Origin of the sequence: Kitasatospora sp. NPDC059812, from assembly GCF_042732075.1 — a bacterium.
In the GTDB taxonomy this organism is placed as follows: domain Bacteria; phylum Actinomycetota; class Actinomycetes; order Streptomycetales; family Streptomycetaceae; genus Kitasatospora.
Map to the genome: position 1 here is coordinate 1 of NZ_JBHWIO010000056.1, position 56040 is coordinate 56040.

Annotated in this window: 55 protein-coding genes and 1 pseudogene; 26 read left to right on the forward strand and 30 right to left on the reverse strand. The window is 70.8% G+C overall.

What is annotated here, in order from left to right; genetic code table 11:
* Window positions 1-566 precede the first annotated feature (566 nt).
* The 4 genes from ACFV6D_RS25145 to ACFV6D_RS25160 all read left to right on the forward strand — a co-directional run bounded on the left by ACFV6D_RS25145 (window position 567) and on the right by ACFV6D_RS25160 (window position 4349).
* Complete coding sequence (locus ACFV6D_RS25145) at window positions 567-1796, forward strand: alpha/beta hydrolase family protein (RefSeq protein ID WP_380561180.1); 1230 nt, start codon at window positions 567-569, stop codon at window positions 1794-1796.
* A gap of 346 nt (window positions 1797-2142) precedes the next feature.
* Entirely contained in the window at window positions 2143-2706 is a 564-nt protein-coding gene (locus tag ACFV6D_RS25150; protein ID WP_380561181.1) for a hypothetical protein, read from the forward strand.
* 436 nt (window positions 2707-3142) lie between these two features.
* Window positions 3143-3898, forward strand: a complete 756-nt coding sequence (locus tag ACFV6D_RS25155) for an alpha/beta fold hydrolase (RefSeq protein ID WP_380561182.1) — start codon at window positions 3143-3145, stop codon at window positions 3896-3898.
* Window positions 3891-4349 carry a MarR family winged helix-turn-helix transcriptional regulator gene (locus ACFV6D_RS25160; protein ID WP_380561183.1) on the forward strand — a complete coding sequence of 153 codons (459 nt, stop codon included), beginning with the start codon at window positions 3891-3893 and terminating at the stop codon, window positions 4347-4349. The genes ACFV6D_RS25155 and ACFV6D_RS25160 overlap by 8 nt, the downstream gene beginning before the upstream one ends.
* 460 nt (window positions 4350-4809) lie before the next feature.
* Here ACFV6D_RS25160 and ACFV6D_RS25165 read toward each other — a convergent pair whose 3' ends face one another.
* From ACFV6D_RS25165 to ACFV6D_RS25175, 3 genes and pseudogenes are all read right to left on the reverse strand, one after another.
* Window positions 4810-5103: a hypothetical protein gene (locus tag ACFV6D_RS25165; protein ID WP_380424154.1), complete on the reverse strand. Its 294-nt coding sequence runs from the start codon at window positions 5101-5103 to the stop codon at window positions 4810-4812.
* Window positions 5104-5906: 803 nt separating this feature from the next.
* Window positions 5907-6095, reverse strand: a pseudogene (locus ACFV6D_RS25170) (transposase); the annotation flags it as partial.
* 196 nt (window positions 6096-6291) lie between these two features.
* On the reverse strand, window positions 6292-6591 hold the full coding sequence (locus ACFV6D_RS25175; protein WP_380561184.1) for a hypothetical protein: 300 nt from the start codon (window positions 6589-6591) through the stop codon (window positions 6292-6294).
* A gap of 446 nt (window positions 6592-7037) precedes the next feature.
* On the opposite strand from ACFV6D_RS25175, the gene ACFV6D_RS25180 reads away from it, so the two are divergent.
* The 4 genes from ACFV6D_RS25180 (at window position 7038) to ACFV6D_RS25195 (ending at window position 8395) form a co-directional block, all read left to right on the forward strand.
* Window positions 7038-7478 (forward strand): hypothetical protein, encoded by a 441-nt coding sequence (locus tag ACFV6D_RS25180; RefSeq protein WP_380561185.1) that lies wholly within the window; start codon window positions 7038-7040, stop codon window positions 7476-7478.
* A 168-nt stretch (window positions 7479-7646) separates the two neighbouring features.
* A complete protein-coding gene (locus ACFV6D_RS25185; RefSeq protein WP_380561186.1) occupies window positions 7647-7820 on the forward strand; it encodes a hypothetical protein in 174 nt (57 codons plus the stop codon).
* Window positions 7821-7826: 6 nt separating this feature from the next.
* On the forward strand, window positions 7827-8072 hold the full coding sequence (locus ACFV6D_RS25190) for a hypothetical protein (RefSeq protein ID WP_380561187.1): 246 nt from the start codon (window positions 7827-7829) through the stop codon (window positions 8070-8072).
* Window positions 8069-8395 (forward strand): hypothetical protein, encoded by a 327-nt coding sequence (locus tag ACFV6D_RS25195; RefSeq protein ID WP_380561188.1) that lies wholly within the window; start codon window positions 8069-8071, stop codon window positions 8393-8395. Before ACFV6D_RS25190 ends, ACFV6D_RS25195 begins: the two co-directional genes overlap by 4 nt.
* A gap of 255 nt (window positions 8396-8650) precedes the next feature.
* Here ACFV6D_RS25195 and ACFV6D_RS25200 read toward each other — a convergent pair whose 3' ends face one another.
* Complete coding sequence (locus ACFV6D_RS25200) at window positions 8651-9049, reverse strand: hypothetical protein (RefSeq protein WP_380561222.1); 399 nt, start codon at window positions 9047-9049, stop codon at window positions 8651-8653.
* A gap of 97 nt (window positions 9050-9146) precedes the next feature.
* On the opposite strand from ACFV6D_RS25200, the gene ACFV6D_RS25205 reads away from it, so the two are divergent.
* From ACFV6D_RS25205 to ACFV6D_RS25235, 7 genes are all read left to right on the forward strand, one after another.
* Window positions 9147-9782 (forward strand): SMI1/KNR4 family protein, encoded by a 636-nt coding sequence (locus ACFV6D_RS25205; protein ID WP_380561189.1) that lies wholly within the window; start codon window positions 9147-9149, stop codon window positions 9780-9782.
* 43 nt (window positions 9783-9825) lie between these two features.
* On the forward strand, window positions 9826-10392 hold the full coding sequence (locus ACFV6D_RS25210) for an HD domain-containing protein (RefSeq protein WP_380561190.1): 567 nt from the start codon (window positions 9826-9828) through the stop codon (window positions 10390-10392).
* A 247-nt stretch (window positions 10393-10639) separates the two neighbouring features.
* Window positions 10640-11122 (forward strand): HIT family protein, encoded by a 483-nt coding sequence (locus ACFV6D_RS25215; protein WP_380486421.1) that lies wholly within the window; start codon window positions 10640-10642, stop codon window positions 11120-11122.
* A 536-nt stretch (window positions 11123-11658) separates the two neighbouring features.
* Window positions 11659-12306, forward strand: a complete 648-nt coding sequence (locus ACFV6D_RS25220; protein WP_063352637.1) for a hypothetical protein — start codon at window positions 11659-11661, stop codon at window positions 12304-12306.
* Window positions 12307-12735: 429 nt separating this feature from the next.
* Window positions 12736-13110 (forward strand): hypothetical protein, encoded by a 375-nt coding sequence (locus tag ACFV6D_RS25225; RefSeq protein WP_380561191.1) that lies wholly within the window; start codon window positions 12736-12738, stop codon window positions 13108-13110.
* Between the two features lie 38 nt (window positions 13111-13148).
* Complete coding sequence (locus ACFV6D_RS25230; RefSeq protein ID WP_380561192.1) at window positions 13149-15089, forward strand: tetratricopeptide repeat protein; 1941 nt, start codon at window positions 13149-13151, stop codon at window positions 15087-15089.
* The gene (locus ACFV6D_RS25235) at window positions 15082-16482 is read left to right on the forward strand and encodes a serine/threonine-protein kinase (RefSeq protein ID WP_380561193.1); all 1401 of its coding nucleotides are present in this window, start codon (window positions 15082-15084) and stop codon (window positions 16480-16482) included. Before ACFV6D_RS25230 ends, ACFV6D_RS25235 begins: the two co-directional genes overlap by 8 nt.
* A gap of 127 nt (window positions 16483-16609) precedes the next feature.
* On the opposite strand, the gene ACFV6D_RS25240 is transcribed toward ACFV6D_RS25235, so the two are convergent.
* From ACFV6D_RS25240 to ACFV6D_RS25275, 8 genes are all read right to left on the reverse strand, one after another.
* Window positions 16610-16813: a cold-shock protein gene (locus tag ACFV6D_RS25240; RefSeq protein ID WP_063352633.1), complete on the reverse strand. Its 204-nt coding sequence runs from the start codon at window positions 16811-16813 to the stop codon at window positions 16610-16612.
* 184 nt (window positions 16814-16997) lie between these two features.
* Window positions 16998-18704: an ABC transporter family substrate-binding protein gene (locus ACFV6D_RS25245; protein ID WP_380561194.1), complete on the reverse strand. Its 1707-nt coding sequence runs from the start codon at window positions 18702-18704 to the stop codon at window positions 16998-17000.
* Window positions 18705-18759: 55 nt separating this feature from the next.
* Window positions 18760-20901, reverse strand: a complete 2142-nt coding sequence (locus tag ACFV6D_RS25250; protein ID WP_380561195.1) for a dipeptide ABC transporter ATP-binding protein — start codon at window positions 20899-20901, stop codon at window positions 18760-18762.
* A complete protein-coding gene (locus ACFV6D_RS25255) occupies window positions 20898-21812 on the reverse strand; it encodes an ABC transporter permease (RefSeq protein WP_380561196.1) in 915 nt (304 codons plus the stop codon). The genes ACFV6D_RS25250 and ACFV6D_RS25255 overlap by 4 nt, the downstream gene beginning before the upstream one ends.
* Before the next feature lie 121 nt (window positions 21813-21933).
* Window positions 21934-22917, reverse strand: a complete 984-nt coding sequence (locus ACFV6D_RS25260; protein ID WP_380561197.1) for an ABC transporter permease — start codon at window positions 22915-22917, stop codon at window positions 21934-21936.
* Window positions 22918-23170: 253 nt separating this feature from the next.
* Complete coding sequence (locus tag ACFV6D_RS25265; RefSeq protein ID WP_380561223.1) at window positions 23171-24694, reverse strand: MFS transporter; 1524 nt, start codon at window positions 24692-24694, stop codon at window positions 23171-23173.
* Window positions 24695-24802: 108 nt separating this feature from the next.
* Window positions 24803-25735, reverse strand: coding sequence for a DUF6528 family protein (locus ACFV6D_RS25270; protein ID WP_380561198.1), 933 nt, complete (start codon window positions 25733-25735; stop codon window positions 24803-24805).
* Between the two features lie 535 nt (window positions 25736-26270).
* On the reverse strand, window positions 26271-27602 hold the full coding sequence (locus ACFV6D_RS25275) for a hypothetical protein (protein WP_380561199.1): 1332 nt from the start codon (window positions 27600-27602) through the stop codon (window positions 26271-26273).
* A gap of 426 nt (window positions 27603-28028) precedes the next feature.
* Here ACFV6D_RS25275 and ACFV6D_RS25280 point away from each other — a divergent pair, with 426 nt between their 5' ends.
* Window positions 28029-29705 carry a phospholipase gene (locus tag ACFV6D_RS25280; protein ID WP_380561200.1) on the forward strand — a complete coding sequence of 559 codons (1677 nt, stop codon included), beginning with the start codon at window positions 28029-28031 and terminating at the stop codon, window positions 29703-29705.
* A gap of 146 nt (window positions 29706-29851) precedes the next feature.
* Here ACFV6D_RS25280 and tgmC read toward each other — a convergent pair whose 3' ends face one another.
* Genes tgmC through tgmA form a run of 3 tightly spaced genes read right to left on the reverse strand, consistent with a single transcriptional unit; the run spans window position 29852 to window position 32246 of the window.
* Window positions 29852-30991, reverse strand: a complete 1140-nt coding sequence (tgmC, locus tag ACFV6D_RS25285; RefSeq protein WP_380561201.1) for an ATP-grasp peptide maturase system methyltransferase — start codon at window positions 30989-30991, stop codon at window positions 29852-29854.
* Window positions 30988-31959 carry an ATP-grasp ribosomal peptide maturase gene (gene tgmB / locus ACFV6D_RS25290; RefSeq protein ID WP_380561202.1) on the reverse strand — a complete coding sequence of 324 codons (972 nt, stop codon included), beginning with the start codon at window positions 31957-31959 and terminating at the stop codon, window positions 30988-30990. Before tgmB ends, tgmC begins: the two co-directional genes overlap by 4 nt.
* On the reverse strand, window positions 31959-32246 hold the full coding sequence (gene tgmA / locus ACFV6D_RS25295; RefSeq protein WP_363373772.1) for a putative ATP-grasp-modified RiPP: 288 nt from the start codon (window positions 32244-32246) through the stop codon (window positions 31959-31961). The genes tgmB and tgmA overlap by 1 nt, the downstream gene beginning before the upstream one ends.
* Before the next feature lie 189 nt (window positions 32247-32435).
* On the opposite strand from tgmA, the gene ACFV6D_RS25300 reads away from it, so the two are divergent.
* Window positions 32436-32588 carry a hypothetical protein gene (locus ACFV6D_RS25300; protein WP_380342565.1) on the forward strand — a complete coding sequence of 51 codons (153 nt, stop codon included), beginning with the start codon at window positions 32436-32438 and terminating at the stop codon, window positions 32586-32588.
* 184 nt (window positions 32589-32772) lie between these two features.
* On the forward strand, window positions 32773-34116 hold the full coding sequence (locus ACFV6D_RS25305; RefSeq protein WP_380561203.1) for an ALF repeat-containing protein: 1344 nt from the start codon (window positions 32773-32775) through the stop codon (window positions 34114-34116).
* Between the two features lie 379 nt (window positions 34117-34495).
* On the opposite strand, the gene ACFV6D_RS25310 is transcribed toward ACFV6D_RS25305, so the two are convergent.
* On the reverse strand, window positions 34496-35737 hold the full coding sequence (locus ACFV6D_RS25310) for a hypothetical protein (RefSeq protein WP_380561204.1): 1242 nt from the start codon (window positions 35735-35737) through the stop codon (window positions 34496-34498).
* Window positions 35738-36373: 636 nt separating this feature from the next.
* Between ACFV6D_RS25310 and ACFV6D_RS25315 the strand changes: the two genes are divergently transcribed.
* Window positions 36374-36715 (forward strand): hypothetical protein, encoded by a 342-nt coding sequence (locus ACFV6D_RS25315; protein WP_380377949.1) that lies wholly within the window; start codon window positions 36374-36376, stop codon window positions 36713-36715.
* 463 nt (window positions 36716-37178) lie between these two features.
* On the opposite strand, the gene ACFV6D_RS25320 is transcribed toward ACFV6D_RS25315, so the two are convergent.
* Entirely contained in the window at window positions 37179-38399 is a 1221-nt protein-coding gene (locus ACFV6D_RS25320; protein WP_380561205.1) for a hypothetical protein, read from the reverse strand.
* Window positions 38400-38711: 312 nt separating this feature from the next.
* Here ACFV6D_RS25320 and ACFV6D_RS25325 point away from each other — a divergent pair, with 312 nt between their 5' ends.
* Window positions 38712-39227, forward strand: coding sequence for an AAA family ATPase (locus ACFV6D_RS25325; protein ID WP_380377945.1), 516 nt, complete (start codon window positions 38712-38714; stop codon window positions 39225-39227).
* Between the two features lie 215 nt (window positions 39228-39442).
* Window positions 39443-40171, forward strand: a complete 729-nt coding sequence (locus ACFV6D_RS25330; protein ID WP_380486378.1) for a hypothetical protein — start codon at window positions 39443-39445, stop codon at window positions 40169-40171.
* A 26-nt stretch (window positions 40172-40197) separates the two neighbouring features.
* On the opposite strand, the gene ACFV6D_RS25335 is transcribed toward ACFV6D_RS25330, so the two are convergent.
* Complete coding sequence (locus tag ACFV6D_RS25335) at window positions 40198-40725, reverse strand: hypothetical protein (protein ID WP_380561206.1); 528 nt, start codon at window positions 40723-40725, stop codon at window positions 40198-40200.
* 338 nt (window positions 40726-41063) lie between these two features.
* Here ACFV6D_RS25335 and ACFV6D_RS25340 point away from each other — a divergent pair, with 338 nt between their 5' ends.
* Complete coding sequence (locus ACFV6D_RS25340; RefSeq protein WP_380561207.1) at window positions 41064-41321, forward strand: FAD-dependent monooxygenase; 258 nt, start codon at window positions 41064-41066, stop codon at window positions 41319-41321.
* 31 nt (window positions 41322-41352) lie between these two features.
* Here the strand turns inward: ACFV6D_RS25340 and ACFV6D_RS25345 are convergent, their stop codons facing one another.
* From ACFV6D_RS25345 to ACFV6D_RS25380, 8 genes are all read right to left on the reverse strand, one after another.
* Window positions 41353-41730 (reverse strand): hypothetical protein, encoded by a 378-nt coding sequence (locus ACFV6D_RS25345; RefSeq protein WP_380561208.1) that lies wholly within the window; start codon window positions 41728-41730, stop codon window positions 41353-41355.
* Between the two features lie 77 nt (window positions 41731-41807).
* Complete coding sequence (locus ACFV6D_RS25350) at window positions 41808-43406, reverse strand: ISL3 family transposase (protein ID WP_380561209.1); 1599 nt, start codon at window positions 43404-43406, stop codon at window positions 41808-41810.
* A 331-nt stretch (window positions 43407-43737) separates the two neighbouring features.
* Window positions 43738-44472, reverse strand: a complete 735-nt coding sequence (locus ACFV6D_RS25355; protein ID WP_380561210.1) for a dienelactone hydrolase family protein — start codon at window positions 44470-44472, stop codon at window positions 43738-43740.
* A gap of 185 nt (window positions 44473-44657) precedes the next feature.
* The gene (locus ACFV6D_RS25360; protein WP_380561211.1) at window positions 44658-46085 is read right to left on the reverse strand and encodes a M14 family zinc carboxypeptidase; all 1428 of its coding nucleotides are present in this window, start codon (window positions 46083-46085) and stop codon (window positions 44658-44660) included.
* Window positions 46086-46245: 160 nt separating this feature from the next.
* Window positions 46246-47295, reverse strand: a complete 1050-nt coding sequence (locus ACFV6D_RS25365) for a transglycosylase family protein (RefSeq protein WP_380561212.1) — start codon at window positions 47293-47295, stop codon at window positions 46246-46248.
* Window positions 47296-47332: 37 nt separating this feature from the next.
* On the reverse strand, window positions 47333-48592 hold the full coding sequence (locus tag ACFV6D_RS25370; protein ID WP_380561213.1) for a VCBS repeat-containing protein: 1260 nt from the start codon (window positions 48590-48592) through the stop codon (window positions 47333-47335).
* A 124-nt stretch (window positions 48593-48716) separates the two neighbouring features.
* Entirely contained in the window at window positions 48717-49058 is a 342-nt protein-coding gene (locus ACFV6D_RS25375; RefSeq protein ID WP_380561214.1) for a hypothetical protein, read from the reverse strand.
* A gap of 7 nt (window positions 49059-49065) precedes the next feature.
* Window positions 49066-49200 carry a hypothetical protein gene (locus ACFV6D_RS25380; protein ID WP_380379470.1) on the reverse strand — a complete coding sequence of 45 codons (135 nt, stop codon included), beginning with the start codon at window positions 49198-49200 and terminating at the stop codon, window positions 49066-49068.
* 338 nt (window positions 49201-49538) lie between these two features.
* Here ACFV6D_RS25380 and ACFV6D_RS25385 point away from each other — a divergent pair, with 338 nt between their 5' ends.
* Window positions 49539-50510 (forward strand): LuxR C-terminal-related transcriptional regulator, encoded by a 972-nt coding sequence (locus ACFV6D_RS25385; protein ID WP_380561215.1) that lies wholly within the window; start codon window positions 49539-49541, stop codon window positions 50508-50510.
* A gap of 182 nt (window positions 50511-50692) precedes the next feature.
* Window positions 50693-51457: a DUF4232 domain-containing protein gene (locus ACFV6D_RS25390; protein ID WP_380561216.1), complete on the forward strand. Its 765-nt coding sequence runs from the start codon at window positions 50693-50695 to the stop codon at window positions 51455-51457.
* Window positions 51458-51760: 303 nt separating this feature from the next.
* On the opposite strand, the gene ACFV6D_RS25395 is transcribed toward ACFV6D_RS25390, so the two are convergent.
* Window positions 51761-52735, reverse strand: coding sequence for a YafY family protein (locus ACFV6D_RS25395; protein WP_063352617.1), 975 nt, complete (start codon window positions 52733-52735; stop codon window positions 51761-51763).
* A 55-nt stretch (window positions 52736-52790) separates the two neighbouring features.
* On the opposite strand from ACFV6D_RS25395, the gene ACFV6D_RS25400 reads away from it, so the two are divergent.
* Together ACFV6D_RS25400 and ACFV6D_RS25405 are read left to right on the forward strand one after the other, a co-directional pair.
* The gene (locus tag ACFV6D_RS25400) at window positions 52791-52964 is read left to right on the forward strand and encodes a hypothetical protein (protein WP_380346286.1); all 174 of its coding nucleotides are present in this window, start codon (window positions 52791-52793) and stop codon (window positions 52962-52964) included.
* Window positions 52961-53566, forward strand: coding sequence for an NIPSNAP family protein (locus tag ACFV6D_RS25405; protein ID WP_380346287.1), 606 nt, complete (start codon window positions 52961-52963; stop codon window positions 53564-53566). The genes ACFV6D_RS25400 and ACFV6D_RS25405 overlap by 4 nt, the downstream gene beginning before the upstream one ends.
* 191 nt (window positions 53567-53757) lie before the next feature.
* On the opposite strand, the gene ACFV6D_RS25410 is transcribed toward ACFV6D_RS25405, so the two are convergent.
* The 3 genes from ACFV6D_RS25410 to ACFV6D_RS25420 form a co-directional block, all read right to left on the reverse strand.
* Entirely contained in the window at window positions 53758-54804 is a 1047-nt protein-coding gene (locus ACFV6D_RS25410) for a glycosyltransferase (RefSeq protein ID WP_380561217.1), read from the reverse strand.
* A 174-nt stretch (window positions 54805-54978) separates the two neighbouring features.
* Entirely contained in the window at window positions 54979-55545 is a 567-nt protein-coding gene (locus ACFV6D_RS25415) for a GNAT family N-acetyltransferase (RefSeq protein WP_380561218.1), read from the reverse strand.
* A 47-nt stretch (window positions 55546-55592) separates the two neighbouring features.
* Window positions 55593-55922, reverse strand: a complete 330-nt coding sequence (locus tag ACFV6D_RS25420) for a hypothetical protein (protein WP_380561219.1) — start codon at window positions 55920-55922, stop codon at window positions 55593-55595.
* Between the last annotated feature and the right edge of the window lie 118 nt (window positions 55923-56040).

The following is a 56040-nucleotide window of genomic DNA, read 5'->3' on the forward strand; positions in this document are numbered from 1 at the left end:
CTCACACACCCACCCCCGACAATCCGATTTGTGTGTCTGTTTGGGGGTGTCGTTTTTTTTAAACCCCCCCCCCCCCCGCCCCCCCCCCGGCGCGGGCCCCCCCCCCCCCCCCGCGGGGGGCGGCCTGCGGTCCCGGACCCTGGCCACCACCCTCCTGGCTTGATCTCTACCGACTTCGGCCCGTCAGGGTGATGTCGGGGTGATGTCGGGGTGTCGAGGGTCAGGCCGGTGCCGGTTATGAATCCGTCGAGGGTGTCGGTTCAGTACCGGAGTCGCTCGAGTCGGTTACGGCCGAGGGCTTCGAGTCGGTTACGGCCGCATAGCGATCACCCCTGCCACCGACAGGCGTCCCGAGCGACGGCCCAGAACCTAAGGAGGGCGCAGGGACGTCGAGTTGGAGCCCTGGTGGTCAGCCGGCCCTCGCCAGTTCCCCCCGGCTCGCGCACGGTGCCGCGGTAGGGCTAGCCCCAGGACGGATACGCCCGCTGGCCGGACTGTGGCACGAGGGCGACGTACGTAGCGTCGGCGACATGAAATCCACCCACTTAGCAGGCACGCTACGGCCCGTGCTTCGCCGGCTGAACGTCGGGACAGTCCTGGCCGTCCTGGCCACCGCGACTGCGACTGCGACTGCGGGAGCCGCCTCGGCGGACACGGTGCACCGAAGCGATCGCGGACGGCTGGTCTCCGTCCAGCAGACGACCACCCTGGCCGCGAAGGAGGACGCCGCCGCGGCACTGGCCGCCGCCGGGTATGACACGGGTACGGTCCGGTTCGGAGTGGACGCCTACCGGCTGGTGTACCGCACCGTGGACCCCGGCGGCCGGCCGATCACCGCCAGCGGACTGCTGGTACTGCCCCGCGGCGGCGAACGCGAGCTGCGGACGGTGTCATTCACCCACGGCACGGCCAGTCACCGCTCCGATGCCCCGTCCTCCATGGTCAAGGCCGGATTCGTGTCCTCACCCGCCATCACGTACGCGTCCGCCGGGTTCGCCGCCGTCGCCCCGGACTACATCGGCCTGGGCGCCGGCCCGGGACTCCACCCCTGGATGGACGTGCCGTCGGAGACCACCGCCTCCCTGGACATGCTCCGGGCAGCCCGCGCCTTTGTCCCGCGTACGGGCCGGGCACTGGGACACGACGTGCTGGTCACCGGGTTCTCCCAGGGCGCCTCTGCGGCGATGGGACTCGCACGGGCACTCCAGGCCGGCGACGACCCGTGGTTCCGACTCCAAGCCGTCGCACCGGTCAGCGGCGCCTACGACTTCCAGCACGCCGAACTGCCGGCACTGCTCGACGGCACTCTCGACCCGAAATCAAGCGTGCTGTACACGGCATACCTCCTTGTCGCCTGGAACCGGCTGCACCACCTCTACGACTCCCCCGACGAGGTCTTCCAAGCCCCGTACGACAGCACGGTCGAGACACTGTTCGACGGTTCGCACACCGGCCCGCAACTCTTCGCCGGCACACCCGACACCATCGACGCACTGCTCACCCCACACGGCTTCGACATGCTGCGCCACCCGACCGGCCCGCTGGCCAAAGCACTTCGGGTGGCCGACAGCACCTGCGACTGGGCACCACACGTCCCGGTCCGCCTGTACACGGCCGACGCGGACGAACAGGCGGCCAACACCAACACCGACCACTGCGAGGCCACCCTGCGATCGCACGGCGTGAACACGACGGTCATCGACCTCGGCACCCCCGACTTCGCGGGCTCCAGACACCTCGGCTCCAACATCGCCGGCACGACGGCCATCGTGCACTGGTTCAGCCAGCTGCGCTGACAACCCGCCGACCCACCCCCGCCCGCAGGGCAGACCAGCCACCCACGTGCCGGCCACGACACCGGGACACACCCACCGGGAACACCCCACCCTGGACCCCGGGTCAGCCCGACCGCGGTCCGGGACGCCCCCCACCCCCGTGAACAACCGGCGCCACGACTCGACGACTCGTGGACAAAGCCAGGGGCGCTCCAACCAGCCCATGACCTGGCACAACGCGGCGGGCCCGAGGCGGCGGCGGGTGAGGCCGCGGACGCTCTGACGGTCGCCGTCGGTGAGGTGGTAAAGGCCAACGCGTTCCAGGGCGGCGTAGAAGGGGCCGGCCTGTGGCGGCGGCCAGATCTCGGTGGACGGCGAGACCACCCCGACGAACCGTCCGGAGAGCCCGAGGCCGAACACCGACGGCCGGCGGCTGGCGGCTGGCGGCTGGCGGCGCGTCACGGTGACCGTGACCGGCTTCGGCGAGGAACCCGACACGGTGGTGGTCAGCCGGGACGTCGCAGCCGGGCGCGTCACACTACGCCTGACCGGCGAGCATCTGGAACTCCATCCGGACACACGGACCGCTTCCACCGCACCCTGGCATGCCGGGACGCGGACGGGACGACACCGGCCCAGATCGACCAGCCAGCGGCCAAGGCGCTGGAACAGCTCCACTGTTGTCGGCCCGGCTCTGGGCAGCGGAGCCGGCGGGGGCGGGGACCAGCAGGGCGCGCAGTTGCTCGGCGGCCTGGGCCTGTTCGGCCGGTTCCAGTCCTTCCAGGAAGTCGGCCAGCCGGGTCTGCCAGGTGTGTTCCTGTCGCTGTGCAAGGGCTGCCCGTTCCTGCGGGGCTGCGGCTTCCAGTTCCTGACTGGTCCGGTCGAGGCGTGCCTGGGCGAGGCCTTCGTCCTCGGTCCGCCCGCGGCCTAGCAGGCGGGCGACCCGTTCCCGGATGGCCGCCCACACGCCCGTTCCGGCAGCCTGGACGATCCCGGCGCCCCCGGCCGCGGCCAGCACGCTCAACGCCTCCGACAGCGTTCCCGGCTACCCCCCTGCCCCCCGGTGGTCGACCGGACGATGTGGCCGGCGGGTCGGGCGCGGTGGTCCCCGGTGCCGGACGCCCGAGACCCCATCGAGCGGGTGGTGCCGCGCGAGCAGCCGACCGGGGCCGTGGCCACGATCACGGCGACGGCACCGAAGGACGCTGGACCGATGCCTTCGAGGCGGCCCGCGGCCTGGCGACCGCCTTCTGCGCGTTGGGGCGGCCTGCACCGTGCCCCAGGCCGGGCGAGTCCAGGGAGAACAGACCAGGAATATGACCTGGACCACATATGTCACGACACATGTGTCGTGTAACGTGTCCGATATGAGCACTTCAGCGAAGAATCCGACCCTCGTCTTCATCCCCTGCCTCTCCGGCGCCCCGTGGAGCGCCGAACAACTGGCCCCCTACAGCGAGGCGCCCAAACGGACGCTGCGCCTACCCGAGGGCGTCGACGACATCGAGCACTACGCCGACCACCTCGAGAGCGCGATCGCGGACCTCGACGACTACGTGCTGGTCGGCGACTCCTTCGGCGCGAACATCGCCCTCGCACTGGCGACCCGCCGCCCGCCGGGCCTGCGCGCCCTCGTCATGTCCGGCGGCTTCGCGGCCAACCCGGTCGACTCGAAGCCGTGGAAGGCCCTGATGCAGGCGATCGGCAGGGCCCGCGGGCCGCTCTACCGGCAGCTGACGCTGCGCGCCCACGCCCACCGCCTCACCTCCCCGTACGACGGCGAGGGCCAGACGCCCTGGAGCCAAGCGCGCAGCCGCGAACTGTTCCTCGCCAACACCCCCGCCACCTCCTTCGGCGCCCGCCTGCGGGCCGTCCTCACCGCCGACTACACCGACGCGCTGGACCGGGTCCAGGTCCCGACCCTGATCCTGACCCCCTCCCACGACGTGCTGATCGGCGAGAACGCCTCCAAGGTCATGCTCGCGGGCATCCCCGACGCCCGGGAGGTCGTGCTGCCGCGCACCGGCCACATGTTCCGCTTCTCCCACCCGGTCACCTACGCCGCCGCGGTCAACGGCTTCCTCGCCACCCTGCCGACCACCCGGCAGGACGCCGATGCGTAAGGCCGAACACCTGCGGTTCGCGATCCTGGCGGCCCAGCGCGAAGGCAACCGACTGCTGATCCAGGCCCTCAAACCGCACGGCATCACCCCGTCACAGGCCGAGGTGCTGCGCCTGCTCCAGCAGCACGGCACCTTGAGCCTCAACGGGCTCGGGCAACTCCTGGTGTGCGAAAGCGGCACCAACCCCAGCCGGCTCGTCGAACGCGTCGTCGCGGCCGGACTGGTCGAACGCCGCACCGACACCGCGGACCGCCGCTACCTCCAGCTCAGCCTCACCCCCGAAGGCGAACGCCTGGCCACCGCCGTCGCCGGGATCGAGGAATCCCTCTACACCGCGATGGACACCGCCTGCCAGGACCTGGACACCGACGCGATGCTCACGTTCCTGCACAACTTCATCGACCCCCTGCCGTCGGGCGAGGCCCTCAACAAACGCCTCACCCTCGACTGACACCCGCCCCCACCCGACACCACAGCCCGCACGGGCCCGCACAGGACCGGCCGACCACGCACCGGAAAAGGAACGACCGGCCCGATCACGGCGGCAGCTATATGGCCGGTGACCCACTGTGCACAAAGCGTCGTCGCCGAGCCCGTTGGGGGCGTTAATCTTCCGCGGTACGGCTCCGGCTGGACGAAGTGGCGCCGCCGGCACGCCACCGAGGCCGTGATCACCTGCATCACCGCGGCCGCCGACCCCGGTCGGCAGGCCACCGTCCTCGCCTGGCCCGACGCCAACGGCCGACTGCGCCCGGTCGGGGTGAGCCTGCCGCTACCGTCCGGGCTGCGGTGTGAGCTCGCGCCGCTGCTCGGCCTTCTTGTCGGCACCACCAAGAAGTGGCGGCGCCGCGCAGCCAGCGACTGGACCGCCTACCTCGAAGCACGCGCCGCTGACTGGTCGCGGACCCGCGTCAGGCCCGGCCGCCCCTGCGGCCGGGCCGGGCAGGCACCACCTGGATCCACGGCTGGTGGGTGCCGTCGGTGCTCCAGGTGAACTTCATCCAGTACTGGTGACCAAGGGAATTCTCCAGCATGCCGATGAGCATCGGGTCGGCCCCGCACGCGGCGAGGGATCTGAGGATGTCGTAGTCGACATAAAACTCCGTGTCCCTGTCATTCGCGAGGTGGTCGTTGAGGAACTGGAGCTGTTCGTTGGAGATGTCGCCGATCTTGCTGTCGTTGTCGAAGCGGTGCAGCTGAGGCATGGTTCGGGAGTTTTCCAATCCAGTCGGGTTGAGGTGATGCCGTTCGCCAAGGTTCGTCAGCAATGCTGGCGGCCCCCACCCTGGACCTCTACGAGTCGGAGATTCGCTGCCCGTTCAACCTCTCCACCGCGGCCGTCTCCTCGCGAGGCAGCATGGCGTTGAGTTCTGGACCAAGCCACCTGAACCACTCACGCCACGCCTCCACCGTCCCACAGCCGCTGTCGTCCCGTCAGCGGGCCGTCCCCAGGCGGGCAGGCCCGCAGCCGCGACCAGGCCCAGCCGCCTTTCGAGTCCGCGCCGCCAGACCTGTGCCCATCCCCTCGCCACACCGGCACAGATCTTCTGGTGAGGACCCACTTCCCGTAGACCGGCGCCCCACGAATGAGGTACTGGCGCATACGGGAAGGGAATTGACTTGTTCCAACTCACCCGTCCTGGACAGTGTGTTACCAGATGGTGCGGACCCACGAAATCGGCTGGCCCCGTCCCGGAAGAGTCCGGGACGGGGCCGGGGACGGCGGTCAAAGCCCGCAGACGCGGCCGGCTGCCAATCCTCCAGGCGGGTGGCGAGGGTGGTGATGAGGACGTCCGCCTCGCGGGTGCCGAAGGCCTGTTCGGCGTCACGCTTGTGGGGCCAGTCACGGCAGTGGAGGCGGACACCGGCCTTGGTCCACAGACGCTCCACCAAGTCGCTGTCGTCCGGGTCCGCGCCAGTGGTGTCGACGCCGCGGCAGTGGGCCAGGGCGAGGGTGGTGGTGCGCACGGAGCGCTTGCTGCCACAGAACACCAGGACACTGCAGCCGTCGGCGATGCTCGGGCGCCAGCGCCAGGTCCACCAGAGTCTTCACCGGCCCGTCGGTACACAGCACCGCGTCCGCGAGCTCGAACAGCCCGTCGCGCCGAACGGTCAGGCAGTCGCAGAAGACCCCCCGGAAGCGTGACAGTTCCGCGAACCGCTCGCACCGCCCACCCTGTTCCACCAGACTCACCATCGCAGCCTTCGCGTCAATTCCTGTCCCTCTTGGTTGAGTTCAGGATCACGCGAAGGCCGTACTGCCGTCCCCAAACACCCGGACGAGTGATCGCCAGATCCGCCTGTTCGAAGCCGGACGATAAATCACAAGTTGTGACGCCGTCACGGATTGTGCAGACGCTACGGCGGAGGGGTCCGCCCCGCGAACGGCCCGGTCATCCAGCGGGAGGCCAGGGCCCGGAGGGGAGATCCTGATAAGCCCCGAGGAAGTAGTCCACTCCTTCCTCGAACAGAGCGGTCTCGACGACTGCCTGTAGTGAGCCCTGAACCTCGACAGGAACCGGATAGTCGCCCGTCGTCATCCACTCGTCATCACCGATCTCGAACAGGCCCCTGACCTTTAGGAACTGCTCTCGGGTCAGGGTGACGGACGAGCAGGGCCACCCGGCGGGACCAAATCCTTCCAGTGCCCACGAGAGGTTGCGACCGTTCTCGAACGGATAGTCATCGTTCACCCACTAATCCTATGGCGCTCCACGTTCGGCCAACCTGAGCGATCCTCCCGACCAGCGACCCACCCCCGGTCGCCGAGGAAAAGCAAATCCGCTACTCTCCACCACCGACCACACAATTCGCGCCAGAACCCAAACTCATCAACATCACCTGACCATGGTTTTGGGTGCCTCCCAAACCCGTCGACAAGTGACGTCACTACTGCCCGGTAAAACCAGAAACGACAAGTTCGCGGAAGCGTTCAGCGAACGGAACTCCTGGAACGCATGAGACAGGTGGGCCTCCGGGGCACGGTCACCACGGTGACCTTCATCCAGAGGCCGGCAAAGTCGGGTGGCCGCAGATTCCCGATCATTCTCACGTTGTTCAGGAACAACGTGGACCACCGCTCACCCGGTTGCAGGGGCCCTGTGCGCGGGGTGGCGGCCGGGCAGGCTAGTTTGTCCGGGTGAGTCTCCTCGATGATGTGGCCAAGCGCGACGGCTGGCGATGCTGGGTGTGCGACGAACCGGTCGACCCCGACAAGTCGGTGAACGATCCCAGGGGGCCCAGCGTTGACAGCCGGACCGCCGACCGGAAGGCCAAGGTCGCCGAGCGGCTCGCGCACCGCGCGTGCAACACTCGCAAGGGTGCGGTCAAGGTGGTCATCGCCTGGCCGGACCGCCTGTACGTGGCCGAACCCGCGCCGCTGATCACCGTTGCCGCGAGGCTGGAGCGCAAGGGCGGCCGCGAGATGGTGGGCCGTTGTCCGACCAGGCAGGACGCCCAGGAAGCGGCGGATTGGCTGGTGGACCGGTTCTCCCGACTGGCACCGGGGCTGCCGGTGACCGCCGACATCGAGGCGGGCGGCGGCCAGTTCCTCGTCATCCTGGCCACCGGCCGCCGCTGACCGGGGACCACCAGCGCACACTCGCGTCGAGCTGAACCGTCGGCCCACATCGACCCGCCCCGACAAAGGCTGACCCACGGGCGCGTGACGGGCTGCGACTGCTCAACCGGCGGGCGACCCAACCGAGCGAGCCACCCCCGCGCGGGCGGAGCGGATGCTGGCGCCACCATGGCGATGGCACTCGACGAGAGCGCCGAACAGCAGATGAGTATCAGCGTCAATGTCAGCGGTGATCGCCATCATGGGGACATGAGCAACCCGAATCTGGCCACCGGCAGGGTCTGGCGGCTCCACCGCGGCGACCTTGAGGTTGCCCAGCTGGCGGTGACCGGCGCCGATTGACCCTGGATGCACGCCGACGTCGAGACACTTTCCGGCTTTGAAGAGTTCCGTCCACTCTTCGCGGAGTGGGAGCGGGCCATCGACGAAGAGGACTGGGAGCAGCTCGACGAGTGCTACTTCCGGATCCGCGGTGCGCTCACCATGACGTTTCCCGACGGAAGTCCCGTCGCTGAGTTCATGCTGCACATCCACGACGACGGCACCGCCGGCTGGCGATGGCACGACGAGCCCTTCGGCACGGTGAACCAGTGACGCGCTGGGTTCGCTGCTTCTGGGGTGAGGAGGCCGTCTGCTTCTACTTCGAGCTGGACACCGATGGGCACGTGATCCGGCAAGTCGAGTTACAGGAGCCCGGAAGCAAGGTGCTGGCCGCCGCGTCGCTGGCCGAGTGGCAAGAAGCCCAAAGTGCCGGTCAGCTGGCTGAATACGAGAGTGTTTACGGTCTGACTGCGGAACTGCCCATCTCCCAGTGGGAGGGGCACGACCCGCAGTGGTTGTTGGCCGATGAGTTCGAGATCGTTTGGTCGACTGCCCGTCGGCAGCTTCAGTGGCGTCAGCGGCGACATCCTTCCTGAGCACCTCCGCTGCTGCGGGCTCTGATCAGGAAACTGCCATCTTCAGTGCGAGACCGGGCGTCAAGCGTCTCGCCATCCTGACAACGCCCTACTCAAGCGGCATCACCTCTGCCGTGATCGACGAGACACGTCATCAGCACCACCTTCGGGTCTTCCACAACACCTTGTTACTCCATCAGGAAGTCGCCGGTCAGCCTGTCACCCCGCAGGTCAACGGCCCCGCCCCTGCAAGATCTAATGAGACTGGACAAGAGCTCACACCGAGTCATCCAGGTGATGGAAGGCCCCTTCGAACTCTCCCGAAGCAAGCAGCTCGGTGATCACGGTCACCATCTCCCGGATGCCGGGATCTCGAACGATCAGCCCGTCCGAGCACCAGAAGCTCCGTCCACCTGCCGCTTCTCCTGTCTCCTCCCATCTCTTCATCAACCGGCTGACCTCGGCGACGGTGAAGATCGTTGCGCTCCAGCGTGAGCCGTCGGGGAGGCGGACCTCGGTATCGACGTTGCAGACCTCGTCGAGTGCCTCATCGGGGTTCGGGAGGAAGGAAGCCTCGAAGCCATCGGTTCGGACGCGGTAGTAGGGGCCGTCCCATCCGGCCTCGGGTCGCAGTTCCGTGCTCGTGTTGGTCACTTGGGGAGGGTCCCAGCGCATGATGCCGGGCACAACTGGCTTACGGGCAGCCGATCACACTGGTGACATCTCTGCCGGTGAGCAGGTAGTTTGCGGGAGGACAGAGAGAAGAGTTCGCATGGACTCCCGGATCGCCCGCATCCGACGCAAGCTGGCCAAGGTGCCCTATGCCGCGCTGCGAAGCCATTCCTTCGGTGAAGAGAAGCACGGGTTCCGCCTCGAACCCCCGTTGCCGGACGCGAAGGTCGACGAGTTCGAGGCCGATCACCACATCGAACTGCCTGATCCCTACCGAGGCTTCCTGACCACACTGGGCGGGGGCGGAGCATCGCCTTTCTGCGGCCTGCTGCCGTTGCCGTCATGTCGGCTGTTCACGATGGACCCGCAAGGTGAACCCGGCCGCCCTCGGGGGTTCACGTTCGCCGACGGTCCGTCTCACCGAAGTGACCTTTTCCTGCACATCATCGAGGCAGGGTGCACCGACCTGGTGCTTCTCGGTATCACCGGTCCCCTGGCCGGCCGCGTCGTCACCGGAAACGCCGACGGCTTCTGGGGCCCCAACGTCTCATCGGCCACCGACTTCCTGGCCTGGTACGAGCGCTGGCTCGACCACATGCTCGACGGCCGAGACAACCGTGACCTGGAACTGACCTCGCCCGCCCTGCGAGCGCCTCTCGACCGGGCCCTGAGGAAGCGCTGCGACCGAGAGGATCTGTCACGCAACCGAGAGTCCGGAGCCATGTCATCCGATTGAGAACGAGCCGGAGTCGCCGGCCGCCCCGCCGGTCCACCTCCGCATGGGCGGAGCGGACCTACTGGCCGATCCGTGGTATCCGGCGCCGCCGGGCTGGATGCACGACGAGTGGATCCCCCACCAGGTGGCGAGCCACTGGGCGTTGCCGCAGATCCTCACCGGGCTGGGGTGGCCGTCAGTCGAGCGGCCGTGGAAGTCCGTGGCGCACCAGCTCGCGCAGATCCTCGGCGGCCACCACGGGGTGTTCGGTGAGGCGCTGTCCCCCGCTGCGATGGCCGATCCGCTGAAGGCGCTGCGCGGGCTGGGCGCGGACGGCTGGGCCGAGCAGCGGGAGGAGCCCGTCCGGGCGGTGTTCGGGATCTGTGGATCGCCGGCGGCGCCGGAGCGGCTGCTGCCCGCGGGTGCGGCGGCGGTGACCGGAGTGGTGGTGCCGGCGTGGAAGCCGATCGGATCGACTGCTGCGGACGGCGCTGTGGAAGCGTGCGCCGTCCCCATGCCCCACCCCGAGCGCGGCCACCGAAGCCGTCGCGACGGCCAAGGCTTTGAATTTCGCCTGCACGCGAAGAACACTTCCCGATTCCGGGGCCTCGCGATTCAAGCGACCCCCTGAACGACAGTATCGGGCCCGCCTGCCCGAGGCTGCGACGAAGTGACAAGTAGACAGCGGCGCTCCGCCCACGCTCGCGGTTTCCCTCTCGCCAGCGCGCACGGGACGCAGGCCGGACGCGCTGTCCGGTGCGCATCTCGGGCGCCGCGGCGGCACGTCTCGAAGTGATGGAATATCAGTCGTCCTGCCGCCCGCCGCTCGGCGCCTCTACGCTCCGCCGAGCAGCCAAGTGACCTGGTATCTATGGGACATGAAAGATTGGAAAGAAGATCGGATCGCTGCGGCCGAGCGTGCTGAGAACCCCACGGTGCTGGCCCGGATGCGGACCGGCTGGGCTGTGATCGGCGACACGCAGCACCTTCCCGGGTACTGCCTGCTGCTGTACGCGGGTGCTGCGAACCACCTGACGGATCTGCCCCGGGACGAGCGGTCCCGCTTCCTGCTCGACCTCTCTCTCCTGGGGGAGGCTGTCGAGGCTTCGTGTGGCAGGCGGGACCAGGCCTTCCGTCGGCTGAACTACGAGGTGCTCGGGAACTCGTGGGAGCACCTCCACGGTCACATTCACCCGCGCTACGAGTGGGAGCCGCCGCGCCTTCTTCACAGCCCGGTGTGGTGTTACGGAGATGAGCGGACTGCCCCGAAACACCGTTTGGGTCCGCAGCATGAGGAACTGCGTGCGGAAATCGCCCACGCCTTGACGGGCATTCTTTCCGAGGCCTACGAGCAGGCGTAGCCCAAGCAGGCCGAATGGCCGGGGACAAGTCCGCCGCCGAGACTCTGATCCGCACGGTTCGGCCGAGCACTGCCGGCTGAACGCCGACCCATGAGGAGCCGTCACGACTCTGAGACTGGGATCGCCTGACACGGAGTGGGACAACCGGAGGTGTGCAGGTCAGGGCCTCGCCGGCTGACACCGGGGCCGACGAGGTGTAGCGGCGAGTGCGCGAGCACGCCCGTCCCGCCCGGCCGGTAGCCGCGCTGACCGGCGAGGACGGGGAGCTCCTCAACACCTGGTGCGACCGGTTCGGAAAGGCTGCCTGATGACACGCCCACGACCAGCGGCGTCGACCTGGCCCGCACCGCCCTGCGCGCGGCTCGCCCCACCGCCCGCACGAACGGCGACGCCACAGGCTGCGTGCACGGCCAACCTTCTTTTTGTACGGGGGAGTTGTGAGTGTGCGGTGGAGGCGATCGGGGCATGATCTGACAAATGCATGCCAGGTGTCGGCGGTGTGACCGCCTGGCGCCTCCCCTCCCCGAGGAGTCCTCTTGGCGAACACCTTCCTGCGGCGGCTGTCCTTACCCGCCGCGCTCGCCGTCCTGACCGTGGCGGCTTCGGCCTTCGGCGCCGGCACGGCCCACGCGGCCGAACCGGGCGGCCCGTGCGACCCCCGCGTGGACCGGTACGGGCTGTACGAGGTCTCGACCGCCGTCGTCGACCCGGTGCTCACGCACTGGAAGGGCATCACCATCGCCCCCGGCACCACCGGCTCCATCGAGACCACCGTGACCGAGGTCCAGAACGTCAGCACCACGTTCAACGCCTCGACCGAGATCAACTCGGAGGTGGGCGCGTTCTTCGCCAAGGTCTCCATCAAGGTCGGGTTCTCCGTCCAGAACACCAAGTCCAGCACCAGCACGTGGTCCCAGAAGGTCACGCTGAACTTCTCCCGCCCCGGCGACTACGCGGTGTTCAAGGGCACAAACCGCGTCCAGGGCAAGGCCGACGCGTACGTCTGCCTCCCCCGCTACCCCCCGAGCAGCGACCCCGGCGACGGCTACTGGGCCTACGCCTTCGGCTCCCACCCCACCTACAGCACCTTCGACGCCGAGATCGAGGGCACCGTCTCCTGCGACACGCCGGTCTCCCCCGGCACCGTCCAGGAGCTCGCACGCAACAAGCTCGTCTGCCACTGAGCGCCCCGGGGCCGGCCACACCCCTGGCCGGCCCCGGGCTGCGGCGGCGCGCGTGATCGCGAGGTCGGCCATGCGGTGCAGGACGACGGAACACGCGGAGGCCGGCCGGCGGCTGGAACCCGCCTCCGCCCAGCCCCGTGAATCCGATGGGGCAACTGCCGTTGTGCACGAGCACTGGTGTGCTGCCCGCCAGCACGTAGCAGGTGTGGACGGTTTCGACGGGTGATGTCGTACGCGGGCTGGGAGGTCTTCCCGCCCGCCTGCTGCCCAAGCTCGATGCCCGCCGCCGTCGCCTGCTGTACCGATCCCATGGCGATCTTCTGACGGTCAGTCATAACGTTTTGGTCGCAAGGGGAACAGGGCGCGCCCTGCTGCCGTCCTATAAGGATGCGGAGCACTCGCGTCGGTTCGATCCTAGGGGGAATCGCTGTGGTGGAATCCTGGTTTGCGGTGGAAGCAGGCGGGCCCGATGCTGTCCTCGACCTGCGCGACTGGCTGGCCGACGAGCCGGCGTTCCGCGGGCGGGTTCGCGTCGCGGCGGCGACGCCCGGTCCGGGCGAGCTCGGGTCCTGGTCCGACACCCTCGTCGTGGCGTTGGGGGCGGGCGGCACGCTCACCACTCTCGCCGCCTCGCTCAAGGTGTACCTGAGCCAGCCCCGCACCAGCAGCATCAAGCTCAAGACCGTGAAGCCGGACGGTACCCGCACCGAGGTGACGGCCGAGCATGTCGCGCGTGCCGATGTGGAGTCGGTGCTCAAGGCCGCCCTGCACTCCGGCCGGCGGACCGACGACGTTTCGGACTGACCGTGTTCCGGCTTCCCGACGCCTCTCGCTCGTGGGCCGTGCTGATCGGCACCGCGCACTACTCGCACCAGGGCGGGCCTGCAGACGTACCGTCGATCACGAACAACGTGCTGGACTTCCGAGATGTCCTGGTCGAAGGACAACCGGGCGCGTTCGCACCCGAGCGCAGCATCACCGTGCTGGACCCGCGACAGCCGAGGGACCTCGGGCTGCCGCTGCTGAACGCGGCGGCAGCCGCCGAGGACGTGCTCCTGGTCTACTACTCCGGCCACGGCCTGATCGGGTCCAAGAAGGGGGAGCTCTACCTCGCACTCACCGAGACCGACCAGAGCATGCCGTCCCTGACGGCCTGCCCGCTCGATGTCATCCGGGAAGCCTTCCAGGCCAGTCCGGCACGCGTGCGGGTACTCATCCTCGACTGCTGCTTCTCCGGCCGCGCGGTCGCGGGCGGGCTGTCCGGGGGCACCCCGCCGGTGGCCGAACAGTTGGAGATCGCCGGCGCGTACACGCTGGTCTCGTCGCCGCCCAACTCGCCCTCCCGCTTCGAGGAGGGCAAACGGCACACCGCCTTCACCGGCGAGTTGCTGCGCGCGCTGCGCAACGGGGTCGACGACGCCGGTCCCGAGGGAGTGTCGCTGGGCGCGCTCTTTCCCCACCTGAGACTCGCGCTGCGCTCGCGGGGGTGGCCGGAACCGGAGCAGTGCGGCACCGACACCGCCGCCAATCTGATCCTCAGCCGCCCGCGGACCAGACGCCCCGCTCGGGTGGGCCCGGGCGAAGCCGCCGACAGCCGCCGCGGACCGGTCACGGAAGGCCAAGGGCCGGTCACCGAAAGGCAGCGCTTCCAATCCCTCGTGCAGGCCGGGCGGCGACTCGGCCAGGGCGGCCACGCGCGGTCCGCCGCCTCGGAGCTGGGCAACGTCCTCGACGAGATGACACAGATCCTGGGCTCCGACGATCCGGACACCCTGGCCGGGCGAATCGAGTACGCCCAGTGGCTGGGCGCCGCCGGCCAGGTCCGCGAGGCGCTGGACCTGTCCACGGCGGCGGTGGGCGCGTTGACCCGGGTGCTCGGCGTCGACAACCGGGTGACGCTCGTCGGCCGTGCCCAGCTCGCCCACTGGACCGGGGAGGCCGGGCAGCCGGTGGAGGCGGCGCGCCTCACCGGCGAGGTGGTCACCGATCTGGTCCGCGCCCTCGGCCCGGACGACCGCGAGACACTACTGGGCCGGGGCCGGCTGGCCCACTGGATAGGGGCCTCCGGCGACACCGGCTCCGCCGCTCGGCTCACCGACCTCCTGGTGACGGACCTGCACCGGGTCTTCGGAGCGGAGGATCGCGACACGCTGGTCGGGCGGATCAACCAAGCCCAGTGGACGGGACGGGCCGGCCAGAGCCGGCAGGCCGTCCGCCTGCTCGACTCCCTCGTCCCCGACCTCTACTGGCTGCTCGGCGCCGACGACCTGCACACACTGATCGGCCGGGCCCGGCTCGGCCAGTGGACCGGCCTGTCGGGTTCGCCCAAGGGCGCCCGCGGGCTGTTCGCGGCGGTGGTGCCGGACCTGAGCCGGGTCGCCGGGCGGGACGCCCGCGAGACGCTCCTCGCACGCAGCCAGCACGCGCACTGGACCGGCGAGGCCGGCGACCCGCGCACGGCGATCGCCCTCTTCCGGCAGCTGCTCGACGACCTGGACTGGATCCTGGGAGAGCAGGACGAGGTGGCCCTGGTGAACCGCGCCCGGCTCGCCCACTGGACCGGTGCGGACGGAGACGTCCGCACCGCGCTCCGCATCTTCCACGAGGTGCTGCCGGACCTGCGCCGGACGCTCGGCCCCGACCACCCCGAGGTCCGTGCGAACGAGGCGCTGCTGGCCCGCTGGCGCCGCCGGGCGGACCGGCGGCTCAGGTCGGAGATCCTCTTCGGTCGGGGACACCGGAGCACCGACCGACGCGGTTTCGGGAAGTGGAGCGATGGCTGAACCCGACGACCGGACCGGCATGCCCGACGGGCTGGCGCCGCTCTCCTCCAGGGACCGCCGGGAGCTGGGTGCCTACCGGCTGCTGGGCCGCCTCGGTGCGGGCGGCATGGGGATCGTGTACCTCGCGCGCTCGGCCACGGGCCGGGCCGCGGCGGTCAAAGTCCTGCGCCCGGAACTGCTGAGCGAGCCGGAGGCGCAAGAACGCTTCCGGCGCGAGATCGCCGTGGTGTCACGGATCCCCGAAGACTTCACGGCGCCGCTCCTGGACGCGGAGGCCGACGAGAACGGCGTCTGGATGGCCACGGCCTTCATCCCCGGGCTCTCCCTCCAGCAGAGCGTCAACGCCTTCGGCCCGTTCCCGGCCGACTCGCTGTACGCGCTGTGGTACGGACTCCTCAGGGCCCTGCACTCCGTGCACGAGGCCGGCGTGGTGCACCGGGATCTCAAACCGTCGAACGTCCTGCTCACCGCGCAGGGCCCGCGACTCATCGACTTCGGGGTCTCGATCACGGCCGACTCGACCAGGCAGACATCGACCGGAGTGATCATCGGAACCCCGGGCTACCTGGCCCCGGAACAGGTCACGGGACGGCCCGTGCGGCCCGAGACCGACGTCTTCGCCCTCGGAATCGTGATGGCCTTCGCAGCGACCGGATCGTCGCCCTTCGACGGGGACAACCTCGTCAACGTGATCTACAACGTGCTCCACGGCGAGCCCCGGCTGTCCTCGCTGCCCGCGGACCTCAACGGCTGGGTCCGTACCTGCCTGAGCAAGGACCCCGCCCACCGACCGACAGCCGAGGGCCTGCTCAGATCGCTCTCCGACCGCCGAATCACCACCGCACAGCGGCAGCTCGCCCACGGAGACTGGCTACCCGACGCCATCTCCCGCGCCACGCTGCGGCGCGCACAGCTCGTCCTCGACCTCGACCGCCCGTACCAGCACTCACCGGACCGGGCCCTGGAACCGCCGCCGAATCCCGCCACGGCCGAGACGATCCTGCGACCCGCTCCAGGAGGGCCGACCGTACGACTCCGACCAGTCGGCATGCCGACCGGGGCGGTCCTGCCCCTGCCACCTCGGGACACGACGACCGTGCGCCTCGGCACACACGGGTACCCGCAGCCCGCACCGCAGCCCGCACCACGACCCGAGCAGCCGCCCGCGTTGCCGGACCCCCCACCGAACCCCCCACCGACTCCTCCCTCTGCCTACCTGCCCGCATTGCTGCCGCCGCCGCCCGCGGAGCCGCCGGGTGGACCAGGCTCAGCCCCCGAGGTCCTGCTGCGCACCTTCGCCTCCCCCATGGAGGCCGAACTTCCGCCGCCTCCCCGCACCGGCCTGCGCCGCCGCTGGTTCCGCCGCCTGTCTGCCTGGCGCGCCCGAGGATGACCGCCCGTCCCGTCCCGGTCGACGTCCCGGTCGACGTCCCTGCCGACAGCCCATGAACCGGCACGACCAGGTCTGAGCATGACGAACGCCCCGTACCAGACCGGTACGGGGCGTCGCGCTGCGAACGTCAGGCGGGGCGGATGTGCTCGGCCTGGGGGCCCTTCTGGCCCTGGGTGACGTCGAAGGTCACCTTCTGGCCCTCCTGGAGCTCACGGAAGCCCTGCGAGTCGATGTTGGAGTAGTGGGCGAAGACGTCCGGGCCGCCGCCGTCCTGCTCGATGAAACCGAAGCCCTTCTCGGCGTTGAACCACTTCACGATGCCGGTGGCCATGTGCTGCTCCCTGGTCGGGGACGGGATACGCGCTGGTGCGTACCCCTGGGGTTGAGGTGATCGCCCTGGTCCTCCGACTGCCGATGCTGCGGTACTTCGGATCCACGACTGCTGACTCAAACGATACCCACGACAGCAAGGATCATGCAGCCGCTCGGCCCGCGAGATCGCCGGGGCAGTGGTGCTACTTCTGCCAGCCGATGGTCTCGGGCAGCGGGCTGTAGAAGATGGTGGCGCCGACGTTGGCGAGGCCCTTCCTGATGCCGTAGGTGGAGGGGCCGCTGTAGAGCGGCAGGAAGGCGTACTGCTGGAGGGCCTTCTGCTCGACCTTGTTGACGGCCGCGATCTGCTGGCCGAGGTCGGCGATCTCGCCGGTGGCGCGGATCTCCTTGTCCAGCTCGGGGGTGCCGGTTCCGGTGATGTTGGAGTCGCGGTCCGAGCAGTAGAAGTCGCACAGGTAGCGCGCGCCGAAGGGGTCCGTCGAGCGGTTGCCGGAGATGAACAGGTCGAAGCGGCGGTCGCTGAGCACCTTGGAGAAGTCGTTCTCGGAGACCTTGTTGACGTTCACCTTCACGCCGACGGCCTTGAGCATCGCGGTGAACGCTCCGGCGGTGGCCTTCTCGATGGGGTCGTCGCCGAGCAGGGTGTAGCCGAGTTCGAGTTGCTTGCCGTCCTTGGCGCGGATGCCGTCGGCTCCGGGCTTCCAGCCGGCCGCGTCCAGGGTCTTCCGCGCCTCCTGCGGGTCGTACTTCAGGACAGCGGCGACGTTGTCCTGGTAGCCCTGCTGGAAGCTGTAGAGCACCGCCGAGCCGGGCAGCGGCTCCGTGTAGTCGAGGCCCTGGAACCGGATCTTCGTTATCTGCGGACGGTCGATGCTCTCCTGCACCGCCTTGCGGACCTGGACGTCGCCGAGGAACGGGGACTTGGCGTTGAGGTACAGCGCGTACTCGAAGGGGCTGCCGCCGCTGCGGATCTCGGCGTCCTTGACCGTCTTCACCTGCTTGAGGTTCTCCGCGGTCCCGACGGGGGCGTAGTCGAGTTCGCCGTTCTTGAAGGCGTTGATCGAGGCGGCGCTCTCCAGGTTGACGTAGACGCGCTTGTCGAGCTTGCCCGGCCGGCCCCACCAGTTGGGGTTGCGCACGAAGGTGATGTTGCCGGAGTGGTCGTCCCAGGTGCCCACGGTGTACGGTCCGGTGCCCCATTCGGGGTGGGCCGTCTTGACGTACGCCTTGTTGAAGTTGTCGACGGTGGCGGCCTGGGGGTGCAGGAAGGTGGTGAAGAGCGCGGACCAGGAGGCGTTGACGCCCTTGAAGGCGATGACCGCCTGCTTGTCGTCGGCGCCCCGGGTGACGGAGGTGATGCGGTCGTAGCCGTCGGTGGAGGAGGCCGCGTAGTCCTTGTCCGAGCCGTTGTCGGCCTTCCAGGTGGCCTCGATGGCCCGCCAGTCGATGGGGGTGCCGTCGTTGAAGACGGCCTTGGGGTTGAGGGTGATGACGACCTTCTGGTCGCCGCCCTCGACGGAGACCTTCACGTCGCTGTAGTAGTCCGGGTTGTACTGGACCTCGCCGGTTGGCGAGTAGGTGATGGCGCGGGCGTTGTACCAGGCCCAGATCCGCGAGGCGTTCAGGGTGCCGTTGACGTTGAAGGGGTTGCCCTGCTCGTCGAAGGTGCCCGCGGTGGTGTAGGTGCCGCCGTCCCTGATGTTCTCGTACGGCTGGGGGTTGTAGTCGGTGACCGAGGACGCGGCCTTGGCGGCGTTCGTGGCGTTCGTGGCGTTCGGCCCGGAGGATCCGCCGGAGGGTCCGCTGGCGGGGGACGAGGAGGAGCACGCGGTGGCGGCGACCGCGACGGCCGCGGCGAGCGCGAGGGGCAGGGCGAGCTTCCGGCGCATGGGATGTCCTTGGTGGGAATCGGTGAGAAGGGGGCGGGGCGGGGCAGGGCGGGTATCAGACCGCGTGGCAGGCGTACTGGTGGTCGGAGCCGTCCGGGGCGCCGACGGTCGCCGGCCGCTCGGTGCGGCAGCGGGTCCGTACGCTCTCGTCGGCCTCCCGGTACAGCGGGCAGCGGTCGACGAACACACAGCCCTCCGGCAGCCGGGTGGCACTGGGCTGCTCGCCCGCGAGGACGATGCGCTCGCGGTGGCGCTCGCGCTCCGGGTCGGGCACCGGGATCGCCGACAGCAGGGCCTGGGTGTACGGGTGCCGGGGCCGGGCGAAGATCTCCTCGGTGGCACCGGACTCGACGATGTGTCCGAGGTACATCACCGCGATGCGGTCGGAGACGTAGCGCACCACGGCCAGGTCGTGGGCCACCAGCAGGTACGCCAGGCCCAGTTCGCGCTTCAGCCGGGCGAGCAGGTTGATGATCTCGGCCTGCACGGAGACGTCCAGCGCGGACAGCGGCTCGTCCAGGGCCAGGATCTTCGGCTCGCGGGCCAGGGCGCGGGCGATGCCGACGCGCTGGCGCTGGCCGCCGGACAGGGCGGCGGGGAAGCGGTCGCCCAGGGTGCGGTCCAGGCCCACCAGGTCCAGGAGACGGGTGACCCGGGCCTGGATGGCCGTCCGGTCGGCACCGGCGGCCTGGAGCGGTTCGGCCAGCAGGTCGAAGACGGTCAGGCGGGGGTCCAGGGCGTCCGTCGGGTCCTGGAGGACGATCTGGACGTCGCGCCGCAGCTCGCGCACCTGGGCCGCCGACCGCAGCGTGGCGACGTCGGTGCCGGCCACTTCGATGCGGCCGCCCTCGGGGGCGCGCAGCCGCAGCACCTCGCGCAGCGTGGTGGTCTTGCCGCTGCCGGACTCCCCCACCAGGCCCAGGGTCTCGCCCGCGCGCAGTTCGAAGCTGACGTGGTTGACCGCGTGCAGGGTTCCCACCCGGCGCTTGAGGAGGGCCCCCTTGGTGACGGGGAAGGTCTTGACCAGGTCCTCCACGCGCAGGACCACCTCGCCCGCGGTCCGCTCTCCGGCGCGGGCCGGCGGCACGGCAGCGGCGCGCCCGGCCGGGTCGAGGGTTCCGTCGGCGATCTCCTGCGCACGGTGGCAGGCGACGTGTCCGACGTGTCCGTGCTGCCCGCCCGGTGCGGTCAAGGCCGGTGCGGTCAGGGCCGGTTCGGTCAGGGCCGGTTCGGTGGTCCGGCACACGTCCAGGGCCACCGCGCAGCGGGGCGCGAAGGGGCAGCCGCCGGGCAGGCCGACCAGGGAGGGCGGCTCGCCGCCGACCGGGATCAGGGGCCGTTCGACGCCGCTGTCCACGGTGGGGACGCTGGCCAGCAGCCGGGCGGTGTAGGGCATCGTGGGACGGCGGAAGAGCTCGTCGACGCTCGCGTGCTCGACGATCCGTCCGGCGTACATGACGGCGACGTCGTCGGCGTGGCCCGCCACCACGCCCAGGTCGTGGGTGATCAGGACGAGGCCGGCGCCGGTCTCGCGCTGGGCCAGGCGCAGCACGTCGAGGATCTGCGCCTGGACGGTGACGTCGAGCGCCGTGGTGGGCTCGTCGGCGACGAGGACCGAGGGCTTGTTGGCGATGGCCAGGGCGATGACGACACGTTGGCGCATGCCACCGGAGAATTCGTGCGGGAACGACTTGGCGCGTTCGCGCGGGTCGGGGATGCCGACCAGGTCGAGCAGTTCCACCGCCTGCTCCCACGCGTCCTTCTTCGACAGTTCCCGGTGCACGCGCAGGGCCTGGGAGAGCAGCCGGCCGACGCTGAAGATGGGCGTGAGCGCGGACATCGGGTCCTGGAAGACCATGCCGATGTCCTGGCCGCGCACCCGGGAGAGGCCCTTGTCGTCCATCGCCGCCAGGTCGCGGCCGCCCAGCAGGATCCGGCCGCCGAGGCGCGCGGTGGGCGGCAGCAGGCCCATGACGGCGAGGGCGGTGGCGGACTTTCCCGAGCCGGACTCGCCGACGATGCCCAGGGTGCGCCCGGGCAACAAATCGAAGCCGATGCCGCGCACGGCTTCCACCGGTCCGGCCTCGGAGGGGAAGGAGACGCTCAGGTCGCGTACGGACAGGACGGGTGCGGGCTCGGTGGGCCCGGCCGGGGAGCCGGCCACGGGCCCGGTGCGGCGGTCGGGTGCGAGGGTCATCGTCGGCCTCCTGCCGCGGCGGTGGTGGACGTGGGGTCGAGGGCGTCGCGCAGGCCGTCGCCGACGAAGGTCATCGAGACGGTGAGCAGGACGGTCAGCCCGGCGGGGAAGGCGAAGAGCCAGGGGGCGCTGGTGATGGTGCCCGCGCCGTCGGCGAGCATCGTGCCCAGCGACACGTCCGGGGTCTGCACGCCGAAGCCCAGGAAGGACAGCGCGGTCTCGCTGAGCACGGTGGAGACCACGCCCAGGGTGAGGTTGACGATGAGCAGGGAGCCCAGGTTCGGGATGATGTGGCGCACCACGATGCGCAGGGGGCGCACGCCCATGAACTCCGCGGCGCGCACGTAGTCGCGCTCGCGCAGGGACGTCGACACCGACCAGACCACGCGCGCGGTGGACATCCAGCCGAACACCGTCAGCACGAGGATGAGGACCCGCCAGTCGCCCGCCAGCCGGTGCGAGACCAGGGCGAGGATGAGGAAGGAGGGCACGATCAGCAGGAAGTGGACGACGGCGAGGGTGGCCTTCTCCACCCGGCCCCCGAAGTAGGCCGCGCCCGCGCCCACGACCGCGGCGATGGCGACGGTCAGCACGGACACGCTCACCGCGATCACCAACGAGCGCTGGAGGCCGTGCACGGCGGCGGCGTAGACGTCGTTGCCGCCCTGGTTGGTGCCGAACCAGTGCTCGGCGCTGGGGGCCTGGGTCAGTGCCGAGAAGTCGGCGTCCGCGTAGCCGTACGGGGTGAACAGGTCGCCGAGCGCGCTGAACAGCACGAGCAGCAGGAAGATCACCACGCCGGCGACGGCGATCCGGTTGCGCAGGAAGCGCCGCAGGTAGAGACGGCGCCGGCCCAGGTAGTGCCCGTCGTGCCCGTCTTGCACGTCGCGCACGTCGCGCACGTCGCGCACGTCATGCTCAGCGTGCCCGGTGGGCCCGTCGTGCCCGGTGGGCGGCGGATCGGTGGCTCGCGCGGGTGCGGTGGCGAGTACGTCTTCGGAGGTCGCGTCGGGACTCACAGGGGTGCCCATCTCAGCTCACCCGCACTCTCGGGTCGAGGAGAACGGTGGCGATGTCCGCGAGGATCGCGCCGATCGCGGTCAGGGCGGCGGCGAAGGCGGCGGTCGCCACGGTGCCGTGCACGTCGTTCTTGCTGATGGTCTGGATGAAGTACTGGCCCATGCCGTTCCAGCCGAAGATCGTCTCGGTGAGGACCGCGCCGGTGAAGACGGCCGGGATGCTGAAGGCCACGGACTGTGCGGTGGGGATCAGGGCGGTGCGCAGGGCGTGCCGGCGGATCGCCTGGGCCCGGGTGAGCCCGGTGGCCCGGGCGGTGCGCACGAAGTCGGAGCCGATGACGTCCAGCAGCAGGGAGCGCTGGGTGAGGTGGTAGCCCACGTACCCCGTCAGGGTGAGCGTCAGCGTCGGCAGGATCAGGTGCAGCAGCCGGTCACCAGCCGTCGCCCAGAACCCTTCCACGCCGGGCGAGTTCTCCCCCGCGACGTACAGGAAGTGCCAACCGGCGTGCTCGTTCAGCTGGATGGCCAGCAGCACCAGGGCGAGGGCGGCGATGGACACCGGGACGTTGAACAGCGCCATGGAGAGGGCCTGGGCGGCCCGGTCCCTCCAGCCGTACTGGTGCGAGGCGGTGTGGACCGCGAGGGCGACACCGACGACGACCGACAGGACCGTCGCGCCGATCACCAGTTCGGCGCTGACGAGGGAGCGGTAGCCGATCTCCCCGTTCACCTGGACCCCGACCGGGGAGCGGCCCCAGTCGAAGTGCAGGACCACGCTGGTCAGCCAGTCCCACCAGCGGTGGAGCAGCGGCTCGTGCGGGTCGAGGTTGTAGGGGGCCAGGGCCCGGGATATCTGCTCCTCGGTGCGGACCGGGCGCAGTTCCTTGAAGTTCGAGCGCGGGTCGAGGAACCAACTGGCGAGGAAGTACGTGGCGTTGGTGGCCATGGCGATCACCAGGAACCAGCCCGCCGCCCTGCGTGTCACGTACCGGAGCACGGACGGCACCTCCCCACCAGGTGCGGCGGGTGCGCCTGGGGAACGCCGGGTCTGGGGGGGGTACGCATGCCCGTAGAACTTCCTGGGGTGAGAGTCGAGTGCACGATCGTGCAGATGTGAGTCTGTGCACGACTGGTGCGCGACGCCAGTGATCTGGGCATATGGACATGGGAACGAAACACCCCCGCAGCAAAGAGGCGTTGAACCCGCTCCCCCGTTCACATTCGCAGGGGGGTGCCCTCGCGGAGGCGTGTCAGGGGGCGGGCCGGGTACGCAGGGTGCGGTCGGCGAGGGTCGTCAGGACCAGGACGACGCCGACGCCGACCATGATCCAGGCGATGAGGTGCATGCCGGGGTCGGAGACGCGGATGCGGAAGACGATGCCGGTGGTTGCGGAAGCGGCGATCGAGCCGAGGTAGCCGAAGGTGCGCAGCAGGCCGGAGGCGGTGCCGAGTTGTTCGGCGGGGGCGTGGTCGTAGAGGGCGATCTGGTTGCCCGCGCCGGACGTGCCCATGGCGACGCCGAAGACGAGAGTGACCACCACGACCCATCCGATCCAGCCCGAGGCGCTGAGCAGCAGTACGCCGGCGGAGCCGATGAGGCAGGCCAGGGCCGCTGCTACGACCGGTCCGCGCACCCGGTTGCGCCGGGAGACGAGCGAGATCACCAGACCGGACACGAGCGTCATGGGCAACAGGAGCAGTCCGGCTTCGGTCTCGGACAGGCCCCGGACGCTCTGGGCCCACTGGGTGACACCGTAGAGCACGACGTACGCGCAGAACAGGACCAGGCCGTAGCGAAGATAAGTACTGGTCAGGGCCCGGTTTCCGGCGAGCAGGCGCAAGTCGAGGAACGGGGTCCTGGCCCGCAGCTCCCACAGCACCAGGGCGATCCACAGCACGGCGGAGATCGCCAGCAAGTACCAGCGGGCGTCGGGCAGGGCGAACAGGAACAGCAGCAGCGCGATCATCGCGGCGGCGAACCCGGCGATGCCGATGACATCCAGGGCGGCCGCGACGTCACGGGCGCGTCGGCTGCGGTCCGGTGGGCTGTCGGGTCGGCTGTCGGATGGGCTGTCCGGTGGGCTGTCGGGTCGGCTGTCGGGTGGGACCCAGGCCAATGTCGTGACCAGCGCGACGAGTGCGACCGGAACGTTGATGAAGAACACGGAACGCCAGCCCAGCACGGCCACCAGGACACCGCCCAGGGGCAGCCCGAGGGAGGCGGTCGCGATGCCGGCGATCTGCAGGCCGCCCAGCACTCCGCCCGGCGGCTTGTCCAGGCCGGCGTCCTCGGCGCGGCGGCGGATCAGCAGCATGGCCGTCGGATAGGCGCACGAGGTGCCCAACCCGAGCAGTACTCGACTGATCAGGAGGGTCGGAAGGCTGTGGGCGGCGCCGCCCATGAGTCCTCCGACGATGACGAGTCCGATTCCGGCCAGGAACACCCGTCGTGGGCCGAACACCTCGGCGGCCTTGCCTGCGGTGGGCTGGGCGATCGCGCTGGCCAGGTACAGGGCCGTGACCAGGGCGGCGGTCCGCCCGATCGACACGCCGAGTCCGTGGGCGATCGGTACGAGGGCCGTGGCGATCAGCGAGCTGTTGATCGGGTTGAGCGCCGAACCGACGAACAACGGGGTGACGAATCGCCACGAGAACGGACGCCCGGGCGGTATCCCGTTCACCGGCGGGGCGTTGGTCGTCGGCCCGGGGGCAGGCATCAGCATCTCCAGTACGTGGTGGTCGCAGAAGTGCGCGGCCGTCCTCGACCGCCTCACCTTCAACGGCACCATCATGGCGGGGCGGCCGTCGAGGCCGGTCGGTTTGCCGGGACCGGCGTCGCGGTGGTGCAGCTCGGCGTGGATGGCGGCTGCCGGAGGACCGCGCTACCGGGGTCGGTTCGTCGGGCCCAGACCTGGCAGCGGTGTGGTCCACCAGCGGGCCTTGTACAACTCGGTTCCGGTCAGGGCGAGCGTCCCGTCGGGGTGGTGGAAGGTGACGGCGGAGGTGCACCAGGAGCAGGGACCCGCGTGATCGGGCGTGATGGTGAGCAGGCGACCGGTAGCGGGCTCACTGCCCACGCTCTTGATCCCGCGGGCTGAGTCCTCCGCGCCCAGGCCGACGGCTTCGAAGCGGTCGAGGTGTGAGTCGTAGCGCCACAGGCGGTCGCCGGTGCTGAGCCAGAACGTCCCCGGCGCGGAGCGCACAGGTGCGAGGTCGTGTCCCCCGACTTCCGGAAGGGGGATGCTGCGTTCGGGGGCGAGGGACGGGATGTCGGACGTGCCACCGACCCGAAGGGCCAGCAGGGTGTCGTCCCCGAGCACCCAGAGCAGCTCCGCGCCCTCGTCCCACTGCACGGCGTGGGCCCCGTCGAGTTCCTGCTCGGTATAGGTGGTGCTGCGAGGCCCCTCCGAGGCCGCGTACAGCCGCACCCATCCGGCAGTGCTGGCGACCACGGCGACATTGCCGTCCGGTAGGAGCTCCGCGCTGTGGGGGTTGACGGAAGTGCCGAGGTCCGTGGCCCAGATCGGCGTGCCGGTCGCCGTGTCGACCAGGGCTGCCAAGCCGCCCGAGGCGGTGACCAGGAGGGATCCTTCACCGTCGAGCACCACGTCCCTGGCCTCGGTGGGCCTGGCCCAGCTGCGGGCCGGCTCCAGGTCGGCCAGCCGATCGTCGCCGTCAGCGGTCCACGACCACACCACCGGCAACCGGTCGGCCTCGGGTCCGGCCTCGGGTCCGGCCTCGGGTCCGGCCTCCCGCGCCGTCTCACCGTCCAGGACGAGAACCTGCCGGGACGCCTGATCGACCGCGACGATCAACGCACTGCCCCGAACGCCGGCCGGCCCGGACCCCGGATCGGCCGCATCACCCGACGCATCACCCGGCACGGCTGCCTGCCCGGGCGCCTGATCAGCCGCGATGACCACCGCACTGCCGCGAGGCTCTCCGCCGCTGCCGTCCACGGCATGCGGGGCGGGGGTCGAACACGCCGTCAGCATCAGGCCGCCCAGGACGGATCCCAGCCTGAGGCCCGCTCCGGCTCTTGCGCACACTGCCACGTCCCCTTTGCGCCATGATTATCGGACTATCTACTCTGCGTCCCGGCGCCCCGGCCCGGCGCCATCCTCGTCGCGGCGTCCGGGTGAACTCGTCCGCACGGGGCCGTGGGAGGGCTCGCCCCTGCGGGCCGGGGAAGCAGCCGCACGCCCCACTCGGCGAGCTCCCGTACCCGTGGTCAGCACCCGCGCCCGCGCGCCGGCGCTGACACCGCGCGCCCGACGTGCCGCCCACTGCTGGAGCCCGCCACCTGGGGAGGGTGGCGGGCTCCTTCGCGTTCGGCTTCCCCGTGCGCGCTCAGGCCCGGCGCAGCACCCGGCGCAGCCAGAGGGCGCCGGCCCCGGCGGCCGTCAGGGCAAGACCGCCGACGGCGAGGCCCGCGGTGTGGTCGGCCCCGGTGGAGGCGAGCTGGACGGATGACGGCGCGGCAGGCTGCGCGGCGTCGGCGACGCGGGCCTGCGGGGCGGACGGCGCGGTGGAGGTGGTGGACGGGTCCGCCGGGGCCGGGGCGCTCGGGGAGGACGCGGAGACCGGCACGGCGGCGCCGGCCGGGGCCGAGGACACCGGGGCCGACGGGGCGGAGGAGGCCGATGGGGCCGAGGAAGAGGACGGGGCCGAGGAGGAGGACGGGCTCGGCCCGGGCGTCTTCGTGGCGGCGGGCAGGACCTGAATCGTCGAGTGGGCAGCGCACTTCGTGGTTCCCCGGAACGGCAGACCCTCGTTGACGAACACGCACGAGCCGAGCGTGGTGGTGCCCGCCGGAGTCTTCGCGTCGTACGACACCCGCACCCGGGCGACGACCTTGCCACCCGACCGGAGGCCGGAGTCACGGCCCTGGAGGTACACGCCGTAGGGGTCGTCGGGCGCGATTCCGGCCACCTTGTCCAGCGTCCGCCAGGCCCCGTCCGCCGTACGCACCTGCACGGTCGCGGACCGGTCCACGAACAGGACGTTGCCGAGGTTGGTGTAGTCGGACGGCGTGGGGTTGTCGAGGGTGGCGTCGAACTCGACCGGCGCGCCGCCCGCGACGGCGGTGGCGGGAACGTGGTCGAGCGAGCTCGTGATCGAGGTGACCTTGATCGTGCTGGTCACCTCGGCCTGCGCCGGCTCGTGGGGGTCGACGACGACGGCGGAATGCAGGGCGATGGACCGGAAGCCGCCGTTGGTGGCGCCGTCGTGGGGCAGGCCCATCGGCGCGCCGATCCGCAGGTCGACCCTGAGGGTCCGCCCGGCCGGGACGGTGAGCCCGAGCACCGTCCCGTCGTACACGACGCCTCCGGAGGTACGGGTCATCCCCAGCGGCACCGACTTCCACGTACCGTCAGCGGGGTCCCTGTAGTCGATGACGATCGCGTCCGGCGGCGTTCCGACGTCGGTGACGGTCCGCAGCTCCAGGTGGTAACCAGTGCTCTCCTGGCCCGAGTTGGTGATGTCCTCGGTGAACTCGACCGGCCCACCGGCGAATCCGACCGAGGCCGGGGCCTGGACGGAGAGCGAGGTGTGCGACGGCTCCCCCGCGAAGGCCACCGGGGCGGCGGCCACGACCGATCCGCAGACTGCGGCTACGCCGAGGGCAGCGGCGACGACGATGGCACGACGGGTACGACGAACATGAACGATGGTGGACACAGTTCTCCCCTGAAACCGTTCTGCGGGCAGGCCGCAGCAGCGCGCTGATGACTGATGGCTGAATGACTGAATGGCTGATGGCGAGCGGGCCGCAGCAGGTTTGTGTGCGGCCGGGGGGCGACCACGGCCCCGCTTCTCACTGTCATAGACGTGGAGCCCGGCCAGGGGTTGCAGGCGATCGGAAAGAAATTTCTCCCCGTCTCCGGACACCTGCCGACGGCGGACGCCCTCGGCGCAGGAGGAGGCACCTGGTGCCCACGCGCCCACAGATCCGTCACGCCCGGCCCATCAGCCGAGCCCGGTCACAGCCGGGCCGTCAGTCCCAGCGGGCGGATCCCGACAGGCCCCTGACGCATCCTCAAGTTACTATCAGGTATTTTTAAGGGGCCTTTCAGGTGAACATTGCCACTTCTTGAAGGATTACCCGTGCTCCGTCACCCGTCCCACCACCTCGGCCGCGCCGCCCGCACCACGCTCACCGCCGCTCTCACCCTCGGCACGGCGCTGGCAGCACTGCCCGCCGCCCCCGCCTCCGCCTCCGCCTCCGCCGACACGCAGATACCCGCCCCGGCGGCGCCCGCGGCCACCGACACCCCGCACCTGGACGCCGTCGAGCAGACGCTGCGTCAGGTCTCGCCCGGCCTGGAGGGAACGGTCTGGCAGCGCACCGGCAGCAACAGCCTGGACGCCCCCGCCGGTGACCCGGCCGGCTGGCTGCTGCAGACCCCGAACTGCTGGGGCGACCCGAACTGCACCGACCGGACCGGCAGCGAGAAGCTGCTGGCCAAGATGACGGCGAACATCGCCGGCGCGACCCGCACCGTCGACATCTCCACCCTCGCGCCGTTCCCCAACGGCGCGTTCCAGGACGCGATCGTCGCGGGCCTCAAGGCCTCGGTGGCGGCGGGCAACAAGCTGACCGTACGGGTCCTGGTGGGAGCCGCCCCGCTCTACAACATCACCGCGCTGCCGACCAGCTACCGAGACGACCTGCTGGCCCGGCTCGGCCCGGCCGCCGCCGGCGTCACGCTCAACGTCGCCTCGATGACCACCTCGAAGACCGCCCTGTCCTGGAACCACTCCAAGCTGCTGGTGGTGGACGGCCGCAGCGTGATCACCGGCGGCATCAACAACTGGAAGGACGACTACCTCGACACCACCCACCCGGTGTCCGACGTCGACCTCGCGTTGACCGGCCCCGCCGCCGCCTCGGCCGGCTCCTACCTCGACACCCTGTGGGGCTGGACCTGCAAGAACACCGGAGTGCTGTCGAGTGCCTGGTTCGCCTCCAGTAACGGCGCGCCCTGCCTGCCGAACCTGGAGAAGGACGCCAACCTCGGCCCGGTACCGGCCACCGGCAACCTGCCGGTGATCGCGATCGGCGGCCTGGGCGTCGGCATCCGGAACGTGGACCCGGCCTCCACCTACCAGCCGGACCTGCCGGCCGCCGCCGACGCCAAGTGCGGCCTGGTCGCCCTGCACGACAACACCAACGGCGACCGCGACTACGAGACGGTCAACCCCGAGGAGAGCGCGCTCCGGGCCCTGGTGGCCGGCGCCACCAGCCACATCGAGATCTCCCAGCAGGACCTGAACGGCACCTGCCCGCCGCTGCCGCGCTACGACCTGCGCCTCTACGACCTGCTCGCCGCCAAGCTCGCCGCCAACGTGAAGGTGCGCATCGTGGTGAGCGACCCGGCCAACCGCGGCACGGTCGGCAGCGGCGGCTACTCGCAGATCAAATCCCTCGCGGAGATCAGCGACGCGCTCCAGGCCCGGCTGGCGGCCCGGACCGGCGACGCGTCCGGCGCGAAGGCCACCATGTGCCGGAACCTCCAGCTCGCCTCCTTCCGCGCGGCGCCGACCGCGACCTGGACCGACGGCCACCCGTTCGCACTGCACCACAAGGTCGTCGCGGTCGACGGCTCGGCGTTCTTCGTCGGATCGAAGAACCTCTACCCCGCCTGGCTGCAGGACTTCGGCTACCTGGTGGAGAACCCGAACGCGGCCGCCCAGCTCGACGCGAACCTGCTGGCACCCGAGTGGCACTACTCGCAGGCCGCCGCCACGGTCGACTACACCCGCGGCATCTGCCCGAACTGAGCTCGTTCTCCATCCGCCAGGATGTCCACGAGGTCCTGCGGTGGGTGGGTGCTGCTCCTCCTGTCGTCCTGGGACGGTACCCGGACTCGCGCGCCGAGGTGCCGTGAGCAGCCGAAGCCTCGGCGGGGCACGGCCCCGGCCGCCGGTCAGATGGGCAGGTTCCAGGTGGGGCCTTCTTCGGTGCCGATCCACACGCGCTGGCCGTCGCCGTCGACCGTGATGCCGAAGCCCTCCTGGTGGGGGGCGCCGTGTTGCTGCCAGGCCCGGATGGCGGCCTCGGCCTGGTCCCACAGGCGCAGGGGCCCGCGCTGGGTGACGGTCCAGCCGCCGTCGGGGTTCGGCGTGGTGCGGGCGTGGGAGCCGGTGGCGAAGTCCACGAGGATCTGCTGGTCTCCGGCGCCGATGATCTCGGCGGAGGGGGCGGCGAGTTGGGCGACCCACTTGCCGGTCCAGTCACCCAGGATCGCCGGGTCGATCTCGCTGGGCCGTGCGTCGCCGGAGAGCAGGGTGACGGGCTGGCGCGGGGGCCGGTCGTGCGGCCGGGCGACCATGAAGTTGACGTAGCCGGGCAGGAAGCGGCCGCTCGCGCAGCCGGGCCCGGTGACGGTGAGGAGTGCGAGGCCGAAGGCGAAGCTCCACCCGGTGAAGGTGGCGAGGATCCTTCCGCCGGGCCTGACCTGGTGGAGCCACGGGAGGGGGAGGTGGCGGATCGAGCAGGTCGCGATCAGCCGGTCGTACGGTCCGCCGTCGGCGTACCCGGCGAGGCCGTCGCCGATGACGAGGGTGGGAGAGTAGCCCGCGGCTTTGACCGCCTCCGCCGCCCGCGCCCCGATTTCCGGGTCGACTTCGACGCTCACGACGTTCTGTTCCCCGAGGCGGTGGGCGCCGAGGGCGGTGGAGTAGCCGGTGCCGGTGCCGATCTCCAGCACACGGTGGCCGGCCTCGACGTCGAGCTGCTGCCACATCCCCAGCACGAGGGAGGGGAGGGTGGAGGAGGACGAGGGGGCGCCGGCCACCGGCCCCTGGACGTCGGAGGGGCTCAGATGGCCGTCGAGCTGGGTGACCAGCGTCTGGTCGCGGTAGACCCCCTCCAGGCGGCCGGGGTTGTCGCACAGGACTGGAACGTAGGCCGTGGGCGCGCTGGCGGGCACAGGCAGGAAGTACTCGAGGACGAAAGTCTCGCGCGGCACAGCGGCCGCGGCCGCGCGCCAGGCCGGATCGGTGAGGGCGCCGTCGGCGGTGAGCCGGTCGACGAGGGCGGCGCGCAGTTCGGCGGGGGTGCTCACGGGTTGGTGCCTCTCTGGAGTCGGTCGGCCAGGGCCTCGGCGATCAGGTCGGTCATCGGCGGCGGGAACCACGCCCACTGACCGTTCGGGTTGCACTCGAAGAAGTTCCAGCACCTGGCGGTGTCGACGGCGAAGTCGAAGGCGCCGAAGACCAGGCCGAAGGCGCCGAGGTAGCGGGCCACGGCAGCGGCGACATCGTCGGGCACCGCGACCTGGGTGTAGGTCAGGAGGTTCTGCCGGCGGCGCCAGTCGAGGTCGGGGCTGTCGATCCGGACCGCGAACAGCCGTGTCCCGACGGCGGTGAGGCGCACGTCGTACGCCTTGTCCACCTTGGCCTGGAACAGGTGGGGGCAGGCCGCGACCGCCTCGGTGATCTCCTGCGGCCTCACCTCGGACACCCACGCCTGCGCGGCACGGTCGTCCTCTCCCCGGTACGGGCTGTTCCACAGCTGCTTGTAGACGGCGCCGCCGACTTGGGCCCGGCAGAACGCGCGGGCCTGGTCCGGGTCCGTCGTGATGACCGTGGCCGGGACGGTGAAGCCGCTGGTGAGCGCGGCATGGAGCTGGACGGGCTTGTGTTCGGCCTCGCGGACCCGCCAGGGGTGGTTCACGTAGTGGGCGCCGGGAAGCGCGGCCAGAATGCCGCCGACCCCCCAGTGGGCCTGGGCCCGGCAGAACGCCGCGTCCTGCCCCTCCATCCCGGCCGGGGCCTCGTACGTGGAGGGGCGGCGGTACCAGACGGATCGGACGCGGCCGAGGCCGAGGACCCGGGTGGCGGTGGTCAGGGTGCCGCGCTGTCCGTCCTTTTCGTAGCGGGTGGTCAGCGCGGCGCCCTGCTGGAGATCGGCACCGGGATCCGTGCGGACGACCGGCACGCCCCGCTCGGCCAGGATGCGGAGCACCACGTCCGCCGTGGCGTCGTAGGGGTTGGTCAGGACCAGCACGGTCCGTGGCCGATCTCCGGTCATCAGCCGGTGCCCTGGTCCTGATCGTTGCTGGTGATGCTGTCCATGTCGGTGGGCGCGGCCTGGCCCCCGCTGTTCCCGTCGCCGCCGCCCTGACCGGTGCTGGTCGGGCTGCTGGTGTCGGTGCTGGTGCCGTGCGCACCCATCGTGACCTGCCGGCCTTCACCGTCGAAGTAGACGGCGACCTGGGTCTCCGGATCGATCACGGCGATCAGGCCGGGAACGGGCTCGGTATCGGGGTAGGGCCTCATACGGGTGGTGCCCCACGGCGGTTCGGGCGATCGGGTCATCCCGGTGTACCTCCTTCACGGGCCGCGGCCGTACGGCCGTCAGCACAAGCAGGTTCCCACAGTACGTAGTTGAGAGAATGCTTACCGTAGCGCGCATGCCGTTCGCCAGGGGTTCCGGCCAACTCGCGTGGGCCTGGCCGTGTTGCTCGCAGCGGGCGGGCGCCGGTCGAGGACTCCCGGCGAGAACCGGTGCGACGACGCATCGCGCCCCGCGCCGACCTGCTGGGCACCCGGGCGGCGGTGACCAGTACCGAGCACCTGTGGCCGCATCACGCCCTGGGCACCGTCGCCCGGGCGCTGACCGCCCGCCTCGACGCTGCCGCCCGCGCGTACGAGGGCTGAGCCAGGGACGGGGGCGCCGGGCAGCTCTCTCAGTTGGTGTGACCAGGCGGTGCGCGAGGAAGCCGGGGTGTGGGACGTGACGGAAATGTGTTCGCCAGCGGGGGGTGTCGTTGCTATACGATCACTCGGCCGACCGTCGTGAAGCCGCGGCGGGCCCACCCGTGTTTCAGATCCCGAGGGACCGTTGAAGATCCGTCATTCGCTCGCTGCCGTCCTCCTTGCCGCAGCCGCCGCACCCGTCGCCCTGGGCGCCGCCCCGGCGTTCGCCGACACCGTCCCGGCGGGCCAGGGGCAGACCGACCCGGCCGAGACCAAGGCGGACGAGGAGAACCGGGCAGCGATCGAGAGGCTGCTCGTCTACCCGAACGACTACCTGCTCACGGCTCCGAGCGACTACCTGCGCGAGCACGCGGGCCAGGCCCTCGCCGGCACCCCCGCGGACCGGGCGCGCTTCCTCGCGGTGGAGGCGGACAGGATTCGCCGGGACGACGCGCGGATCGCGATCCTGTGGACCATGAACGCCGCCGGCCCGGCCGTCAAGAAGGCCGCCAACACCGCGTTCGGCTCGAACGACCTCGACGTGTTCCGCGCCTACCTGAACGTCGGCCAGTACACGGCCCGGGCCGAGGACGAGAACCGCGCCAAGGTGCAGCAGCTCCTCGACGACCCGAACAGCGGACCGGGTGTGCGCGAGGGCGCCCAGCAGGCACTGGCGGGAACCGCCGCGGATGTCGAGCGCTTCCTCAACACGGGGCTGAAGACGGCCGCCGAGCACGACGACCGGGTCCTGCTCAGCCAGATCATGTCCCGCGGCGGCCCGGCGGTGAAGAAGGCCGCCAACGCCGCGATGTCCGGCACCATCGAGGACGTCCGCGCCTTCCTGAAGACCGGCCAGTACGTCGCCCGGGCCGAGGACGAGAACCGCGCCAAGGTGCAGGACATCCTCGCCGACGCGGGCACCGGCCGCCACGTCCGGGAGGCGGCCGAGAAGGCGCTCGCCGGCAGCGCGGCGGACGTCGAGCACTTTCTGAAGGAGCAGTTGGAGCCGCTGCGGGCGAGCGACAACCGGATCCACGTCTCGCAGCTCATCGAGGCCGGGGGGCCTGAGGTCCGCAAGGCCGGCCTCGCCGCGCTCGACGGCGGCATCGCGGACGTCCGGGCCTTCCTGAAGGAGGGCCAGTTCACCGCCCGGGCCAAGGACCAGGCCGCCGCGAAGACCACTGCCGATACCACTGCCGATACCGCGACGAAGACCGCTACGGAGACCTCGCGGGGCGGCTCCGGCACCACCCAGGCGGTCACCGCCGTGACCCCCGACGCCGCTGTCGCGCCCGCCTCGGCCACCACCGGGACGACGACCACCGGCACGACGACCACCGCCACCACGGACGGCCGGAACACCGCCGGTGGCTCGCTGGCCGCCACCGGCACGACCGCCCCACTCGGGCAGCTCGGCGCCGCCGCCGGCGCGGCCGTCGTGCTGGGCGCCGGCGCGGTCGTCGCCTCGCGCCGCCGCTCGCAGGCCTGATCACCCTCCTCCGCCGGCCGGCCCGCACCTCACACCGGCCGGCGGAGCGTTTCGCCCACAGCCACACCCACGGCCACGCCCACACCCGCGCCCCCAGCCGGGCCGACGGCATTGAGGCGCGGCGTGCCCGTGGGGCGGAGCAGCGGCGGTACGGGGGTGCCGTGAAGCCTTTGGCTGCTGGGGAGTCGGCGGCTCGGGCAGGCTCGGGTGCGGGTGGCTCGATGCATGTCGTAGGAGCGGTCGGACGCGGTGCGCGGGATGCGGGTTGGGCGCCCAGTGCGCGTCTCGGGGGGCTCGTGAACGCGACGGTCCCTGCCGGCTGGCCATCGTCCGGCCGGTGTGAGTACGCCGGTCGGCCTGCCTGCATTGCCGACTCCGGTCAGGGACGGGCTGCGGGGACGGTCGTCTCGGAGCTGCGGCGTTGGGGAAGGGTGATGCCCTGGTCTTGGGCGGTCGGGCCCGGGCGGAGGGTCCATGGCACCTGGTCGGTGCTGGTGAGCCATCCGTTCGCCACGAGACGGTGCACGATGAAGAGGTTCACCTCGCGCAGGTCGGGGCGCGAGCCCAGCCCCTTGCAGAGCTGTCTGAACGACGGACCGTGTCCGTGCTCGGCGCGGAAGGCCACCGTGAACTGCGCGGCCTGCGGCCCGCGGTCCGGGTGCGCGTCCTTCCACCGCTTGTACGCGGTCTGGCTCCTGCCGTCCAGGGAAGGCTGCTGTGACGGTCGGGGCGGGGGCAGCGTGAAGGCCATCGCGACCCGTTCCGGGCCCAGCGCGCACAGAGCGCAGTACTCGACGCTCTCCGCATGCCGCCGCAGGGCAGGCGTGGCCGCGTCCTTCCACTGCGTCCACGCGGCAGCGTTGAAGTCGAATCCCGGAGTCACGATCGTGCTGGTGCCGGTGCCGGCTTCGGGGTCTGCCGCCTTCTCCTGGGCGGTGGGCGGACGCATGCCCGCGAGATGGCCCACCTGGGGATCCAAGCGGTAGCGCCCGTCGGCGAGTTCGGCGAGGAAGCCCTTGGCCAGAAGGTCCGGCAGAGCGTCCCGGCAGGCTTCGGGAAGGTCGGGCGGGATCTGTCCGAGGAGCGTGGAGGTGCTGTGTGCGGCGGCGAACAGGGCCGCCAGCCGGGCGGCCGGCGGAAGTTTGCGGACCGGCTTGGCCGACAAGGCCCGTGTGGTCCACCCGGATACGCGCGAGCGCACGGCCTTTCCGAACGGCAGGGGGTGGTCGGCCTCGCGGGCCAGATCCGGAACGGTGACCGGCGTCGCAGGTGCGACCGGGTCGCTGCTGAAAATCGTGTCGCCCATCAGCCAGCCCAGGCCGCGGAGGGCATCGACCACTTCGCGGGGATCACCCAGCCGCAGGGCGGACAGGTCGGTACCGGTGAGGTTGCCGGTGCCGCCGCGTGCGGCCCGGATCGCCACCACGACGGCCAGGAGCTGCTGGCCGGGATCCGGCAGTGGCAGGGCGGCCACGTAGCTCAGCAGCGTGCGCGCCGCCGCGCCTTGCTGGGGTGTCAGGAGGAAGGGCAGCGCCTGGGGTTTGCCGGCCGGAACGGCGGTGGCGTTGCTGGAGCTGGGGGTGGATGCAGACTGTGGCACGCCTCCCCCAACGCGCCGCACCGGCTGAGGTTACTGCCCGGGTCCCGTCCGGAGCAGCCCGCCGCCCGCCGGGCCTCGCAGACGCCGACGTGGTGGGAGCCGGCTGCGGCTGCGGCTGCGGCTGCGGCCGAACGGAAGGGGTCGGCGGTTCCGTGCGCGGACTGCCGAGCCGAGTGCCGCGATCTTCCCGGGACGCATGGGAGTCCGTTTCGCCGAAGGCCGCCGAGAGCCGCCCCTGCGGACGTCCAACACCAGCCACCCCAAGCCACCTTGTCCTGTCCGCGGCCAAACCGGGTTGTCCGCCGCCCACCTGGCCTTCGGCCGGGTTCTTGTAGATGGACAATCAAACAGGCTGCACTGTGGAGTCTCCACCGGCGCCAGGGCCGTCAAGGGCTGGTGGTGAGCATGTCGATGCTGATGGCGGCCTTGTAGGCAGCTCGGTCGATGGCGGGTCCGCGAGTTTTGCATCCAGAGATCGCTCGTTCAACGATGCGCTCTTCTGCGCGGACCCGCCATTCGGCCAGGAGCCTCCAAGGAGGTCTCCCAACTGTCGATCGATGGATCAACGGCCCGTCAAGCAAAGGAAACCCGCACCACAAACCCCGTAGCAGCCGCCACTGGGTCTCTGAACAGAAATCACACGAGAAGGAGCATCGAATGATCAAGCGACTGGCGGGAACGGTGATACCCGTCCTCGCAGCAACAGCACTCCTGACCGCCGGCCCGGCCAGCGCCGCCGGGACCGGCTGGTCGAGCTGCGACCGAGGCCTGTGCGACTACGCCTACGTGGAAGGCGCGATCGGAACGATCACGGACGACAGCGACGACGGAATCGGGGCTGCCCTGGACCTCTATCTTTCCAGCGGCGAACACACCGGCATCTTCATGATCGCTATGGGACCCAAGGCGAAAACCTTCAAGTACCCCATCAAGCAGGCCCGGATCTGCAACTGGAACGGCAGCCTCTCGTCGTGCGGTGCCTGGAAGTACTTCCCATAAGCTCGCCAGCCGCGAGCAGCCGGTCCAGTCGGCGGCGAGAGCGTGGTCAGCCTCGGGGCCGAACCGGCGCCAGATCACCGTGCCGGCCCCCAGGCGCGCATCAGCAGCAGCGGACGGGGCAGCACCGGGCGGGCGGGACGGCCACGGATCCCGCACAGGGTCCGCCCCCTGTCCCCGGCGTGCCCGACACCGGGCACACCCTCGACCCCGACCGCGGGGAACTCCGCCAGCACGCGCACGGTGCGGTGGGACCACAGCGGGCCCGCCCCGGCGGCGGGTTGACGCCGCCGGGGGGGGTGGAGAAGCGGGGGTGGGGAAGCGGGGCGTTCGTGCGGCCGTCCGTCTGCGGGGCGGGTGAGGTGGTTCGCGCTGCCCGGGACCGCTGACCCGGCCGTCGGCCTTCGACTCGCGCAGCACCATGGTGGCGACGCCCTGGCGCCAGTCCGGGAACGTCACCGGAGCGCTACATGGTCCAGCGGATGGTCAACGGCTTGCCGTAGCCCGCGAGGCCTCGAAGGAGGAGCTCACCCAGGACGATTCCGCTGTCGGTGACGAAGAACGGCATGGAGTACGGGAAGTCCTGCGACCACGCGGGAAGCGCGATGACGGACCCGTCGGGATTCCAGCGCTGCGCGTAGAGCTGGGCGCGGGCCGGCCACGGGTCGCTGGTGTACCCGACGATGACGCCCTGGTCGTTGATACCGGTGGCGACGCTCGTGAGCGTGGTCGGCGCGAGCGGCACAGGCGTGCCGTCGACGGCCCAGCGCGCTGCCTGTCCTCCCAGGCTGCCCACCACCGTGCCCGCGTTGTTCACGGCCTTCGCCTGGCTGCCCGCACCCAGGTCGGAGACGGCGCCGGCGGCGTTCCAGACGAGGGCGTGGTCCGCGCCCGGCTCACCGCCCGGCCGGCCGGCCCCGATCACGACGCCGGAGTCGGTGATGCGGGCCGCGCTGCTGGTCACGTAGCCCGCCGGCACGTCGAGCGCGGTGACGGTCCCATCGGGGCTCCACGCCACCGCCCGCCGGGAGGCGATACCGCCGGCCGGGTACGAGTAGCCGACTGCCGTACCCGAGCTGTTGACGGCGACGGCCTCGCTCTCGGTGTCACCCGGCAGCGGCGGCAGGACGACGGGTGCACCGCTCGGCGGCCACGCGACGGCGTGCTTCGCGCCCTCCGCGCCCGCCGCGCCCCAGGAGGACCCCACCGCGGTGCCGTTGTCGCCGATCGCGGCAGGGGACGCCGTCGTGTCGCCGGGCAGCGGAAGCAGTTCGGTCGGTGTGGACGGGGAAGTCCATCGCACCGCGTGCTGCCGGCCCCCGACCTGCGCGCCGGAAGTCCCCACCACGGTACGGGCGTTGTTGATCCCGACCGGACTGCCACCGGCGTCCCCCGGCAGCAGCGCGAGTTGTTCGGTCGACCAGTCCGCCTTCCAGAGCAGCATGTACGTCCTGATGTTCTCGTTACGGGTGAGGTCCCCCACGATGACGAAGGAGACGCTGTCCCCGTTGCCGTTGGCGGCCTTGAGCTCACTGGAGTAGGTGCCGGGCTCGATGGGCGGCGACCCGACCGAGATGCCCCCGGGGTAGGGGTCGGCGGCCGCCGCCGGTGCCGAACCCACGGCCAGGGCCGCGGCCGTGGCGGCGGCGACGACCGCCGCGACTGTGCGAGAGGTGCGCTTGCTCATGGGTGTGCAGCTCCTGTCTCTCGTTGACGTCACGGAGGCACCGCCGAGCCGATGGCACGCCGCTTCCCCGCCCCCGTGCCGCGCACCAGTCTCCGCCAGCCCGGCCGGGACGCGCAGCCCGATCGGTGATTTGCCCCCGACCGGTTCGTCGTCGGATCAACGCGAACTCGCCGACAGAACACGGATGTTGCGGCACCGGAGGGCGACTTGCGGCCGGATCCTGGGGGACGAAGGACAGGTGTCCCGCTATGGTCGGCTGGACACTCAGGATCCGGGGTACCGGTCATCGACGGAAGCGGGGCTGGAATCGGCATGGTCAGGTCTGTGGTGCGGTTGATCACCGGGGCACCGGGGGCGGGCAAGTCGACACTTCTGGGCCGGCTGCGGGAACGGCCCGTCACGGTGGTCGACTTCGACGAACTGCCCGACGACGACGGCCGGTTGCTCGGTATCGACATCACCTCCCCGGACGCGTCCGGCATCTGGCCCGACTACAACCGCCTGTGGGTGCGGATCGCGGGCATGCTCGCGCGAGGAGGCGGGCCCGTCCTGGTGTCCTGCCCCCTCACCCCGGCCGAGTGGGAGGCCGCCGCGGCCGATGTGCCGGACGCCCCGGAGGTCGTCTGGGCCCGGCTGGACTGCGCGGACCACGACCGCCGCGTCCGTTTGGCCGCCCGCGGCTGGAGCGCGGAGCAGGTCGAGGAAGCCCTCCAGGACGCCGACGAACTGCGCGAACTCGTCCCCACGGCCTTCACCAGCTCCGACCGTACCCCGGTGGAGGTCGCCGAGGACGTCCTGCGGTGGATCACCGGCTCCCCCGACGCCTGACCCGGCGACGATCGGAACCGACTCCCCTCCCCCGGACGGGTCGACCACGGCGACCGCTGCCGGCGGCCACACGACCGGCGCCGGTGACCCCCGGCAGCCAGCCGTCGGGTGTTGGGTGTCAGGTGTTGGGTTGACGAGATCGTTCGTACTCGGGACCATGTGTCGCCGCGTGCGTGCGCGGGTGTGTGCAGACCGGATTCGTGGGGTGTGGGGTCATGAAGTTCGTGGTGTCCGAGCGGTGCGTGGGAAAGGTCGGGCTGGCCGTCGGCGCGGTACTGGTGTTGGCGGCCTGCGCGGCAGGCGGGGGCGATGGCGCGACGGCCGGTTGGCCGGGGGCCGGCAAGCCGGCGCACGGCCCGGCCCCCACCGAGGCGGTCGACTCCGTCAACGCCGTCAGCTCCGTCGGCTCCGTCAACGCGGTCAACGCCGTCAGGGCCGCGTTCGGCAAGGCTGCCGGGACCGAGGAGCTCACCGGGCTCGGCGCTGCGTCCGGCCCGGTAGCCGGGGTCCAGCAGGCCGGTGCGCCCGCGACCGCCCTCTCGATCACGGAGGGCGAGGTCGGCGAGGTGGGTCCGCACGGGACGATCACCTACCCGTCGGTGACCAGCTGCCTGGTCGTCACCGTCTACCTGCGGGACGGCGGCAAGGTCGGCGGCCATGTCAGCCTGTTCCAGGTCCCGGGGAAGTACTACTCGGACGAGGTCCTGCCGGCCATCAGGCGTGCCGTCGGTGGCCGACGGGTGGCGGCCGTCGACGTCAGCGGGGCCGTCGGGGCCTGGAACCCCTCGTACCTTCAGAAGGCCATCGAGCGGTACACCGACGGATCGGTCCCCGAGCCGACGGGCGACGCGAAGGGGATCGGTGACGTGGTGGCCAAGATCCTGGGCCGACAGGGCAAGGAGGTCACCGTCCGGGACGTGCCGGACGGCGACATCACCAGGTGAGCACCACGTCGACGGCCCGGCTCCGCTCAGAGCGCCAGTTCGACGAGGCCCGCGAGCAAGCCGACGACGATGCCCAGGACCGCCACGGCCGCAAACCCGATGAAGAGGCCGACCACCAGGGTCATGACCTCCGGGGCCTCACCACGCCGGACTCCGACGAGCAGCCAGCCGGCCGGCACGGCGCCCAGTACGAGGACCGCGCCCGCGCCGGTGCCGTACTTCACGGCGGGCGCCGACGACAGCTCGTAGGCCACGCCCCGCACCAGCCGCACCGGGAGCCGGGTGCCGGCCCGGTGCTTGCCGGTCGTGCCGTTCACCACGATCGGGCGGGCGTCGCCCGCGGAGGCGCCGGCCGGCGTGAACCGCCCCTGGCAGTTGGTGCCGTCGCTGTTGCCCTCGCTGTCGGACACCTCGTAACAGCGGTCCACCAGCACCACGCCGTCCGGCGGGCCCAGCCCCATGGCCGCGCCCATCCGCTCCGCGCTCAGCCACCAGGCCAGCCACACCGCCCCGGTCAGGAGCGCGACCGCCAGCATCCCCGCCACCGCACGCACCGCCACACCCCACACGCCGCCTCCCCGCGCACGCACCACGACCGCTACCCTCCGTTGTTGCTGCTGCGCTCGCCGCCCCCGCCACGAAGCCGCGCCCGCCGCGCAGAGCCTGCCCGACCGACCGCCGGGACCGATACGGCCAACTGAGGATGACAGCAAGGAAGTTGGCGTGCAATGCCCCACCCGGGCCCGGCAGCACCCGATGCCGGTGAGCGGCGTGGCGGCGGACGGACGCGCCAGTGCGCACGTGGAGGCGGTGCCGGCGTGGCGGAGGCCGCAGTCCGGTCCGCTCTTCTCCTCAGCTCGGCGCGGGCGCCGCACCGTCGAGGACGAGGTCGATGACCTGGAACCTCACCACCAAACTCGTCTCGGTCCTGCGCGGCCACGCCGACCCGCGGCTGCTGGACGACTACGAAACCGAGCGCCGCGCAGTGGGCCGGATCACCGTGGACCAGGCACTCCTGCGCGCCCGGGCCCCGCCCACGCCTCCCCGGACCCCCTCACAGCCCTCGGCGCCGCCACGCGACAGGCGTTGGGTGGCTCTGTCCACGAGAACCGGTTCTGGTCCAACTTCTGTGGTCGGTCACGGTGAGTGATAGGCCTCGTCGCAGGATCCGTGTGCGTCGCTTACCAGATCTGGACTCCACCGCGGATCTGCGATGCCCGGTGGGCTGCGTTGAGGATGTTGTTCAGCCGACCGGCGATCTCGTCGACGCGCTGGGCGACGGGCTTGGGTGAGTCCATGTGAGCGGCGATGGACTCGATGTTGCGCTGGAGCAGGAGGACTTCCTCGATGAACTCCGGAACGTCTTCTGTGGGAACCCGGAGGTCGTCTCCAGCCAACTGGGGGAAGAACCGTGCGCCGAGTGAGCGGACGGTGTCCGATCCCCAGACCGTGGTGCGCCAGCTCTCGAAGCCGGCAAGATCCGACGATCCCTTGGGCACGTCAAGGAAGCGGGACTCGCCGTTCTCGTCAGCGGTGAAAACGTCTACCAACAAGCTCATGCGCGCAGTGGACCATGCCTTTACCCAGCTGGTCCATGTCTTTTGCGCTGTGGTCGGCGAGATCGGTCGAGGTGCGGTCACGGGGCCAGCAGCACGCGCTTCCGCAGTAGCCCGAAGCCAGCGCGGCCGTACATTTGGCGCTTGATCATTTTGATCCGGTTGACGTGGCCTTCGACGACGCCGGAGCTCCAGGGCAGTGTCAGGCCGGCGGTGACGGCGGCGAGATCGCGTTCGAGGCCGTTGGCGAAGGTGTGGAGGCTGGGCAGGTCGTCGGCGCGGACCGCCTTGATCCATTGCGGGAGCTGGTTGCCCTGGAGTTGGGTGAGCATGCTCCCGAACGCGCGGACGTGCCCGGTGAGGGCATCCAGTTCGGGGCAGCCAGCGAGGACGGATTTGAGCTTCAGGTGCTCGCTGTCCGGCAGGGTGTCGGGGTGGGTCAGGATCCAGCCGGTGACCGTGCGTGGGGACGGCGGACGGGCCGCGGGTGCGGTCGGGGTGGTGCGGAACGGCTGGAGGTGGGCGCGGACGGCTCCGTAGCCGCCGGTGTAGCCCTGCGTCTTGATCTCTTCCCAGAGAGTCCAGGCGTTCGTGCAGCCCTCGGCCCATCTCTCGCGCAGGTGGGGCTTGAAGTCGTCGAGCTTGGTCCTGCGGTTCTGCCACTGCCCCTGGAACAGGTCTTCCGGCCTCGCGGCGTCGGCCAGCCGTTGGACGGTGCGGTAGGTCATGCCGAGCTGTCGTTGGATGGAGCGTCGGCTGTGGCCGGCGGACAGCAGCGCGTGGACGGTGGCGTGCTTGGCGCGGGTGCGGTCGGCGAACCGGTGCCCGGTGGGCCACGGCGACCCGCTTTCGGTCGGCGCCGGAGCCGGCGCCTTCTCCGGCATCGACTCGGCGAAGGTCGAACGGAGGCACGGGCGGTGGCGGGAGACGCACCGCTCGGCCGCTTCGCCGAGGTTGCGCCACAGGTGGAACCGGTCCGCGACCTGGACCGCGGTGGGTGCCCCAATCCTGGCGCCCTCGGCGAAGAACGGAGCACGGTCACGGCAGACGACCTCGATCCCCGGGCGTTCGGCCAGCCAGGCTGCGACCGTGCCCGCCTCACGATCCGGCAGCAGGTCAACCGGCCTGCGGGTCTCGACATCGACCAGCACGGTCCCGTAGACACGGCCCTTGCGCATCGCGTACTCGTCGACGCCGACCACCCGCGGGACCTGTGGCCGGGGTTCCGGGAGGGCGTCGACCAGCCGCAGGACGGTGTTCCGGCTGACCCTCGCCCCGAAGACGTCGGCCAGCCGGGCACCAGCACGGCCGGCCAGGGCGAGGCCGACCTCGGCCAGTACCGACCGCATTCGTTCGGTCCGCTGGCTGTACCGCCGGGTCAGGCCCACGACCTGCTCGACGAACGTCCGCCGCCCGCAGGAGACGTCCTCGCACGTGAAACGCCGGACACGAAGTCGCAGCACCACCCGCCGTCCTGCCACGGGGAGGTCGGCAGGGAACCGCAGATAAGAGCCATGAACGCGTCCCGACCAGCTCCCGCAGCCCGGGCACCGAGCGCCGGTCGTTCGACATCTGATACCGACTCGGATCACCTCGCCGTCATCCTGCACCGACACCACCCTGATCCCCGGATCCGCCAGGAAGAGCAGTTCTTCCAGCCGGAGCAGTACCTCGCGCACAGCCCAGAACCATCAGCCCGAACACGGTCGGCACCGGCCGTTTCCAGACGATCTCGGGAGGCGTCCCGACGAGATCAACGGTTACAGGGAGTAGTCACACCACAGAAGTTGGACCAGAACCCGAGAACCGACAGCACCTGTACACGAGTTCGGGCAGCACTCGAAGCTCTGCAGAAATGGAACAGTTCTGACTTCGGGCAGCACGGGCCCCTGCCGAGAGTTCGGCAGGGGCCCACGGTGCAGAGACCTGTAGACGGCCGGGACCTGCCGTCGACCAGTGGCAGGCCGGCCGACATCAGCTACCGTCAGCCGCCGGTCCGACGGCCCGGCCTCACCTCAGGTGTCGGGTGAAGAACTGGGCCGCGGCGTCCCCGGCGAACTGCGGGACGCCGGTGTGCCCGCCCATGTTGGCGTGCAGGGACTTCTCCTTCGAGCCGAAGGCGTCGAACAGGTCCAGGGCCGCCTGCCGGTCGTTCCCTTCGTCGTCCCACTGCAGCAGGACATGCAGCGGAATGGTGACCTGCCGGGCCTCCTCGAACATGGAGCGAGGCACGAAACTTCCGGCGAACAGAACGGCCGCCGAGATGCGCGGCTCGACCACCGCCAGCCGGACGCCGATGGAGATCACTCCCCCCGAGTACGCGACCGGGCCGCCGATGTCAGGCAGCGTGAGGAGAGCGTCCAGGGCGGCCCGCCATTCCGGGACCGTCTTGTCGACCAGCGGGAGGACGAGGGCGTCGACGATCTCGTCGCCGACCGGCTCGCCGGCCTCCATCGCCCGGCGCAGGTCAGCGCGGGCCTGCTCCACGGCGGGCCAACGGGGCCGGTCGCCGCTTCCGGGGAGCTCGATGGTGGCCGTGGCGAAGCCATCCGCCGCGGCGTGCCGGGCCCGGGCCACCAGTCGGGGGTACATCCTGCGCAGTCCGAGGGGAGGGTGGCCGAGCAGGATCAGCGGCGCCGGCGCGGATACGGATCCGGGCGTCCACAGGATGCCGGGGATCTCGCCGAGGGTGAACTCGCGCTCGAGGACACCGTCGTCGAAACGCTGTTCAGAAGTGAAGTGCATGGTCGTGCCTTTCGGGAGGGCTCAGATACGGCGCTCCCGGACGACCTATCGCCCGACCGTGACCCCGGAGGAGAGCACCCATGTGAATACTGCGTTCACGGGTACCACCTCCTCGTTCTCTCGCACGGCCTCCGAAAACATAGCAGCGGTCACCTCGCCCACCAAACGGGTTTTTGCGGAGCGCTCTACCGGTCGCGCCGAACGCCGGGCCTCGTCGGACGGCTGAGCTCCACGGCGGCCTGGACGGTGTTCGCCTGGTGCTCTGCCTGGCGGGCGACGGGCAGCCAGAGCGGCTGGAAGCGCTGCTGGTACTGGGCGCACCAGTCCTGGAGGAGGTGGTCGAGTCGGGCGGTGGCCGGTGTGGTGGGTGCCTTGGCCGCCTCGGCGGCGCGGCGGAGCAGCGCGGCCGCGCGGACCGGGATCCGGTGGGCCCACAGTTCGATGCCGGCGAGTCTCGCCTCCGTCATGGGCCTCGGGTGGAGGAGGCGCTGTCCGGCGGCCTGCGGGTCCCATTCGTGGGCCAGTTGCCGCGATGCCGTCAGCGGCGTGCGCGCGGCCCGGAGCAGGGCGGTGTCGTCCAGGTGGGGCAGAACTTCGTCCATCAGGTCGGTGACCAGGCGTCCGCGCTCCCGGACCTGGCCGGCGCAGGCGGTCAGGCGCGCGTAGGGGTCGTCGGCCGGGCGGGTGTCCCCGAGGTGGGCGCTGGCCCAGACCGGCGTCTCGACGATGACCGTCTCGCCGCCGTAGCGCTGGGGGGCGAACCAGGTGGTGGCGCGGACGCCTCCTGTCTCCTGCTGCTGGTCGGGGTGAGGTTGGGGTTGGTCGGCGTGAGGTTGGTCGGGGTGAGGCTGGCCGGCGCGAGGTTGGTCGGCGTGAGGTGGCGCCAGCATTCCGGTGCTGCTTTCCTGCTGGTCGATGTGGTGCGGCGCCATCATGAAGACGCCCGGGCCCGCTTCGCGCAGCCAGAAGGCGTCGTAGGGGCCGGTCTCGACCGGGATCCCGAGTCCGGCGGCGGATTTTGCGAACGGCTCGGCGAGGCCGGCCAGATCGCAGGTCGACTGGAGGAAGGTCCCGCCGACGTCGGCGCTGTGGAGGGAGAACTGGAGGGACGGCCGGAGGTCGTCGATCAGGTCGAGGAGGATCCGGCTCTCGGGCAGTCTCCCGCCGATCGCCGGCGCCCACTCGGGCTGTTCCTCGGCGGCGGGGCGGAAGTAGTGCTCGAAGTACTCGGGCAGGCTTCGGGTGCCGGCGCCGACCTCTGCGAGGCGTGCCCCGTCGGGGTCGAGGCAGAGCAGAAAGTTCCAGGTCACCGCCTCGTGCAGAGACGGCTGCGCGAGGACCCGGTGGGCCAGTTCCACGATGCCGGCGCGGCCGGAGAACTCGTCGGCGTGCGCACCCGTCACGATCAGCACGCTGTCGGTGGCGGTGGCGCGGCCGATCGTCAGGAGCACCAGCGGCTGGCCGGCGCGGGAGGTTCCGGCGGTGCGCACGCGGCAGAGTTCCGGGTGCCTGGCGGCCAACAGGTGTGCTGTGTCGGCGAGTTCTTCCAGCGTGGGGTGCCGGTCGTGAAGCAGGATCGCCCTGCCGGCGCTGGTCGACGTATCGGTCAACATCGGTGCCCTCCCTTGTCTGCCCGCCAGTCTCGCGCCAACGGCGGCGGCCTGCACCTCATGGTGCAGGCCGCCGCCCGGTGTGCGCGGTGTTGTCCGGCCGCGGTCCTCAAGGCCCGCCGCCGGCCCCGGTTCGCGTCCGGGTGAGCTGGTCGGTGAGCGGTTACCAGCTTCCCTTGAGGGGGATCCAGCCGGGGTTGCCGAACTTCGTCGTCACGGCGGCGGTGCTGTTGTCGTTGCTGAGATAGAACGTCGCGGTGGCCGGGTCGTAGCCGCCGACGCTGTCCTTGCCGGAGCCGTTCCAGTCGCCGACGAGGGGCTTCCAGCCGGGGTTGCCGAACTTCGCGGTCACGGCGGTGGTGCTGTTGTCGTTGCTGAGGTAGAAGGTCTGGGTGCTCGGGTCGTAGGCGCCGATGCTGGTGACGCCGTCGCCGTTCCAGTCGCCGACCAGCGGGGTCCAACCGGGGTTGCCGAACTTCGCCGAGCCCGCAACGGTGCTGTTGTCGTTGCTCTCGTAGAAGGTGGCGGTGGCCGAGTCGTACGCGCCGATGCTGTCCTTGCCGTCCTTGTTCCAGTCGCCGACCAGCGGGATCCAGCCCGGGTTGCCGAACGTCGTGGTCACGGCGACCGTGCTGTTGTCGTTGCTGAGGTAGAACGTCGCGGTGGCCGGGTCGTACGCGCCGACGCTGCTGACACCGTCGCCGTTCCAGTCACCGACCAGCGGGATCCAACCGGGGTTGCCGAACTTCGCCGAGCCCGCAACGGTGCTGTTGTCGTTGCTCTCGTAGAAGGTGGCGGTGGCCGGGTCGTACGCGCCGATCCGGTCCGAGTACGGCTTGGCGTGGTCGGTGCTCAGGCCCGCGTTGCAGTTGGGCCAGGCGCCGGGGCCCTGGCCGGCGAGGATCTTCTCCCCTACGAGGATCTGCTGCTTCTTGGTGGCGAGATCGGGCCGGGAAGCGTAAGCCAGGCCGCCGTAGGCCTTCCAGGTGGGCAGCGCGATCTGCAGGCCGCCGTAGTTGCCGTTGTTGGTGTTGATGCTCCAGTTCCCGGTGCTCTCGCACTGGGCGACCCTGTCCCAGGTGCCCACCGAGGCGGCTTGGGCCGGTGCCTGGGAGGCGACGGACAGGACGGCCGCCCCCAGGGCGACAGCGGCGAGCGAGCGGGTGCGACGGGTGTAACCGGTGTGACGGGTGGTCGACTTGTTCTCGGGCATGCTCAGCTGACTTCCTTTCGTGTCGGTTGGGGGCGGACTACCAGCGGCCGGCGATCGGGACGTCGCCGGGGCTGCCGTAGACGAAGCTGGCGGCGGTGGTGCTGTTGTCGTTGCTGAGGTAGAAGGTCTGGGTGCTCGGGTCGTACGCGCCGATGCTGGTGACGCCGTCGTTGTTCCAGTCACCGACCAGCGGGGTCCAGCCCGCGTTGCCGAACTTCACCGAGCCCGCGACCGTGCTGTTGTCGTTGCTCTCGTAGAAGGTCTGGGTCGTCGGGTCGTACGCGCCGATGCTGTCCCTGCCGTCCTTGTTCCAGTCGCCGACCAGCGGGATCCAGCCCGGGTTGCCGAACGTCGTGGTCACGGCGGCGGTGCTGTTGTCGTTGCTGAGGTAGAACGTGGCAGTGGCCGGGTCGTACGCGCCGACGCTGGTGACACCGTCACCGTTCCAGTCACCGACCAGCGGGATCCAACCCGGGTTGCCGAACTTCGCGGTCCCGGCGGCGGTGCTGTTGTCGTTGCTGAGGTAGAACGTCGCGGTGGCCGGGTCGTACGCGCCGACGCTGGCGACGCCGTCACCGTTCCAGTCACCGACCAACGGGGTCCAGCCCGCGTTGCCGAACTTCGCCGAGCCCAGCGTGGAACCCGTGTTGTCGCCTTCGTAGAAGGTCTGGGTGGACGGGTGGTACACGCCGGCCTTCGTGGCCCGGGTCTGGACGTCGTCGACGATGTTCTTGTAGCGCAGGGCCTTGTACTCGCTGTTGGGGTGCGAGTCGAGGGCGCCGTTGATGGAGGCGCCGGTGACGTGCTTCACCGGGGCGGAGCCGAAGGCGTAGTACGAGAAGGTGGTGTGGGCGGCGTCGTCCCACTTCTCGAAGAGGAGGACGTGGTTGTAGTAGCTGTTGAGGACGTCGCCGGCCTTGAGCTCGCTGCGCGGGATCTCGTAGGTGTAGGAGTCCGCGATGCCCTTGGTGTTGGGGCTGGCGCCCAGGTGCCAGGCCATGGAGACGTAACCCGAGCAGTCCGTACGGTAGTTGCGGCCGCTGGAGTCCGGGTACCAGCCCTCCCAGCTGTAGGCGATCTGCTTGCCCAGCCAGTACTGCGCCCGCTGGATGACCTCACTGCGGGTCACCTTGCCGTCGATCGAGGACGAGGACGAGGCCGAGACGGCGGCGGCGGCGGTGGCCGTGGCCGCGTGGGCCGCCGTGGTGGTGACGGCGGTCGCGACTATCGCACCGGAAGCGGCGAGGGAGGCCGCGAGGGCGACGTGGGCAAGCCTGGACAGCGTGGACGAAGGCATGGCGGAGCTCCTCATGCGCGTTGCGCGTTGCGGGTTGCGGGTTGCGAGTTCGAGACGGCATCGGATGCCGGACAGCGTCGTGCGGGTTCAGCAGCGGCGGCGCGGGTTCAGCGGCGGCGCGGGTTCAGCGGCCGGGGGGCGCCGGTGGCTGGTAGCGCCGGCGCATCAGGGGTGAGGCCTGGTGGCCTCGGGCGATCAGGACGTGGGCCCGGCTCAGGGTGTCCTCCGCAACTGCGGGGTCACGGCTGGCGAGGTAGACGAGCAGGTCGACGCGGTCGGCCTCGCTTCGGACGGTGATGTGCTGGAGGCCGTCGTCGGGGCGGGCGTGAGCCCACAGGACGGCGCGGACCTCGGCCGCCTCACCTGCCTTGTCCACCTCAGTCACCTCGGCCGCCTCAGCCGCCTCGCCGGCTGGAACCGGCCCGACGCTCTCCCGGCGGTGCAGGGCGGCGTAGATGACGTCCATCCGCGGGTCAGCCGCCCCAGCCGAAGCTGGCGTTGACGGCGGTGTCCTGGGCGCTCACCGACAGGACGGCGGGGGCGGCGAGCAGCGCGCCCAGCGAGATGGCGATGGCCGCGGCGGCCTTGGCGATACGGGTCTGGATCACGATCGGTTGTCCTCAACTGTTGTTGACACGAAGGGATTTCTCCGATCGGTGCGTCCCGCGGTCGACGCGCCGTCCGGCTGCCGTCCGGGCTGACTTCCTGGCGGCGATCACTAGCTTTGCCGGTCGGGGGGCGGCTCGGAAGGCCTTGCGGGTGTCGCCAATCGGCCTGTCCGACTCCGGACAGGCTGTCGCGGGCATGACAAGAACTGGACGGCGCGGCCTGCCGTCGAGGCCGGATATCCGACCTTGAGGGCGGTGTCATCCCATGAAAGGATCATGAAGCTTCGTGTGCTGTCACAGCCACGAGAGCTCACGGATCATCACACAAGGGGGACACCATGTTGCAGGCGCTTGGACTATCGGCCCGCGCCGAGCAGGTCTACCAAGCCCTGCTCGACCACCCCGCCGCCGACGTCGAAGCGATAGCCGGGCGCTGCGCGACCACCGCCACCCAGGTCCACGACTGCCTCGACGAACTCGGCGCCCTCATGCTCGTACGCGCCTCCGCCGACCACCCCGGCCGGATGCGCGCCGTCGACCCGGCCGTCGGCCTCGCCGAGATGCTCGCCCGCCAGGAAGCCGACCTCGCCGCCCGCCAGGCCGCCCTCGCCGCGTCCCGCGCCGCCGTCACCCGCATGGTCGCCGAACGCGCCGAACACCACGCCGCCCACGGCGAACGCCTGCTGGGCATGGACGCCGTCCACCACCGCCTGGAACAGATGAGCCGCACCACCACCACGGAAGCCCTCAGCAGCCAGCCCGGAAACCAGCGGGCCGAAGACCTCGACTCCTCCCGCCCCGGAGACGCCGGCGCCCTCGCCCGCGGCATCACCATCCGCACCCTCTACCAGGACTCCACCCGCCACCAGCCGCACGTCACCGGGTACGCCCACTGGCTGCTCAGCCAGGGCGGCGAAGTCCGCACCGCCCCCACCATCCCCCAGCGCATCGTCATCGCCGACCGCCGCGAGGCCCTCGTCCCCATCGACCCCGAGGACCACCGCAAGGGCGCACTGCACGTCACCGAACCCGGCATCCTTACCGCCCTGCTCGACCTCTACGAACAGGCCTGGAACACCGCCGTCCCGCTCGGCGCCACCGCCCCCGGCGACCCCACCACCGGACTCACCGCCACCGAACGCGAACTGCTGCGCCTGCTCGGCACCGGCCTCACCGACGACACCGCCGGCCAGCGCCTGGGCATCTCCTCCCGCACCGTCGGCCGCCACATGGCCTCCATCATGGAGCGGCTCAACGCCAGCAGCCGCTTCGAGGCCGGCATCAAGGCCGCCCAGAACGGCTGGCTCTGACCGGCTGGCTCCGACCGGCCCGAAGTGCGCCGTGTCAACCCGCAGCTCCCCGATGGATTGTCACAGTCCGGTCCTCGCGATGTCCTGGTGATTGTGACGCCACGCGTGCCACCGAAAGGCACTGACCAACCGTCATGGTGGGTGTCCAGCAAGCCAGCACACATCGCCATCGGGGAGCCACCATGTCCGTCCGCCGCCGTCGCCCGCTGCTCGTCACCGCCGTCCTCGCCGTCGGGGCCGGACTCGTCCTGACCGCCTGCGGGCCCGACAACGCCGACCCGGCCGCCGGCCCGAAGGCCTCCCCCACCACCGCGGCCGTCGCACCCGCCCCCACCGGCGCGGCCCCCACCGGCGCTGCTCCCGCAGCGGGGTCACCGACCGCACCGGCCACGGGCGCGGCGTCGCACACCCCCACGAGCGCACCGCACACGCCGTCCGGCACCAGCCCCTCCACCAGCGCCCGACCCGGCGGCGGCAACGCCCCCGCCCCCGCCGACGCCACCCCGTGCGACATCGGCAACCTCTCCATCCACGTCACCGCACGCCCCGGAGCACCCAGCCAGCGGGTCATCGAAGTCCACAACACCGGCACCACCGCCTGCAGCCTCAGCTCCTCCCCCGGCGTCAACCTCGGCAACTCCACCGCCCGCGACCAGAGCAACAACATCCGGCCCGTACTCGCCAGCGGCACCCTGCGCTTCCCCGTCCCCGCAGGCCAGAACGCCTACGTCGTCATCGACCTCAACCCCGGCGGTGCCACCACCGGCACCACCCCCGACATCAACGAGATCAACGTCCTCGCCGACCAGGACGACACCAACATGCCCCTCGCCGCCACCCACAACTTCCCACTCACCCCCGACACCCGCGTCCTCAACCCCCACATGGGCAACTACCGCGCCACCATCGCCGACGCCGTCACCTCCATGGCAGCCGCCGGCAAGTAGCCCCGGCACCACCACCATGGAGGGTGCCCGTCGGTCACGGGCCCGGTCGGTGTTCCGGTGCGACGGTGATCAGCGGGTGGAAGTGGGCGAGTTCGGCGGGCTCGTCGACTATCAAATGGCCCCGCCGGAACGGTCAAGCGTCTCGATGCACCACATCGCACCGCGCGACCCAGCGGATCGACCCCAGCGAATCGGCTCAGCGGATCGGGCAGGCCGGCCCGGGCCGGCGGACAGGCAACCCGGCACCCGTCCCGTCAGGGTCGGAGGGCAGGGTCGGAGCGCAGGGACGGGAATGCGCCTACGTCAGGCCCCGTACCGGTCGGCGAGTGCGCGGGCGGTCGCGGCCAGCCGGGCACGCAGCTCCGGTGGTTCGAGGACCTCCACGTCAGTGCCCAGTCTCAGGAACTCGTCGTGGGCGTGGCCGAGGGACTCGATGGGCACGGACGCCCTGGTCCAGCCGTCCGCCTCGGCCACCCCCGAATCCGCGACCGCCCGGTCGAACGCGCGGCCGAGCTGCTCGCGGCCCCGGGCGACACCGCTCGGCGACAGTCGCACCGTCGCCTCCCCGGTGTGCAGTCGGGCATGGAAGTCGGCGAGCCCGTCCCGCCAGTGTGCAGCCAGGTCGAAGCTCGCGGGTATCTCGAACTCCTCTTCCAGCTCTCGCAGTTCGAGGATCTGGTCGACCCGGTAGGTACGCGGGGTGGCACCGCCCGCGGCAGCGACCAGATACCAGCGGCCGGCCTTGAGGACCAGTCCGTACGGCTCCAGTCGCCGTTCCACCTCGGTGGGCGCCTTCCACCGCCGGTAGCGGACCCACACCCTGCGCCGGTCCCAGAGCGCGGCCGCGACGGCCGCCAGGTGCGGCGTCTCGTCCACGTCCCCGTACCAGCCGGGCGCATCGAGGTGGAAGCGCTCCTGGATCAGCCCGGCCCGCTCGCGGAGCTCCGCCGGCAGGGCGGCCCGCAGCTTGAGCTGGGCGGCCGCCAGTACCTCGCCCAGGCCCAACTCGGCCGCCGGGCCGGGCAGCCCGGCCAGGAACAGGGCCTGCGACTCATCGGCGGTCAGGCCCGTCAGCCGGGTACGGTACCCGTCGAGCAGTTGGTAGCCGCCGCCGTGACCGGCCTCGCCGAACAGCGGGATCCCGGCGGCGCCGAGCGCTTCGAGGTCCCGGTAGACCGTGCGGACCGACACCTCCAGCTCGTCGGCGAGCTGCTGGGCCGTCATCCTTCCCCGGTTCTGGAGGAGCAGGAGCAGTGAGATCAGTCGGCTGGCGCGCACGGCTGTCAGTATCCACTGACAGGAGGTGTCAGTGGACCGGTTCTAGCCTGCGGCCATGATCGATTCCGACTTCCTCCACGGTTCCCGGGGCATGGCCGTCCGCAGACTCACCGGGGTTCCGGCCGACGGTGACAGCCGGGGGCAGGAGTTCTCCGTGAACGGCGGACACAGCCGGGTGCTCGACCGGGTCACGGAGCTCAGCCGTGTCCAGTTGCAGGACGCCTCGTGAGCATCGTCGAACTGCGCCAGTACACCCTGCACCCAGGTGCCCGCGACACTCTGCTCGACCTCTTCGAGCGGGAGTTCGTGACCGGACAGCAGGCGGTGGGCATCACCGTCGGCGGCCGGTTCCGGGACCTGGACGACCCGGACCGCTTCGTCTGGCTGCGCAGCTTCCCTGACATGGCGTCGCGGGCACGGGCACTGCACGCCTTCTACTACGGGCCGGTCTGGCAGGAGCACCGGGACGCCGCCAACGCGACGATGGTGGACTCGGACGACGTCCTGCTGCTGCGCGGCCCGGGCTTCACCGCCCCGGCCGACGCCGGACCGGTCGTCGCGACCATCTGCCACCCCCTGGACCCCGCCGCCTTCGCCGACCACTTCGAGCGGCACCTGCGCCCCGAACTGGCCGCCCGGACCCCGCCGTTGGCGGTTCACCGCACCGAACACGTGGAGAACGACTTCCCCGCCCTGCCCGTACGGGCCGGCGAGGACGTCCTCGTGTGGTTCACCACCGGTGACACCGCCCCCCTGCCGGACCTCTCGACACACCTGCACTCCGCCCCGCAGCAACTGCACCTCTCGCCCGTGCCGCAACACTCCCGCTGAAGCCTGTCGCAGAGGGCCGTGGGTGGGCAGGTCGATGGCTGGCCCGACCTGCTGCTCCACCCGCCGGGAACGGGGTTGTGCGAGGTGGCGACGGCCCACACCACGCTGGTGCGGGCCGTCGCTCCCCGCTTTCGGGCCTTTCGGGCCTTCGGGCCGGTGGCCGGCGGGAATGGAGCAGTCCGGCTGGAGCACTACGAAGCGGCCGGTGGTTCCACCCGGGCGTGTGTCTCCGGCGGCACCGGGAAGCGCCTCAACAACTCCTCCATCCAGGCGGCCGGATGGGTGGCCGTCGCCGCACCACCGGGGAGGGCCCGCGCTTGGCGGATGCCCTCGGTCAGTGCCTCGACGGCGGCCCGGGTGGTGTACCGGTCGGCGACCCACTGACGGCCCGCCCTCCGCACCTCGTCCTGGCCGGGCAGGTCGAGCAGCTCAAGGGCCTTGTCCGCCAGCCGGTCCGTTTCGAGCTCCGGGATCCGCCACGCGGACGGCGAGTCGAACAGTTCCGCTCCGCCGCCGGCGGCGTAACCGGTCACCAGGCAGCCGCTGGCCATCGCCTCGGCCAACGGCAATCCGAAGCCCTCGCCCTCGGGTGCTCCCAACGCGATGAACACCGACGTGTCGGACAGGACGCGAGCGACCTCCTCGTGGGGGACCGCGTGGATGTCGTACAGGTCGACGCCCTCGGACCGCGGGTCGGCGTGCAGCAGACGGCGGAGCAGCGTGGTCTCGATCGGGCGCTTGCGGGACATCCACGCGATGCGCCGAACCCGCTCGGTCGATGCCGGTCGGAACAACTCGGTGTCAATGACGTTCGGCACCAGGTGCGGTTCGAACTCGGGCAGGGCGCGGCGGAACATGTCGACGCCCGCCTTCGAGATCGTCCACAGAGCCGGCCGGTCCGACCAGCCCGGATACGGGCCGGGGTCGGGGCAGGTCAGGAAGTTGACGTAGTGCCCCTGCGAGTAGATGACCTTGTGGCCGCCGGGCGCCGGGTCGTGCCCCGGGACGACGCTGACCTCGTGCACCACGAGCACGTCCTCAGGCCCGAGGTCCAAGGTCATGCCGGACAGCGTCGGCACGTCGTCGTCGAACCACGTGTAGCGGAATCCCGGCGTGGGCGTCCAGCGAAACGCCTCGACGCCGACGGCCCGCAGCAGCGCGACCTGCTGGTTCAGCACCCGAATGCCGCCCAGCGGGAACTGGAACTCGAACGACGCGTAGATGACTCGGCCGGTCACCGTACCTCCCGGAGAAACAACGATCGGTGGGACCAGAGCATGGGGGTTACGGGCGTGGGTGGTTGGGCCAGGGAGGCGGCGTCACCCTCCCGGGGCCGTGGAGCAACGTCCATGCACAGCGGCTGGGCCTGGCCCGTACTCATACGCCCAGGGTGGCAGCAATGCCCCCGCGTGTCACCGGCCCGAATCGGCCGACGGCCGCCACTCTCGCCTGATCAACCCGAACACCCACGAGTCGGATACCTCGCCGTTCACGACGCAGTCTTCTCGCAACGTCCCTTCACGCACGAATCCGACCTTCTCCAGGGCCCGGGCAGATGCCACGTTGCGCGTATCGGTCTCGGCCTGAACCCGATTCAGGTCCAGTGCGTCGAATGCCCACTGCAGCACGGCGGTTGCGGTCTCCGTCGCGAAGCCGTGGCCCCACATCGCTTCGTCGAGGCAGTAGCCCAACGACGCGCTGCGGTAGTCCGGATTCCATCCGGTCAGACCGCACCAGCCGACGAAGGCCCCGTCGGAAGCACGGTCGATGGCCACCCGCGCCCCGGTGCCTTCGTCCGCCGTCTTCCGGCACATCGCGATGAAGCGCTCGGCGCGGGCCTGTTCGGTCCACGGCGGGGAGTCCCAGTAGCGCATCACACGGGTGCTGCTGTGCAGCGCGAAGAGGGAGTCCGCGTCGGCGTCGGTGAAGGGGCGCAGTCGCAGGCGAGCCGTGTGCAGAACGGGGGTGGCCAAAGTCATGCACACCATCCTGTGTCCTCTTGGGCCGGCAGAACACCGAATATCCCTCAGGGGGTACTGACGGCCGACAAGCCGAACAGGAGGGCCAGGGCGAGCTGGAGGGTTGCGGATGCCGGGCGCCGCCGCCAGAGGCACAGGCCGCCGGTGACCAGTGTCGCCGTGAACGCGACGACCAACCGAGGGACAGCAGTACGTCCGCCGCATTGACGCCCGCCGAGGGCCGGGCAGAGCCCATGCCCAAGCGCGGCCTGAAGGACGGCGGCGAACAGGATGACATCCAGCGCCAGCAGACACGCCACCACGATCGGCGTGCCGTTCGAGCGATCCGACCGACCAGGCCGTCGAAGCCTCATGAATCCCCCCAGGAAGTGCGCCACCGCGATGACCTCGTTGGCGTGACACCGAAGACCGTACAAGCCTCCGGTGACTCGACGCGATCGGCCGGCACCACCCTGCGTCGGCTCAACCACCCTACTGGCGCCGCGACTTCTGCCG

What these genes read in the sequence shown, in the direction of transcription:
- ACFV6D_RS25320 (WP_380561205.1), bottom strand. Translation starts at nt 38,399, where the DNA reads ATGAGCAAGCGCACCTCTCGCACAGTCGCGGCGGTCGTCGCCGCCGCC.
- tgmA (WP_363373772.1), bottom strand. Translation starts at nt 32,246, where the DNA reads ATGACCCGATCGCCCGAACCGCCGTGGGGCACCACCCGTATGAGGCCC.
- ACFV6D_RS25185 (WP_380561186.1), top strand. Translation starts at nt 7,647, where the DNA reads ATGGCGATGGCACTCGACGAGAGCGCCGAACAGCAGATGAGTATCAGC.
- ACFV6D_RS25330 (WP_380486378.1), top strand. Translation starts at nt 39,443, where the DNA reads ATGAAGTTCGTGGTGTCCGAGCGGTGCGTGGGAAAGGTCGGGCTGGCC.
- ACFV6D_RS25160 (WP_380561183.1), top strand. Translation starts at nt 3,891, where the DNA reads ATGCGTAAGGCCGAACACCTGCGGTTCGCGATCCTGGCGGCCCAGCGC.
- ACFV6D_RS25190 (WP_380561187.1), top strand. Translation starts at nt 7,827, where the DNA reads ATGCACGCCGACGTCGAGACACTTTCCGGCTTTGAAGAGTTCCGTCCA.
- ACFV6D_RS25210 (WP_380561190.1), top strand. Translation starts at nt 9,826, where the DNA reads ATGGGCGGAGCGGACCTACTGGCCGATCCGTGGTATCCGGCGCCGCCG.
- ACFV6D_RS25165 (WP_380424154.1), bottom strand. Translation starts at nt 5,103, where the DNA reads ATGCCTCAGCTGCACCGCTTCGACAACGACAGCAAGATCGGCGACATC.
- ACFV6D_RS25245 (WP_380561194.1), bottom strand. Translation starts at nt 18,704, where the DNA reads ATGCGCCGGAAGCTCGCCCTGCCCCTCGCGCTCGCCGCGGCCGTCGCG.
- ACFV6D_RS25155 (WP_380561182.1), top strand. Translation starts at nt 3,143, where the DNA reads ATGAGCACTTCAGCGAAGAATCCGACCCTCGTCTTCATCCCCTGCCTC.
- ACFV6D_RS25345 (WP_380561208.1), bottom strand. Translation starts at nt 41,730, where the DNA reads ATGAGCTTGTTGGTAGACGTTTTCACCGCTGACGAGAACGGCGAGTCC.
- ACFV6D_RS25400 (WP_380346286.1), top strand. Translation starts at nt 52,791, where the DNA reads ATGATCGATTCCGACTTCCTCCACGGTTCCCGGGGCATGGCCGTCCGC.
- ACFV6D_RS25360 (WP_380561211.1), bottom strand. Translation starts at nt 46,085, where the DNA reads ATGTTGACCGATACGTCGACCAGCGCCGGCAGGGCGATCCTGCTTCAC.
- ACFV6D_RS25250 (WP_380561195.1), bottom strand. Translation starts at nt 20,901, where the DNA reads ATGACCCTCGCACCCGACCGCCGCACCGGGCCCGTGGCCGGCTCCCCG.
- ACFV6D_RS25235 (WP_380561193.1), top strand. Translation starts at nt 15,082, where the DNA reads ATGGCTGAACCCGACGACCGGACCGGCATGCCCGACGGGCTGGCGCCG.
- ACFV6D_RS25325 (WP_380377945.1), top strand. Translation starts at nt 38,712, where the DNA reads ATGGTCAGGTCTGTGGTGCGGTTGATCACCGGGGCACCGGGGGCGGGC.
- ACFV6D_RS25370 (WP_380561213.1), bottom strand. Translation starts at nt 48,592, where the DNA reads ATGCCTTCGTCCACGCTGTCCAGGCTTGCCCACGTCGCCCTCGCGGCC.
- ACFV6D_RS25375 (WP_380561214.1), bottom strand. Translation starts at nt 49,058, where the DNA reads ATGGACGTCATCTACGCCGCCCTGCACCGCCGGGAGAGCGTCGGGCCG.
- ACFV6D_RS25215 (WP_380486421.1), top strand. Translation starts at nt 10,640, where the DNA reads ATGAAAGATTGGAAAGAAGATCGGATCGCTGCGGCCGAGCGTGCTGAG.
- tgmB (WP_380561202.1), bottom strand. Translation starts at nt 31,959, where the DNA reads ATGACCGGAGATCGGCCACGGACCGTGCTGGTCCTGACCAACCCCTAC.
- ACFV6D_RS25340 (WP_380561207.1), top strand. Translation starts at nt 41,064, where the DNA reads ATGACCTGGAACCTCACCACCAAACTCGTCTCGGTCCTGCGCGGCCAC.
- ACFV6D_RS25355 (WP_380561210.1), bottom strand. Translation starts at nt 44,472, where the DNA reads ATGCACTTCACTTCTGAACAGCGTTTCGACGACGGTGTCCTCGAGCGC.
- ACFV6D_RS25205 (WP_380561189.1), top strand. Translation starts at nt 9,147, where the DNA reads ATGGACTCCCGGATCGCCCGCATCCGACGCAAGCTGGCCAAGGTGCCC.
- ACFV6D_RS25240 (WP_063352633.1), bottom strand. Translation starts at nt 16,813, where the DNA reads ATGGCCACCGGCATCGTGAAGTGGTTCAACGCCGAGAAGGGCTTCGGT.
- ACFV6D_RS25390 (WP_380561216.1), top strand. Translation starts at nt 50,693, where the DNA reads ATGTCCGTCCGCCGCCGTCGCCCGCTGCTCGTCACCGCCGTCCTCGCC.
- ACFV6D_RS25385 (WP_380561215.1), top strand. Translation starts at nt 49,539, where the DNA reads ATGTTGCAGGCGCTTGGACTATCGGCCCGCGCCGAGCAGGTCTACCAA.
- ACFV6D_RS25415 (WP_380561218.1), bottom strand. Translation starts at nt 55,545, where the DNA reads ATGACTTTGGCCACCCCCGTTCTGCACACGGCTCGCCTGCGACTGCGC.
- ACFV6D_RS25200 (WP_380561222.1), bottom strand. Translation starts at nt 9,049, where the DNA reads ATGCGCTGGGACCCTCCCCAAGTGACCAACACGAGCACGGAACTGCGA.
- ACFV6D_RS25315 (WP_380377949.1), top strand. Translation starts at nt 36,374, where the DNA reads ATGATCAAGCGACTGGCGGGAACGGTGATACCCGTCCTCGCAGCAACA.
- ACFV6D_RS25365 (WP_380561212.1), bottom strand. Translation starts at nt 47,295, where the DNA reads ATGCCCGAGAACAAGTCGACCACCCGTCACACCGGTTACACCCGTCGC.